The 43,230-nt window shown below is 61.9% G+C and carries 32 protein-coding genes and 1 pseudogene (1 of these 33 cut by a window edge); 25 read left to right on the top strand and 8 right to left on the bottom strand.

Annotated elements, in window-relative coordinates; all coding sequences use genetic code 11:
• Positions 1–584: 584 nt before the first annotated feature.
• Positions 585–1,406, bottom strand: coding sequence for an AraC family transcriptional regulator (locus tag IDH44_RS01890; RefSeq protein ID WP_190914126.1), 822 nt, complete (start codon positions 1,404–1,406; stop codon positions 585–587).
• Between the two features lie 115 nt (positions 1,407–1,521).
• On the opposite strand from IDH44_RS01890, the gene IDH44_RS01885 reads away from it, so the two are divergent.
• A complete protein-coding gene (locus tag IDH44_RS01885; protein WP_223869287.1) occupies positions 1,522–2,904 on the top strand; it encodes an FAD-dependent oxidoreductase in 1,383 nt (460 codons plus the stop codon).
• Between the two features lie 242 nt (positions 2,905–3,146).
• Here the strand turns inward: IDH44_RS01885 and IDH44_RS01880 are convergent, their stop codons facing one another.
• A complete protein-coding gene (locus tag IDH44_RS01880) occupies positions 3,147–7,394 on the bottom strand; it encodes a glycoside hydrolase family 9 protein (RefSeq protein ID WP_190914123.1) in 4,248 nt (1,415 codons plus the stop codon).
• A gap of 484 nt (positions 7,395–7,878) precedes the next feature.
• Complete coding sequence (locus IDH44_RS01875; RefSeq protein WP_190914121.1) at positions 7,879–8,652, bottom strand: sugar phosphate isomerase/epimerase family protein; 774 nt, start codon at positions 8,650–8,652, stop codon at positions 7,879–7,881.
• A gap of 303 nt (positions 8,653–8,955) precedes the next feature.
• On the opposite strand from IDH44_RS01875, the gene IDH44_RS01870 reads away from it, so the two are divergent.
• From IDH44_RS01870 to IDH44_RS01830, 9 genes are all read left to right on the top strand, one after another.
• On the top strand, positions 8,956–10,581 hold the full coding sequence (locus IDH44_RS01870) for a response regulator transcription factor (RefSeq protein ID WP_223869286.1): 1,626 nt from the start codon (positions 8,956–8,958) through the stop codon (positions 10,579–10,581).
• Between the two features lie 95 nt (positions 10,582–10,676).
• The gene (locus IDH44_RS01865; RefSeq protein WP_190914120.1) at positions 10,677–12,305 is read left to right on the top strand and encodes a sensor histidine kinase; all 1,629 of its coding nucleotides are present in this window, start codon (positions 10,677–10,679) and stop codon (positions 12,303–12,305) included.
• An 821-nt stretch (positions 12,306–13,126) separates the two neighbouring features.
• Positions 13,127–14,044: an ABC transporter permease gene (locus tag IDH44_RS01860; protein WP_223869285.1), complete on the top strand. Its 918-nt coding sequence runs from the start codon at positions 13,127–13,129 to the stop codon at positions 14,042–14,044.
• 52 nt (positions 14,045–14,096) lie between these two features.
• Positions 14,097–15,038, top strand: a complete 942-nt coding sequence (locus IDH44_RS01855) for a carbohydrate ABC transporter permease (RefSeq protein WP_190914119.1) — start codon at positions 14,097–14,099, stop codon at positions 15,036–15,038.
• A 106-nt stretch (positions 15,039–15,144) separates the two neighbouring features.
• On the top strand, positions 15,145–16,758 hold the full coding sequence (locus tag IDH44_RS01850; protein ID WP_190914117.1) for an ABC transporter substrate-binding protein: 1,614 nt from the start codon (positions 15,145–15,147) through the stop codon (positions 16,756–16,758).
• Between the two features lie 210 nt (positions 16,759–16,968).
• On the top strand, positions 16,969–17,712 hold the full coding sequence (locus IDH44_RS01845) for a hypothetical protein (RefSeq protein WP_190914115.1): 744 nt from the start codon (positions 16,969–16,971) through the stop codon (positions 17,710–17,712).
• 365 nt (positions 17,713–18,077) lie between these two features.
• Positions 18,078–18,527, top strand: a complete 450-nt coding sequence (gene mntA / locus IDH44_RS01840; protein WP_317890089.1) for a type VII toxin-antitoxin system MntA family adenylyltransferase antitoxin — start codon at positions 18,078–18,080, stop codon at positions 18,525–18,527.
• Positions 18,493–18,903 carry a type VII toxin-antitoxin system HepT family RNase toxin gene (hepT, locus tag IDH44_RS01835; protein WP_223869284.1) on the top strand — a complete coding sequence of 137 codons (411 nt, stop codon included), beginning with the start codon at positions 18,493–18,495 and terminating at the stop codon, positions 18,901–18,903. Before mntA ends, hepT begins: the two co-directional genes overlap by 35 nt.
• A gap of 73 nt (positions 18,904–18,976) precedes the next feature.
• Complete coding sequence (locus IDH44_RS01830) at positions 18,977–21,430, top strand: ATP-dependent helicase (RefSeq protein WP_190914113.1); 2,454 nt, start codon at positions 18,977–18,979, stop codon at positions 21,428–21,430.
• Between the two features lie 128 nt (positions 21,431–21,558).
• On the opposite strand, the gene IDH44_RS01825 is transcribed toward IDH44_RS01830, so the two are convergent.
• Complete coding sequence (locus tag IDH44_RS01825; protein ID WP_190914112.1) at positions 21,559–22,569, bottom strand: helix-turn-helix domain-containing protein; 1,011 nt, start codon at positions 22,567–22,569, stop codon at positions 21,559–21,561.
• Positions 22,570–22,749: 180 nt separating this feature from the next.
• Between IDH44_RS01825 and IDH44_RS01820 the strand changes: the two genes are divergently transcribed.
• The 3 genes from IDH44_RS01820 (at position 22,750) to IDH44_RS01810 (ending at position 26,126) form a co-directional block, all read left to right on the top strand.
• Positions 22,750–24,234, top strand: coding sequence for a sulfatase (locus tag IDH44_RS01820; protein WP_190914110.1), 1,485 nt, complete (start codon positions 22,750–22,752; stop codon positions 24,232–24,234).
• Positions 24,235–24,310: 76 nt separating this feature from the next.
• Positions 24,311–25,768, top strand: a complete 1,458-nt coding sequence (locus IDH44_RS01815; protein WP_190914109.1) for a sulfatase — start codon at positions 24,311–24,313, stop codon at positions 25,766–25,768.
• Positions 25,769–25,832: 64 nt separating this feature from the next.
• Positions 25,833–26,126, top strand: a complete 294-nt coding sequence (locus IDH44_RS01810) for a hypothetical protein (protein WP_190914107.1) — start codon at positions 25,833–25,835, stop codon at positions 26,124–26,126.
• A gap of 13 nt (positions 26,127–26,139) precedes the next feature.
• Here the strand turns inward: IDH44_RS01810 and IDH44_RS01805 are convergent, their stop codons facing one another.
• Complete coding sequence (locus tag IDH44_RS01805) at positions 26,140–27,573, bottom strand: transposase (protein WP_190914105.1); 1,434 nt, start codon at positions 27,571–27,573, stop codon at positions 26,140–26,142.
• A gap of 179 nt (positions 27,574–27,752) precedes the next feature.
• On the opposite strand from IDH44_RS01805, the pseudogene IDH44_RS01800 reads away from it, so the two are divergent.
• The 6 genes and pseudogenes from IDH44_RS01800 to IDH44_RS01775 all read left to right on the top strand — a co-directional run.
• Positions 27,753–28,490 (top strand): annotated as a pseudogene (locus IDH44_RS01800) (TIGR00341 family protein); the annotation flags it as partial.
• A 109-nt stretch (positions 28,491–28,599) separates the two neighbouring features.
• Positions 28,600–29,619, top strand: a complete 1,020-nt coding sequence (locus tag IDH44_RS01795) for a hypothetical protein (protein WP_190914102.1) — start codon at positions 28,600–28,602, stop codon at positions 29,617–29,619.
• Positions 29,594–30,142, top strand: a complete 549-nt coding sequence (locus tag IDH44_RS01790; protein WP_190914100.1) for an S-layer homology domain-containing protein — start codon at positions 29,594–29,596, stop codon at positions 30,140–30,142. The genes IDH44_RS01795 and IDH44_RS01790 overlap by 26 nt, the downstream gene beginning before the upstream one ends.
• Entirely contained in the window at positions 30,070–30,447 is a 378-nt protein-coding gene (locus tag IDH44_RS01785) for an S-layer homology domain-containing protein (protein ID WP_190914098.1), read from the top strand. The genes IDH44_RS01790 and IDH44_RS01785 overlap by 73 nt, the downstream gene beginning before the upstream one ends.
• Positions 30,448–30,649: 202 nt before the next feature.
• Entirely contained in the window at positions 30,650–31,720 is a 1,071-nt protein-coding gene (locus IDH44_RS01780; RefSeq protein WP_190914096.1) for an ABC transporter substrate-binding protein, read from the top strand.
• Between the two features lie 155 nt (positions 31,721–31,875).
• On the top strand, positions 31,876–33,525 hold the full coding sequence (locus IDH44_RS01775) for a helix-turn-helix domain-containing protein (RefSeq protein WP_190914094.1): 1,650 nt from the start codon (positions 31,876–31,878) through the stop codon (positions 33,523–33,525).
• On the opposite strand, the gene IDH44_RS01770 is transcribed toward IDH44_RS01775, so the two are convergent.
• From IDH44_RS01770 to IDH44_RS01760, 3 genes are all read right to left on the bottom strand, one after another.
• On the bottom strand, positions 33,518–34,336 hold the full coding sequence (locus IDH44_RS01770) for an undecaprenyl-diphosphate phosphatase (protein ID WP_397326729.1): 819 nt from the start codon (positions 34,334–34,336) through the stop codon (positions 33,518–33,520). The genes IDH44_RS01775 and IDH44_RS01770 overlap by 8 nt on opposite strands.
• The gene (locus tag IDH44_RS01765) at positions 34,333–35,175 is read right to left on the bottom strand and encodes a DUF368 domain-containing protein (RefSeq protein WP_190914091.1); all 843 of its coding nucleotides are present in this window, start codon (positions 35,173–35,175) and stop codon (positions 34,333–34,335) included. Before IDH44_RS01765 ends, IDH44_RS01770 begins: the two co-directional genes overlap by 4 nt.
• A 132-nt stretch (positions 35,176–35,307) precedes the next feature.
• Entirely contained in the window at positions 35,308–36,765 is a 1,458-nt protein-coding gene (locus IDH44_RS01760) for a DHA2 family efflux MFS transporter permease subunit (RefSeq protein WP_190914090.1), read from the bottom strand.
• A gap of 356 nt (positions 36,766–37,121) precedes the next feature.
• Between IDH44_RS01760 and IDH44_RS01755 the strand changes: the two genes are divergently transcribed.
• From IDH44_RS01755 to IDH44_RS01730, 6 genes are all read left to right on the top strand, one after another.
• Positions 37,122–37,556, top strand: a complete 435-nt coding sequence (locus IDH44_RS01755) for a MarR family winged helix-turn-helix transcriptional regulator (protein WP_223869283.1) — start codon at positions 37,122–37,124, stop codon at positions 37,554–37,556.
• Between the two features lie 570 nt (positions 37,557–38,126).
• On the top strand, positions 38,127–38,633 hold the full coding sequence (locus tag IDH44_RS01750) for a GNAT family N-acetyltransferase (protein WP_190914088.1): 507 nt from the start codon (positions 38,127–38,129) through the stop codon (positions 38,631–38,633).
• Positions 38,630–39,136, top strand: coding sequence for a phage tail protein (locus tag IDH44_RS01745; RefSeq protein ID WP_190914086.1), 507 nt, complete (start codon positions 38,630–38,632; stop codon positions 39,134–39,136). Before IDH44_RS01750 ends, IDH44_RS01745 begins: the two co-directional genes overlap by 4 nt.
• Before the next feature lie 40 nt (positions 39,137–39,176).
• A complete protein-coding gene (locus tag IDH44_RS01740) occupies positions 39,177–39,680 on the top strand; it encodes a phage tail protein (protein ID WP_190914084.1) in 504 nt (167 codons plus the stop codon).
• Positions 39,681–39,691: 11 nt separating this feature from the next.
• Positions 39,692–40,219 carry a phage tail protein gene (locus IDH44_RS01735; protein WP_190914083.1) on the top strand — a complete coding sequence of 176 codons (528 nt, stop codon included), beginning with the start codon at positions 39,692–39,694 and terminating at the stop codon, positions 40,217–40,219.
• Positions 40,220–41,003: 784 nt separating this feature from the next.
• Positions 41,004–43,230, top strand: the 5' portion of a protein-coding gene (locus IDH44_RS01730; protein WP_190914081.1) for an Ig-like domain-containing protein. 1,202 nt of this gene lie beyond the right edge of the window; only the first 2,227 of its 3,429 coding nucleotides appear in the window; its start codon is at positions 41,004–41,006; its stop codon lies off the right edge, out of view.

Below are 43,230 nucleotides of genomic sequence, written 5' to 3'. Positions count from 1 at the left end.
TGGCGGCTAGAGGGAGCGGACAGGGTCGAGCGTGTGCTGTAACCGCCAAAATGGCGGCTAGAGGGAGTGACCAGGGTCGAGCGTGTGCTGTAGCCACCAAAATGGCGGCTAGAGGGAGCAGACAGGGTCGAGCGTGTGCTGTAGCCGCCAAAATGGCGGTTGGAGGGAGCGACCAGGGTCGAGCGTGTGCTGTAGCCGCCAAAATGGCGGCTAGAGGGAGCGACCAGGGTCGAGCGTGTGCTGTAACCGCCAAAATGGCGGCTGGAGAGAGCAGACAGGGTCGAGCGTGTGCTGTAACCGCCAAAATGGCGGCTAGAGGGAGCAGACAGGGTCGAGCGTGTGCTGTAGCCGCCAAAATGGCGGCTAGAGGGAGCGACCAGGGTCGAGCGTGTGCTGTAACCGCCAAAATGACGGCTAGAGGGAGCGACCAGGGGTGTAGCCGCCAAAATGGCGGCTAGAGGGAGCAGACAGGGGCGAGTGCGTGCTAATAGCCATTCCGTATACGCGCCTTGCAGACGGCGCGATCGCATTCCACGTCGAGCCCGGATGCCGCTACATGCTGGTGCTCGAGTGAGACGGCGCGCTCACACCCGATGCTGCAGCCGGTACGCCGACGGCGGGAGCCCCATCCGCCGCGCGAAGCAGCGGCTGAGGTAGAAGCCGCTACTGTATCCGCAGGCGAGCGCGATCTGCTCGATCGTCATCGTCGTGTGCGTCAGCAGGCGGCAGGCCTTGTCGAGCCGCTGCTGCTCGACATACGCGGACGGCCGCAGGCCGTAGGCGCGCCGGAAGCGGCGCGAGAGCTGGACGGCGCTCAGGCCGACCGCCTCTGCGACCGCCGCAATCGAGATCGGCAGCTCGGCAGCCCTGTCGAGCTGCCGCCGCGCCTCCTCGAGCAGCGGATCGTCGCCGCCCGCCAGACCGCCGGCGGGTGGCGGCAGCTCGGCCTCCATCGCATGTAGCCGCAGCAGGTCCAGCAGGACGTGGCTCTGCCAGCGCCGGGCGGACGGATGCCGGCGCTGGCCCGGCTCCTGCAGGCTGGCGAGTCCGCTGTAGAAGCGGGCGCTGTCGCGGAAGGCGAGCCGGCCGCTTGCTAGTTGGCGCGCCTTCCCGTCTCTTCCTCCTGCGCCTTGCGAGCTTGAGAACAGGAAGTAATGAAAGGAAATCGGCCCGGCCGTCTCGCGTCCGAAGGCGGTGCCGGGCGGACATACGACGAGCTGACCGGCCGCAGCCTCGCCGACGCGCGCGCCGATGCGATAGGCGAACCGTCCCTCCACGACGGCGAAAGCCGCCCATTCCCCATACGTATCCGACGCCTGCTCGAACACGGGCTTGCGCGAATAGTAATGATGCCGGATGACCGTAATTGTTTCCGGCCAGGTCGGCGCCCCGCTCGACTGCTCCATCCTCGTCCTCTCCTCTCGAGGTGAAATAAAATCCATGGCTGAATTCAGTATAGTGCATGGAACAAGGAAGTGTAACCCTCTTATACTGTAAGAAAAGGTATGGAGGGTGATAGAGATGCACATTGAAGAACCGGCGAAGCGCATCCCGGTCTACGACGAAGCGGACATCTGCGTGCTGGGCGGCAGCTGCACCGGGGTGTTCGCGGCGGTGCGGGCGGCGCGGCTCGGCGCGCGGGTCGTGCTGGTGGAGAAGCAAAACGCCTTCGGCGGCGTCGCCACGTCCGGCCTGGTCAACATCTGGCATTCGCTGTACGATACGACATTCACCAAGCAGATCATCGCCGGTCTGACGTGGGAGACAATCGAGCGTCTCGCGCGCGTAGATGCGGTGAGAGCAGAGGAGAAGAGCCACTCGGCCGGTTACGCACTCAATACGGAGGAGCTCAAGATCGAGCTGGACCGGCTCGTGCTGGAGAGCGGGGTCAAGCCGTACCTGCATACGGCCTTCGCCGCGCCGTACGTGCAGGACGGGGAGCTGAAGGGGGTCATCGTGGAGAACAAGTCGGGCCGAGGGGCGATCCTCGCCCGTCAATTCGTCGACGCGACCGGAGACGGCGATCTGTGCGCGCGATTGGAGCTGGCGCATCGCGTCTCGCCGCAGTTCCAGCCCTCCACAGCGTGCGCCAAGATCAGCGGCTGGGGCGAGGGCGGCGGCATGCCGGAGGACGACCCGCGCGAAGGCGGACTGAAGGGACTTAATCTGAATGAAGCCCGGCTGAAGCATCGCGAGGCCTACGACCTGCCGGAGGGCTTCGGCTGGGGCAGATATGTGCCGGGGACGAAGGGCATCTACATGTACGCGGGCACGCGGGTGTACCATGCCGACAGCGCCGACGGCGAGCAGCTCACCCATGCGGAGATCGAGGGGCGCCGGCAGGTGCGGGCGGTCATGGACCTGATCCGCGATCACGGACCGGATAACCGGATCGCGCTCGTGGCGCTGCCGTCGTACATCGGGACGCGCGAGACGCGCCATGTGGAGGCCCGGCACCGGCTGAAGGGCAGCGAGGTGCTGCTGGGCACGGCATTCGACGATGCGATCGCGAGCGGCAGCTACCGCGTGGACATTCACCACCAGGACAAGCCGGGGCTGACCTTCAAGTACCTCGACGGCACCGAGGTGTATGTGCGGCCGGGCTATCCGCATGCGGTCGGGCGCTGGCGTCCGGATACCGGCGACTCGCCGACCTACTACCAGATCCCGTATCGCAGCCTGCTGCCGCAGGGGCCGTATCCGAATCTGATCATGGCGGGGCGGATGATCGACGTCGACGACGAGGCGTTCGGCGGCGTGCGCGTCATGGTGAACATGAACCAGACCGGCGAGGCGGCGGGGGTGGCGGCCTATCTGGCGCTGCATCAGGATCGTCCGCTGGACACGGTCGACCCGTCCGAGCTGCGCCGCACGCTGCGGGAGGGCGGATCGATCATGCTGTAGCTGGGCGGCGGGCAATGACGGCGTCACGCCGGGGGCGTCCGAGATGCGTCGCGCCGATCGAAGCTGCGTCGGTGAAGCGCGGAAGACGCCAGAAAAGAGTTGCAGGGAAGTTGGAGCATGAATCGCAAAGAGGCGGTGACGGCCATGGCCGTCACCGCCTTGTCATGTCCTGCGAATGTGCCGGACGAGCAGGAGATGGAGCAGTAGAGCGTCTCGCGATGCCCGGCGTCCCCCAGTTGCCGCTACAGCGGCGTCACGACGAAGTCGTCGAACAGGGCGAGCGTGCTCGCATAGACGCGGGCGCCGATCTTGCCCGCGGCATGCGCGCTGTCCGTGGCGCTGAGCTGTAGCACGTCGTCCTGATACACTTCAAGGCTGTCGCCGTCGGCGACTATGCGGTACGTGTAATAGGTCTCGGCGGCCACGCTCGGATTGGCGTAATCCAGCGTCGTTTTCACGCCGTCCACGTACTTGACGAGCTCCATTTTGCGGCCGGAGCGGTCGTCGTTTTTGAGGAACAGCACATAGAAGTTGTCCGCGTCCGCGTAGCGGAAGACGAGCCCGGCGTCTTTGTTGCCGTTGGTGTTGTTCGTCACGTTGACCTTGGCCTCCAGCTCGTAGTCCGTCCAGCCGGCATCGCCGGCGACGGCGAGGCTCTGGCCGGACCCGGCCTGGCCGGCGTAGACGCCGTCTGTCACCGTCCAGGTGCCGCTGCCTGCCGTCCAGCCGTCGGCTGTGCCGTCCTCGAAGTCCTCCGTCAGCAGCGGCAGTACGGGAGGCGGCGCGATCGGACCGACGGCCGGTCCGGACTGGACTGCGGTGCTGACCGCGTCGGAGGTCGTATCCGACGTATGGAAGTAGTACGAGTGGATACCGGCCGGCAGCTTCGTCGTATACGTGTAGTCCTTGCCGTCGCTATAGGTCGTGTCGCCGGGATCGACGGGCTGCATCGGATGGACGACGCCGTCCAGCAGCAGCTCGACCGCGAACGGCGCTTCATCGTCCGCATCGGTATACGTCACGTTGAAGGTGAAGTCCGTCTCCGTGTCGCCTGTGGACTCGTTCACGCCGCCGCCCGTCAATGTCGGCGCGCTGCCGCTTGCTTCGTTGGAAGCGAAGATCTCGTCAATGAACAGCTCGCCGTATTGCGCGGTGCTCTGGCTCAGCCAGATGTAGATGCGCATCGTCGATTTATCCGTCAGATTGGCGAAGCTGTCCAGATCGATCTGCAGATCCTGCCACGTATCCGGGACGCTCACATAGCCGCCCGTCGCGTTGTACGTGCGCGAGCCGTCGGACAGCTCGACGCGCATCCGCAGGTCGTCGTAGCCGGGATTCTTCATCGTCAGATTCAGATAGCGGTAGCCCGACAGGTCGACGAAGTCGTGCCACGGCTGGAAGCGCGCTCTGGAGCTCGCCGACGAAGGCGTCTGCGTGAACAGGCCGGCCTCGCGTCCGTCCTCGGTGACGCGGGCGAAGGTCGCCGTGCCGCCATTCTGCGAATACCAGTTCACCCACTGATTGTTGCCGCCGGTCGCGCCCCACAGGCCGCCGCCGTCGAAGTCGTCGTAGAGCAGCGGAGTGGACGGATCGGGCAGCGGCGCGGCAATGGTGTAGTGCGTGGAGCTGTAAGTCGCATTGCCCTGCGCGTCGAGCCCGCGCACGTCAATCCGCTTGTTGGCATACGGCGCGCTGCCGCTCTCGTCAATCGTGGCCGCGTAGACGCTGCCGGACACGGTCATCGGCACGTAGCTGCTGCCGGACTTGTACGTCACGCTGTCCAAGCCATTGGCCGGACCGGCGAACACGGTCACCTCGCCGCGCACGTAGTCGCCGATGATCGGCGACAGCACAGGCAGCTCCTGCGGCATGCTCCCGGCCGGAGAGCCGGATGTATCGGTTGCGCCGAGCGCGACGACCGTGTACAGCAGCCCGGCCTGAATGCTCACGCTATATTCATTGTAGCGCCACTGGTTCGTATCGTCGCTGTACACCGAGCGATCCTCGTACCACGGGCTGACGCTCTTGCGGTCCTTCGGATTCTTCATATTCGGTCCGCTCACCATCGCGCCGGGGATGATGATGCCGGTGGCGGAGGCCGAGTTGGCTTGCTCGTCAAGGCGCGTATGCAGGTAATCGACATGATCGGCGCCGATGCCCGATACCCAGCTGATGTTCCACGGGTTCTCGCCGAAGATCCAATAGGTGCCCTGCTGCACGGCGCGCAGCGCGGCCGGGTCGCCGAACAGCTCGTAATACCGCATCGCATCGCCGAGATAGGAGGCATGCGGCTCGTTGACGCCGAAGTTTTTGAACTGATTCAAGACCCCGTACGGCGTATCGTCGGCCAGCGACATGAAGTAATCGAGCTGCTGCTTGAGCAGATCCTGGATGTGGGCCTGGGTGGCGCTGTCCGCCGCCGGGTAGAATTCGGCCATCGACATCGGCCGCATATCCCAGTAGTTGGTGGAGGCCAGGTCCTCGAAGACCAGCGCATTGATCTTGTCCGTGGCGGCCGTCTTGTAGGCCGGATCGCCGGTCAGCAGGTACAGCTCCACGTCCGCGAGCAGCATGGAATTGTCGATGCCGCCGCGCGTGCTGTACGAGCCGATCGGATCGCTCAGATGCCCGAGCACATAATTGTAGAATACCTCGGCCGCGTCCTCGTAGTCGGCCGCAGCGGCTGTCAGGGCCGCGACCTCGGAGGCGTCGATATCGCCTTCGGCAATGGCCGTGTGGATTGCGCGCGCCGTGGCCGCCAGCGTGCCGGCCGCCTTGGCGGAGCCGCCGATGCCGTAGCCGTTGAGCTGACGGTCGTCGCTCGTGCCGGGAATGTTGTCGGTCGTCTTGTGCGGATGGACGAACGAGCCTCTTTTTGGCACATTGTACATGGCGCCGCCGAGCTGGTCGGCGAATTTGACGACGTAGTCGCTGCCGAAGATGGCCTCGTCGATCAGGTCGGGGATGCCGTTGTCGTCATTGTCGTACTTGACGCTGTCCGCATCGGCATGCCGCACATACGCCAGCGCGATCTGCGCGCCGACCCATTGGTTGCCGCCGTACTTGCCGTAGTCGCCGGCATCGTACCAGCCGCCGGTGAGATCCAGCTGCTGCGTGCCGTCCGCGGAGAGGGCATCGTCGAGATGGCCGGCCGGATGGTAGACCTTGTCCGACGGCGCGACCGTGCTGTAGCCATCGGGATAGGCATCGCTCGTGGCGACGCTGGCCCGCTGGATGCGGTAGAAGGCGGTCATCTCGTCCTTGTACCGGTCCCAGACGTTCGCGGCGATCGGGAACGGGAACGAGGAGATGCCGTTGGTGCGTACGGTGAACGTCTCGCCGGTCGCCTGGACGGCGGAGAAGTCGGCGGTGTAGACGTGCTTGTCCCAGACGACGCCCTCGCTGACGAGCGTGTCGGTCAGCACAGTGCCGCTGCCGTCATGGACCTCGAAGGCAAGGTCGCCCAGCGGCTCGGTGGCGGTCACCTTGGCGCTCTTGTAATCGCCGGCGCTGTAGCCGGCCTGGCTGACGACGACGTCGATCAGCTGCGAGGCCTCCGTCACGACGAGGCCGGTCTGCACCGTCGTGCTGACCATGCTCGAGGTCGTATCGGTCGTGCGGAAGTAGTAGTCGTGGCTGCCGGGCGCGAGCTTCGTCGTGTAGAGATAATCCTTGCCGTCTGTGTAGGTGTGATCGCCGTGATCGGTCGGCTGCATCGGATAGGCGGTATCGTCGATCACGACTTGCATCGCGAAGGGCGCTTCGTTGTCCGCATCGGTGTAGGTCGCGCGGAAGGTGAATTGCGTGTTCTGGTTGTAGCTGCCCGTCGCATTGGCGGTGACGCCGGTCTGCGTCAGCGTCGGCGCGCTGCCGCTATCGTCGGTGGTGGCGATGATGTCGTCGATGCGCACCTCGCCGGGCTCGCCGTCGGTCTGGCGCAGCCAGATTTCGAATTTGACCTTTTTCTTGCTGATCGCGGGCGTCAGCGCGTCGAGGTCGAATTGGCTGAGCGTCCACGTATCGGCGACCGGGACCCAGCCGCCGGTCAACGTGTAGTTGCGATTGGTATCGTTGATGACGATGCGGATGAGCGTGTCGGGGTTGAGCGTGTTTTTCATGGTGAAGTTCAGGTAGCGGTAGCCCGACAGATCGACGGTCTCGTTCCACGGCTGGAACTTGGACCAGGACTTATTGGAATCGGGCTCCTGCGCGAATACGCCGACCTCGCGGCTGCCGTCGGTCGTGCGGGAGAAGAGGCCGACGCCGCCGTCCTGGTTCCACCAGTTCATCCAGTCCTGCGTGAAGACGCCGCCTCCTGAGAAGTCGTCGTACACGAGCGGATGGTCCGGTCCCGGCAGCGGATCGACCGCGGCCCCCGCCTTGCCCGGAGCCAGCGCCCAGGCCTGCAGGACGAGCGCGAGGCTGAGGCCGAGCAGCAGCCATCTGGAGGCCTGTCCGCGCCTCCGGGAGTTGGGAAATTGCAGTGACATGAAGAATCCCTCCATTCTCATATTTGAATACGCTTACAATGATGAGTATAGGGATTGTCCGGCATTTCTTCCATGATCTATCGGTGGGCGGTGGTGATTTATTTCAGGGTAATGGGGGAATTACGTACATTTTAAAAAAACGCAGCCTGGTGATAGAATAGAACGAAGAGGGTTTTGGCGAAAGAAGGGGGCAAGGCATGGATCAAATCAGTTCGATAAAAGTGGACCTCTGTCAAAAGAGTAGACACAAATTTTATCAATGCACAGTGTTAAAGTCGTACTGTCGTTCAAATTGGCTGGGAGTAGCGTAGCCGAGTAGCCGATTGATGAATGAACGCGCTCATTATTGTAAATGCGAATCTCCGATTCAAAAGCGCGATTACAGCCTGGTCTAAATAATGCATCGATTTTCTTAAAGCGCTATAATCGAACATGCCGCCTGTATCTACAAGAACAGGCGGCATTTTTCGGGTGCTGCAAGTCATTACACGCCTGCCGGCTCCGCCATCCGCCGCATGAAGGCGACGCTCGCCGCCAGCTCCTCGTCCGTCTCCGGCCACGCGCATTCGGCGGACACCATGCCGGTGTAGCCGATCTCGCGCAGCAGCGCCGCGAAGCGTTCGTACGGATAGCTGCCCGTGCCCGGGGCGCGCCGGCCGGTGTCGGCGATATGGATGTGGGCGATCCAGTCCTTGTGCGCGCGCAGCGTCTCGAGCGGCTCGTCGTCCTCGTCCATATGGAAAAAGTCGGCGAGTACGCGGATGATCGGACTGTCGACCTGCCGTACCAGCGCGACGCCTTCGGCGACGCTGTTGATCAGATTGGCCTCCTTGCGCCGCAGCGGCTCCAGCGCCAGCGTCAGTCCGCTGCCGCGCCAGGCCCGGTCGATCTCGGCCAGCACGTCGACCATCTGCGCCTCGGCGCGCTGCTTGTCCCAGCCGTCCGGCACCCGGCGCGCGCCGCCGCTGCCGAGCACGACGACCTGCAGGCCGATCCGCTGCGCCGCCTCCCCGACCCGCTCGGCATAGGCGCGAATCCGCGCCAGATCCTGCTGTTCGCCGACGAGCAGCATCCCGGCCGGCGCGAACAGATTGGCCGCCCGCACCGGCAGCGGGGATGCCGCCGCTTGCGCGATGCGCGCCTCAAGCCCTTCCGCCGTCTCCAGCTGCAGCCCGGAGAGCGGACACTCGATATAGTCGAGCCCGTGCGCGGCCAATTGCCCGGCCCGCTCCAACGTTGCACACCATCCGAATTTCATCGCTGATTCCTCCCGTTCGATGTTCGATGCAGAATCGAATACGCTTACATTGTAGTTGAAAGCACCGGTCCGAGAACATGGCGTCAGCACCGCCTTCCATGTCAAATCGTACGATATGCATGGGGACGCGTGGCACGCGACTTGCACGCGGTGTCGTGAGTCCGGGCGCTGGAGACATTCCCGCGGATCGATCACGATTGCCCCGCAATCGATCATTGTCAGCGGCAGGAAATTGCATTACACTGGTGGCGTATAGCTACCGGACGGATGAAGCGGCGCCGGCGCGCCGGCAAGGAGGGGCCGATGTACAAACTGTTGATCGTGGACGACGAGCCGCGGGTGACGATGGGCATGCGCAATGTACTGCTGGCATCAGACCTGGAGCTGGCGTGCGTGGAAACGGCGCTGAACGGCTTCGAAGCCATTGACTATCTGCGCATGGAGACGTACGATCTCGTGCTCACCGATATTCAGATGAGCCGCATGAGCGGACTGGAGCTGATGGAGACGATCGCGCTCGAGCAGCCGAACCTGCCCGTCATCGTCATCTCCGCGCACGAGAAATTCGAATTCGCCAAGCAATCGCTGCGGATGGGCGCCCGCGACTACCTGGTGAAGCCGGTCGAGCAGCAGGAGCTGCTGCGCGTCGTGCGCGCGGTGCTGGAGGAGAAGGAAGCGATCGGCAAGCGCTCGCTAGAGCGAACGAGGCGGCAGCAGGACGAGGAGACGGGGGCAGACCGGCGCGGCGCGCTGCTGCTGGAGCTGGTCACCGAAGAAAATCTGGACCGGCAGGATTACGCCGACCTGATCGAGGAGCTCGGCGATCGGCAGGCCGGGGACTGCTTCGGCGTGCTCTCGGTGCGGCTCGATCTGAGCAGCGGCGGCTTCAGCAGCCGCGAGGTGCGGCTCCAGGACCGCAAGCTGCTCAAGTACGCCACGGTCAATATTATGGAAGAGAGTCTGAAGGCCTGGAACGGCCTGACCTTCCACGGCTTCGGCAACGAGCTCGTCGGCATCATCCGACTCAGTCCGCAAGAGGCCGCCGGCGAGCGTGCCGAGATCCAGTCGAGGCTCCATCTGATCGGACAGACGATCTGCACGAACGTCAAGCAATACCTCAATGTCGAGGCGACGGTCGGGATGAGCACGCTGCATGCGGATGTGCTCATGCTGCCCCGGCTCATGGAGCAGGCGGGCGCGGCGGCGCAGTGGCGCGAGCTGCATCCGGGGCAGCAGGTCTTCTACTATTCGGATGTGGCGGCGCGCGAGCATCGGGGCATCGCCGAATGGATGACGCGGGTGGACGCGTATGTGGAGCACCTCAAGCTGCATCCGGAGGACCCGCAGCCGGAGCGGATCGCCCGCCCGCTGGCCGAGCTGGGGCAGACCGACGAGCTGCTCAGCAGCTGCTTCGGCATGCTCGTCTATCGCATCTATGCGCAGCTGCTCGGGAGCGCCCAGGACAGCGGCGCGGAGCTGCATCGCTTCGACCCGGATGCCTACTTCCGCGGGCTCTCGCCGGCTGAGCGGGTGAAGCGCTTGCACGAATACATCAGCGAAGCGGCGGAGCTGCTGCGCTCGCTCGGACAGGCGCGGGACGAGTCGATCCTGGCCCGCATCACCGGCTATATCCGCGGCCACTATCGCAATCCGGCGCTCAAGATCCAGGACATCGCCGGCGAGGTGCACTTCAGCACCGCCCATCTGGGCTATCTGTTCAAGCGCGAGACCGGGCATAATCTGTGGGACTACGTCACGGAGCTCCGCATCGAGGAGGCCAAGCATCTGCTGCGGACGACGGACCAGAAGCGCTACGAGATCGCCTACGCAGTCGGCTATGAATCGCCGGAGCACTTCAGTCGGATGTTCAAGCGCTATGTCGGCGTCAGTCCGGCCGATTATCGCAAGGAACGGGGGGGATCGGCCTGAGGCTCAAGTACAAGGTCGCGCTGGCCTTTCTGCTGCTGATCGTCGCTCCCTTCCTGATTGTCGGCTGGATCGCCGCCACTCGCGCGTCCGATTCGATGAAGGACGAGGTCGGCAAGACGATGCTGCAGCTCGTGGGCCAGAATCACGCCACCCTGGTGAAGACGCTATCCGCCGTTAATGACAAGACAATTACGCTGCTCGACACGCATTTCTTCAGCGATGCCGCGCAGTTCCGCTTCTGGACCGGCATTGAGACGCTCAGCCAGATCACGGCGGCGGACAATATCCTGGAGCGCTGGTCGTCGGACGGCACGGCCTACACCCTCTATATGCAGAATCGCGAGTCGCGCAGCACGCCCTTCGACCTGTCATCCAAGCCAAGAGGCTTCAAATATTACGGCGCCGACGCGCCGCTCCCCGAGTGGGCCGCGCGCACGCTGGAGCAGGGCGGCGGCGCCAGCGTGCGGCTGATCGACGCCGGCGGCGCGCCGACGGTGAGCTTTATGCGCAGCATTCTTAATCCGAAGGCGTACGACGAGACGATCGGCCTGCTCGTCGTGTCCAGGCTGGAGGTGCTGCTTACCCGGGACCTGGTCGGCGTGCAACTGCCGGCGGGCACCGGGGTCTTTTTGGTGAATGGAGACGACGAAGTGCTGATGCAGCTCGGATCGGCCGAGCTGAGCTGGGCGGGACTGCCGGAGCAAGCCGCGCGGCAGGTCTCGGGCTATGCCTTCACGGGCGGGGAGGACGGCCGCTGGCTGTATGCCTACTCAGGCGTCTCGGCCTTCGGCACGCGGCTCATCTACCGGATTCCGGAGGCGTCGATCACGGGCAATCTGGCAGCCCTCCAGGTGACGCTGCTCGTCGCGTCGGCGATCTATCTGGCGCTCGTGCTGATCTTCGCGCTCTATCTGGTGCGCATCATCGTGAAGCCGCTGCTGCATCTGGTGGCGATCACCAAGATCTACGCGCCGGGCAAGCGGCTGGACATCGAGCAGCGCCACCTGCGCCCGGACGAATTCGGCTTGTTGTACGGCGCCTTCCTCAAGATGACGAACCGGCTCGATCATACGATCGAGGAGAACTACGGCATGCAGATCAAGCAGAAGGAATACGAGCTGGCGATGCTGCATTCGCAGATCACGCCGCATCTGCTGTACAACACGCTCGACTCGATCTACTGGTATGCGCTGGACAGCGGCAACACCGACGTCGGCGATATGGTCAAGGACCTCTCGCGGCTGCTGCGCATCGGCCTCAGCAAGGGCAAGGCGGTCATCACCGTCGGCGAGGAGCTCGAGCATGCGCAGGCGTACACGCGGCTGCAGATGAAGCGGTACCCGGACGCCTTCGAGGCGCGCTGGACAATCGACGAGCGGGTGCTCGATCAGCTGACGCCGAAGGTGATCCTGCAGCCGCTCGTCGAGAACGCGATCTTCCACGCGGTCAGCGGCATGGACGGCGAAGGCCTGATCGAGGTGCGAGCGCATGAGCAGGACGGCGAGCTGCGGCTGATCGTCGAGGACAACGGCTTCCTCCCGGTCGACCTGGAGCGGCTGGCGCGGATCGTCAGCGGCGAGGAGGAGGGGCGGGGCTACGGCATCCGCAATGTCCATCAGCGCGTGCAGCTGCACTTCGGGGACGGTTACGGGCTGCACTACGAGCCGCGCGAGGGCGGCGGCCTGCGCGCCGTGCTGCGGCTGCCGCTGCGCCGCGAGTCGTGAGGGAGCCGGGATTGCTTGCGGCTTCTGCGTGAGGAGTCTGGCCAAGGCTCCGCCAGGCCATGCGGCGGAGCCCTCACAAGCGGCGCGGCGTGGTCGGGCCCGGCCACCCGGCGAATTGCGGCACACCCCCGGGGCAGATGCCCCGGGTCAGCAAATGTCAGATTGGCGGAAACTACTCAACAGCCGGGGGCGCTGAACCGTTGCACGGCATTGGTAGCGTTCGACGGAGCGCTGAACCGTTGGACCGTTGGTATCCGGTCGACGAAGCGCTGAACCGTTGAACCATTGGTACCCGGCCGACGAAGAAGCGTGGGCGTGTGGCGTGAAATTTGGAGTATCGCGTGAAATGTAAATGTGCAGTTGTTTTGGCATAATTCCGGCGGAAATTCAATTTGAAATGCAAAAGTGCAGTTGTTTTGGCCAAAATCGCGAGAATGGGACGATTTGGTGCAAATGAACTGCACTTTTACATTTGGTTCCGCCAATTGAAGAAAAGCGGGGATTTGAACTGCACTTTTGCAGTTGGCGAATGGCCTGGCATGCGGGTCGCAGGCTGTCTGCCCGCCGGATCGCGGACCAAACCGCAGTGCCAACGCTGCCCGATCACTGCAAGCATCGCAGCGGGTGCCGGATGGACCACAACCAAGGCCGCAGGCGACCATTGCATTGCGCCGCTGCATCGCATGGCCGATCCGTGCTGCGGACCGGAAGGGCCGGCGCGCCCCTGCCCCATTTTACATCACCCTCTTCCCGCAATAGATCATCGAATTGGAAGCGCATCCGCTCTATACTGGAAGCAGCAGAGAGAGGAAGTGAGCTTCATGAGCCAAGCGATGCATCGGTTGTGGAAATACCGCTACCTGACCCTGATGCTGTTGCCGACGACGATCGTCATCATCCTGCACAGCTACCTGCCGATGTTCGGCGTGTTCATCGCATTCAAAAACATTAATTACATCGACGGCATCTGGCGAAGTCCATGGGTCGGACTGGACAACTTCGACTTCTTGTTCTCGTCGGGGTCGCTCGTGCGGATCACCCGCAACACGATCCTGTACAGCCTCGTCTTCATGGTCGTCAATCTCGTGGCCTCGGTTGCATTCGCAGTCGGAGTCAACGAGCTGCGCAAGCGCTGGCTGGCGAGGGGCTATCAGAGCCTGATCATCCTGCCCCACTTCCTGTCGATGGTCGTCGTGAGCTACCTGGTGTACGCCTTCCTGCACCCCGAGCACGGCTTCGTCAACGCGACGGTGCTGCGCTGGCTGGGCGAGGACGCGATCTACTGGTACACGGAGAAGGGCTACTGGCCGTACATCCTCGTGCTCGTCAACGCCTGGAAGGGCGTCGGCATCGGGGCGGTCATCTATATTGCGGCGATCGCGGGCATCGACCCCGAATACTACGAGGCGGCGGTCATCGACGGGGCGTCCAAGTGGAAGCAGACGATCCACATCACACTGCCGTCCATCCAGGCGATCATCATCATCATGACGATCCTTTCGATGGGCAGCATTTTCAACGCCGACTTCGGGCTCTTCTACCAGGTGCCGCAGGATTCGGGGGCGCTTTATCCGGTGACCGACGTCGTCGACACGTACGTCTACCGTTCACTGATGAAGATGAACGATATCGGCATGTCCTCGGCGGCGGCGCTCGTCCAATCGGTGGTCGGCTTCATCATGGTCATCCTGACCAACTGGACGGTGCGCAGAATCAATCCGGAGCAGGCGCTGTTCTAGGGCCTGTAAGCATACACGCCTTCGCAGCCCGCCCAGAAGGGAGTCCGTTAACATGAGCACAAGCTTGAACAACCGCGCGAGGCCGAGGACCCGCGCGAGCCGTAGAGAAAATACGCTGTCGCCGCTCTCCGGCGCGCTTCTCAACGCAGCCTTTCTCATCGTGTCGCTCGCCTGCCTGATGCCGGTAGTGCTCGTCATCCTGGTGTCGTTCACGCACGGCGACGCAATTTTGAAAAACGGCTACAGCTTCTGGCCCGAGCAATTCTCGCTGATCGCCTACACGTCGATCTTCAAGGATTACGGCACGGTCGCCGGGGGGTATGCCGTCAGCATCGGCGTGACGATCGCCGGCACGGCGCTCAGCGTCGTCCTGATGGCGCTGTTCGCCTACCCGATCTCGCGAGGAGATTATCCGTATCGGCACGCCTTCACGTTTTTCCTGTTCTTCACGATGCTGTTCAACGGCGGCGTCGTCAGCCGTTATCTCGTCTACACGCAGCTGCTCGGCCTGAAGGACCAGTACATGGCGCTGATCCTGCCGCTGCTGATCGTGCCGTTCAACGTCATCATCATGCGCACCTTCTTCCAGACGACGATTCACCCCGCGCTGATCGAGTCGGCGCGGATCGACGGAGCGGGCGAGCTGCGCATCTTCTTCCGCATCGTGCTGCCGCTGTCGCTGCCGGTGATGGCGACGATGGCGCTCTTTAGCACCATTAACTATTGGAACGACTGGTTCAACGCGCTCTTGTTCATCACCAGCGAGCACAAGTACCCGCTGCAATACTTAATGATGCGCGTCCTGAACGACGTGCAATATCTGCGCAGCAACGTCGAGCTGGCGGCACAGAATCCGGAGCTGCTGCGCGATCTGCCCAATGAATCGCTGCAGATGGCGATGGCGGTCGTCGGCATGGGGCCGATCCTGATCGTGTACCCGTTCTTCCAGAAGTACTTCGTCAAGGGCCTGACGGTCGGCGCCATCAAGGGGTAGCGCGAGTTGCAGGCCAGGCCGCTCGTCTGCGGCAATCATCGGTAGTCCCGGCCGATCCGGCCGTACTATAGCATTCCATCATCCATCGATATTGAGGAGGGTTCACATGCAACACAGAAAGAGAACGTTGACATTCTTGCTGGTCATGGCCATGCTGGCGCTGCTGCTGCAGGCCTGCGCGGGAGGAGGCAATGCGCCTGCGAACAACACGGGCAACGTCCCGGCCAACAACGCAGAGGGCAATAACGGCGGCAACAATGCAGGCGGCAACAACGGGGACGAGGGGAATACGACCGGAGCGGATGCGGCGGAGCTGGAGCCGTACGAGGTGTCGATCATCTATTACGGCACGCCGGAGCGCGACGTGCCGCTGGTGGAAGAGAAGCTCAGCGAATATTTTCAGGAAAAGATCAACGCCACAGTCAAGTTGGTCCCGATCACCGGCAGCGAGTACAAGCAGCGCACCGAGCTGATGATGAACAGCGGCGAGAAGATGGACCTGGTGTTCACTGCCTCGTGGCTGGACTTCTTCTCCAATGTGACCAAGGGCGCCTTCCTCGAGCTGGATGACCTGCTGGCGGAGCACGGCCAGGGCATCCAGGAGACGATCAGCCCGCTCTATCTGGAAGCGCCGCGCTTCGAGGGCAAGCTGTACGCCGTGCCGACCAACAAGGAGATCACGCAGAGCAAGGCGTTCACGTATCGCAAGGACATCGTGGAGAAGTACGACATCCCGATCGAGGAAATCAAGGTCAACGACGACCTGATGCCGTGGATGCAGGTCATCAAGGAGAACGAGCCGGACATCATTCCGAACTTCGTGACCGGCGGCGGCGGCGACGGCATCATGTACGAGTCGCGGTCCAACTATCGCCCGATCGGTCCGACACCGGCGAAGATCGCCGCATTTTTCTTCGATTACACGCAGACGGACAGCATAGAGATCAAGTCCGCTCTTGATCCGGAGATCGTGAAGCTCAACGAGACTGAATTCGAGCTGTACCGCGACTTCTACGAGAAGGGCTACACCAACGGCGATGCGGCGACGTCCGAGACGGCTGTGTCGGATGTGCAGCGCCAGGGCAAAATGTGGCTGCAGCGCACGGTGTGGAAGCCGGGCACGGACATTGAAATGTCCAACTCGACCAACAACGAGTACGAATATGTCTCGCAGGTGATCGACGAGCCGATCGTCACGACCGATCTGGCGACGGGCTCGATGTTCTCGATCTCCCATACGTCGAAGGACCCGGATCGCGCGATGATGGTGCTCAACTACTTGCATACCGACCCCTATGTCGTCAACCTGCTGGTCCACGGCATCGAGGACGTGCATTACAAAAAGGTCGGCGACAACCGCATTGAGCAGATTGCCGACTCCGGCTATGGGAAGACGGCGCTATTCTGGGTCGTGGGCAATCAGATGCTGAACTATCTCAAGCCCGGCCAGCCGGACGATCTGTACACGAACTGGATTCAGTACAACAAGGACGCCACCCGCTCGCCGCTGCTGGGCTTCGTCTTCGACGACACCAACGTGAAGAACGAAGTGACGCAGCTGACAGCGATCGCGACGGAATACAAGGCGATCAGCACCGGCGGCATCGCTAACCCGTCCGAGCTGCTGGACGAGCGCAACCGCAAGTTTGAATTGGCGGGCATCGAGAAGGTGCGCGCCGAAATTCAGGCGCAGGTTGACGCCTTCCTGGCGGAGAAGTAAGCGCCGCATCGATTGCAAGGCATTCTGTCCGCGGCCGTCTGACGGCCGCGGCTGTTTCTCCCCTGGGGCTCCTGGTACGTCGATAGCGCCCGCTACAAGGCGCCGCACCCGGACAGGGGGCAGAGCGTCGCGTGCGAGTGGACGGCGCGGGATCTGAATCAGACCTATCATACCGGCAATCCGTGCATCTACTCGACCGACCCCAACGATGTGCTGCGCGCCGGCCTCTGCAGCGGGACGGATATCGAATACTGGCGCAATCTGTTCCGCGACTATCTGGCCAACACGGCGCACAACGATCAGGTCTTCTTCCTGCAGCAGCAAGAAGCGCACGAGATGGAGCACACCGAGCGCTTCGCGGTATTCCCGGCCGATCACGTGGAGGCGTGCGCGGGCATGCTGGATCTGTTCTTCGCCCATATCACGTCGTATCCGATCACGCTGACGACGCTGCCGGATGCGGTCGAGCGCTATCATGCGCGCAACGCGGCGACCGCTCCGGTCTACATGCTGACGCGGGACACCGAGGTGCGTCCGCAGGTAGCGGAGTACACGATGACGATGGGCGGCGCGGGAGCCGGTCCGTGGCCGGATGCGTTCCTCTACTACGACCGCGACTGCCAGCTGGCCTTCGTCAAGGGCGAATGCACGCCGCGCCTGTATCGCAGCTACGTCGGCAAGACCGGCGCGAGCGACGATTACAGCGAGCCGCCCATTCCGGTCTTCGTCCACGACTACGAGAAGACCGACTCGCTTATCCGGCTGACGTACGAGCTCGGGCACGCGCGGCCGGGACCGTACGGCCTGGCCTACTGGGACGAGCTGACCGGCTATGCGGTGTCCGCTTGTCCGAAGGACACGGAGGCGCATATGATCGGCGGCGAGCTGCTGTTCCTGCGCCTGCAGCTGGACGGCCGCCCGCGGCGGATCACGGTCGAGCTGGCGCGTGCCTGACCCCGGGCGGATCATGGTCGAGCTCGCAAGCGTACAGCAGACATGCCCCTGTCGGCCAAGGGGCCTCCAAGCCATCCGTATATGGGATGGCTATTCGTGTGCGTGGGAATGCGTTAGCAAAAGCGCAGACCTGGACGGGTCCAAGGTTAGCGAACAGTGCTGATTGGGCTGGGTTCAACGTATGCCATGCATTGCGAAGCATGTGCCGCAACGGTTAGATCGCTGGCGCATGCGGCGTCGCTAAGAGAAGCAAAGTGAGGTTTCGTCAAGTCTGTCTCGTGTTATACTGGAAACAATACACGGTTGCCCTTGCTCCGGCCGACTTACGTTGTCCGGGCAGCGGCACGAGAGAGGCGGTGTGGGTCGTGCTCGCACGGCAACTGACGGAGCAAGACAAACGGAATGCGGCGGCCATTGTCGCCCGTGAGCTCGGTGCATGTTGCGTCATCCTGTTCGGTTCTGCAGCTAAGGGGCGCATGCGTGCGGACAGCGACGTGGACCTTGCTTTTATTTCGGAAGGCGCGCATACGCCGTATCGGGTGTTTGAAGTGGCGGCCCAGGTTGCCGATTGTTTGAAGCGCGATGTGGATTTGGTGGAATTCCTTCAGGCAAGCACGGTGTTTCAGGCGCAAGTCGTCGGCAGCGGGGAATTACTGCTGGACGAAGATCCGACACGGCGGTCCTATTTATTCATGCAAGCGCTCAAGGCTTATGCCATGCTCAACGAGGAACGGCACGAAATTCTGGTGCGTAGAGGATTTATAAAGGAGGGCGCTGCAAATGGATGTGCTGATCAACAAGATGGCCATTATTGACCGTTGTATCGCCAGAATTGAAGAAGAATATGCTGGAGATGATCGCAATCTCCACAATATGACGAAGCAGGACTCGATCATTTTGAATATTCAACGCGTCTGCGAGGCGTGCATCGATTTGGCGATGCATGCCGTAGCGAAAAGAAATTTCGGGGTCCCGCAAAGCAGTCGGGATGCATTCGACCTGCTGCAGACCCATCGCGCGCTGGATGAGGAACAGAGCAAGCGGATGAAAGCAATGGTCGGCTTCCGGAATATTGCAGTTCACGACTACCAGGCTGTGAATATGGAGATCGTTAAAAAAATCGTTGCGCATCATCTGGAGGATTGCCGGCAATTTGCAGAGCAAATCCAAGCGTATCTAATGGAAGCATAAGAATTCGGGACGCTGTGAGGAGCTGTGAGGGCAACTCCAATCGGCAATACCCAGTACCGGGGAGGCGGTCGTGATGGAATCGGACAAGCCAATAGCGGGATCGGCCGCCGAATCGAAATCGAACGCCGCATACGAGGCAGCCGCGACGGCTGAGGCGGACGGAGCCGCCAGGGGCGAAGGCACCCCGACAACCGGCCGGGCGCTCGCGCTCAACGCGGTGCAGCGCCAGGTCATCGCGCATGCGGAAGGCCCGCTGCTCGTGCTGGCCTCGCCGGGCTCGGGCAAGACGACGACGATGATCCTGCGGATCGGTGCGCTGATCCGCGAGCGCGGCATCGAGCCGGCGCGCATCAAGGCTGTCACGTTCAGCCGCGCCGCAGCGGCCGATATGAAGCGACGCTACGGCGAGCTCTGCCCGGATCTGCCGCCGGTCGACTTCTCCACGATCCACAGCTTCGCCTACGAGGTCGTGCGCAATCGGCTGCGCTATCGGGGCACGCCGTATACGATCATCGAGGGACGCATGGAGGGGGCAGGCGGGGCCGCCGACGCATCCGCAGAACGCCTGCACAAGAAGACGATTCTGCGTCAGCTGTACCAGCAGCTTCGGCGCGAGACGCTGACGGACGAGCAGTACGAAGCGTTGACGACCTACATCAGCTATGTCAAAAACCGCATGCTTCCTCAGGCCGAGTGGCCGGAGGTGCCGTGCGAGGTCCGGCAGGCGGCGCCCCTGCTGGAAGCTTACGAGGCATTCAAGCGCTCCGGCCAGCCGCAGCGGCTGCTCGACTATGACGACATGCTGACGCTGGCCCAAGAGCTGCTGGCCGAGGACGAGGAGCTGCTGGAAGCGTACCAGCGCAAGTACGATTATATCCTGGCCGACGAGAGCCAGGACACGTCGCTCGTGCAGCACACGCTGATCGCCATGCTGGCGGCGCGGCACCGCAATCTGTGCGTCGTCGCCGACGACGACCAGTCGATCTACAGCTGGCGCGGCGCCGATCCGGCATATCTGCTGGACTTCCGGCGGCACTACCCGGAGGCGAAGGTGCTGTATATGGAGCAGAACTACCGCTCCAGCCCGGATATCGTCAGCCCGGCCAACGTCTTCATCCGGCGCAACCGCAATCGCTATCCGAAAAACATGCATACTGCGAATCCGCCCGGCGAGCCGATCGTGCTGCGCCGCTTCGCCGATTACAGCGATCAGACCGCCTATGTCGTGCGCGAGCTGCAGCGTATGGAGCGACCGGAGCGGGCGGCGGTGCTGTATCGCAACAACGCTTCGTCGATCGCGCTCCTCAACGCGCTCGATCTGGCGAAGATTCCGCTCACGATGCGCGATGCGGATCACCGCTTCTTCAGGCACTGGGTCGTGGAGGATGTGCTGAACTTCATGCGGATGACCTTCACCGATCGCCGCCCGGCGCTGCTGGAGAAGCTGTATGCCAAGCTCGGCGCGTATCTGAGCAAGCAACAGGTGGAGGCGGTGCTGGCTCGGGACGGGGAGGGCTCGGTGTTCGACAGACTGCTGGCGAGCGGCGGGCTGCAGGACTATCAGGCGGAGCGAATCGCGCAGATCCGCGACGTGCTGCGAGAGATGCGAGGGATGCCGCCGGAGCCTGCCATCGCAGTCATCCGCCAGCGGCTCGGCTACGACAAGACGCTGGAGCGGATAAGCGAGCGTCTTGGCTTCCGCAAGGAGCAGTTGCTCGGCATCCTGGAGATCCTCGAGGAGATTGCCCGGCCGCTCGAGACGATGACCGACTTCGCCCTGCGGCTGGGGCACCTGGAGGAAGTGTCGCGGTCCTCGGCTACGGCACACGGCCGGAGGCGGCGGGGCGTGACGCTGTCGACCCTGCACAGCGCCAAGGGGCTGGAGTTCGAGCGAGTCTATATGATCGACCTGGCCGATGGCATCCTGCCGTCGGCCGAAGACCGCAAGCCGCAGCCCGGCGGACCGGAGCCGCTGGAGGAGGCGGCGCGGCTCTTCTACGTCGGCATGACGCGGGCCCAGCGGCGGCTCGAGCTGCTCAGCTACCGCATGCGCGGCGGCGAGCGGGCTGCGGAATCGCCGTTCGTCGCCGCGGTGCGGGACATCCTGCAGCCGCGCGGCGATGAGGGATCATCCGGGCGACAGCCCGCTGCGCGCACGGCCAAGTCTGGCCGGAGGAAGCGGGGGCGGGGCAAGACGGAGGGGAGATCGGGCACGGGAGCGAGGCGTGACGAGGAGAGCGGCGCTGCGGCCCCGTCCGTGCCGCAGCGCCCGGCGTCCGGGTCCACGCGGCTGGCGCGGCCTCTGCCGGCGAGCTCGGTACAGGAGCAAGGACGCTCGCCGCGCTCGCCGCATGCTTACCGAGAGCCGGGGCAGCTTGTCGAGGGCGCGCGCGTCCGGCACCGCGTCTTCGGCGCCGGCACGATCGTGCGGCTCACCGGGGAGCGCGTACGCATCGCCTTCGGCGACGGGGAGAAGGCGCTCTCGCTGGCCGCCTGTCTCAAGGGCGGCTTGCTGGAGCCGGGCTGATGCCGCGGGCAAGCGCGCGTGTGCAGACAAGCACGAGTAGACAAGCAGGCAGACAAGCTCGTGCGGCAGCTGGAGCGGGACAACAGGCGCTTGTGGCAACTGTTACGGACACCACGGGTCAGCGCGTCTTAGCGCTCGGTCATCGTGTGCTTGCGATAGTGTGAAGGGGCGCAGCCGGCACTTTGACGAAACAACTTGAGGAAGTGACCGTATTCGCGGTAACCGACGCGAACGGCAATCTCAGCCAGGGAATGCTCGGAGCCGAGCAGCAGTTCCTTGGCTTTTTGCATGCGGGTCTGCTGCACATAAGTCTGCGGTGACAAGCCGAGCGTCTGCCGGAACAAGGTGCGCAGGTGGCCGGGCGTGACATGCACCTGCCGGGCCAGCTCCGGCACGGGCAGCGGGCGGGCGTAATGCCGGCGGATGTAGGCGCATGCCAGCAGGACCCGTATATCGACGGCCGGCCGAGGGCTGGCCATGTGCGGCTCGAGCAGCGCGAGGGCGTCGGCCAGCCAGAGCCGGCTCTCGCCGCCGAGCCGCAGCGCCAGCGCGGCCGGAGCGGCGGCGAGCGCATCCGAGCGGCCCGTGCCATTCACCTGACCGTCGTTGTCCGGCCCGTGCCATGGCTCGTCCAGTGTGGTTGCGAGAGGAGCCCGACGCGGCTCGTCCAGCGTGGGCGAGGCGGTCGCCTGACCCGGTTCGGGCGGCCTGGCAGCCATTGCGCCGGCTTCGCTCCACAAGCGTGCCAGTGCACGCCAGCGGACCACGAACGCCGGGGCACCGGGGGCGTCGGCGAGCCGGCACTGCGCAGGCACCCCGTACAAGGCGGTCCAGTCGAGCCCGTGCAGATGGGCGGACAAGCAGATCGACAAGTAATGCACCGGCTCCTTCTTGCCATCTGATTGCTGCGTCGTGAAGCGTGTATCCGGCGGAATCACGACCAGATCTCCAGGACGCAGGCGCAAGGCGCGCGCCTGATAGCACAGCGTTCGCTCGCCCTCCAGCATGTACCATATCGTCGGATAGGGATTGCTGAAGCCGGGGGCGTTCCAGTCATGAGCGCGCTCCCATTCCATGGCGAAGCGCAGCTCGAGCAGCGCGGGGTCGAGCAGCTGCGGGTTGCTTCCAGTTACGCGCATTTCAGACGCTCCTTCTTGCGCATTTGCGCATCATCCTCGTTTTTTCCTATTTTAGCATTGCTTTGCCGCTAGTAGGAACACTGTGGCTGCAGTATGGTGGAGAGGATGGTCAATGAATGAGCATCGCATATCCACGAGCATCGACTCGCCTCGATCCGCTCGTCTGGGAGGCTGGCGATTATGAAAGCGATTATGATCATGTTTGATACCTTGAACCGACGGATGCTGCCGCCCTATGGCTGCGATTGGACACAGCTGCCGAACTTCAGCCGCTTGGCGTCGCGTACGGCGGTGTTCGACCGCTGCTATGTCGGCAGCATGCCGTGCATGCCGGCGCGCCGGGAGCTGCATACGGGCCGCTACAATTTCCTGCATCGCAGCTGGGGGCCGCTGGAGCCGTTCGACGATTCGCTGCCCGAGCTGCTGCGGCGCCAGGGTGTCTATACGCATCTCGCGACCGACCACCAGCATTACTGGGAGGACGGCGGCGCGACCTACCATACGCGCTACGACTCATTCGAGCTGATTCGAGGTCAGGAGGGCGATCCCTGGCGGGGCATCGCCGGGGAGATCGAGCTGCCGCAGCAGGTGATGCGCGGCGGCGAGGGAGACCGGATGTACCGTCAGGACTGGATCAACCGGCAGGCGATTCGCGAGGAGGCGGACTTCCCGCAGGCGCGCACCTTCGAGGCGGGCCTCTCGTTCATTGAGACGAACCGCGCGCGCGACGACTGGTTCCTGCAGCTGGAGACCTTCGATCCGCATGAGCCGTTCCATGCGCCGGAGCGCTACCGGCAATTGTACCCGCATATCTACGACGGGCAGCCGTTCGACTGGCCGACCTACACGCGCACGTCGCAGACGCGCGGCGAGATCGAGCATCTGCGCTGCGAGTACGCGGCGCTGCTCAGCATGTGCGACGCTTATCTGGGGAGGGTGCTCGACCTGATGGACCGGCACGGGCTGTGGGAGGATACGATGCTGATCGTCAATACGGATCACGGCTTCCTGCTCGGCGAGCACGACTGGTGGGCCAAGTGCGTGCAGCCGTTCTACCAGGAGGTGGCCCATATCCCGCTGTTCATCTGGGACCCGCGCAGCGGCGCGCGCGGCGTGCGACGGGACAGCCTCGTGCAGACGATCGATCTGGCGCCGACGCTGCTCGAGTACTTCGGCGCGGAGGTGCCGCCGGACATGACCGGATACGCGCTGCGGGAGACGATCGCTGCGGATGCGCCGGTGCGCGAGGCGGCGCTGTTCGGCATTCACGGCGGCCACGTCAATTGCACCGACGGCACGTATGTGTACATGCTCGCTCCAGTGCGCGCGGACCGAGGGCCGCTCAGCAACTACACGCTGATGCCGACGCATATGCGGAGCCGCTTCGCGGTGGAGGAGCTGCGGGGCGCCGAGCTGAGCCGCCCGTTCGCGTTCACCAAGGGCGTGCCGCTGCTGCGCGTGCCGGTGTCGGCCCCGAGCCGGGATGTACAGGACTGCGAGACGATGTTGTTCGATGTGTCGCGCGATCCGGAGCAGTTGCAGCCGCTGCGCGATCCGGCAGTGGAAGCGAGGCTGCGGGAAGCGATCATCGGGTTGATGCGGCAGCATGATGCGCCAGCCGAGCAGTATGAGCGGCTGGGCTTGACTTGCCAATCAAGGCGCTAAGCGTCGCTGGTGACCGTTACAGCATAGACGACTGGATCGAAACACAGGACTGGATCGGACAAGGGGGAGGAATACGATGAAAACAATCTTCATCCTGATGGACTCGCTGAATCGCCATTACCTCGATTGCTACGGCCAAGGCTGGGTGCAGACGCCCAATCTCGATCGCCTGGCGGCCCGCGGCATCGTATTCGACCGCCATTATAGCGGCTCGCTGCCGTGCATGCCGGCGCGCCGCGAGCTGATGACAGGTCGGCTCAACTTCATGGAGTCGCAGTGGTGCCCGCTGCAGCCGTACGACGAGGCGTACCCGGAAGAGCTCCGCCGTCAATCCGGCGTCTACAGCCATCTGATTACCGATCACTACCATTACTTCGAGCAGAAGGGCTGGGGCTACCATACGCCGTTCGACACCTGGGAATTCCTGCGCGGGCAGGAGGGGGACCCGTGGCATCCGGCCGTGGCGGAGCCGGATATGCCGGCCTTCCGCGGCAAGAGCAAGCGCCAGGACTGGGTGAACCGCAGTCGCATGGATGCCGAGCGGGACGAGGATTACCCGACGCCGCAGTGCTTTGCGCGCGGCATCGAGTTTTTGCGTCGCAATCACGAGCAGGACAACTGGCATCTGCAGCTCGAGGTGTTCGACCCGCATGAGCCGTTCATGTGTCCGTCCAAATATCGCGAGCTGTATAACGATGCATGGGAGGGCGGGTATCACTTCGACTGGCCGCCGTACGCGCCGCTGGATGCGGACAAGGACGACGAGGCCGCGATTGCGCATATGCGCAAGTGCTATGCCGGGACGCTGACGATGGCGGATGCCTGGCTCGGCCGCCTGCTGGATACGATGGACGAGCTCGACCTGTGGCGGGACACAGCGGTCATCCTGACGACGGACCACGGCCATCTGCTCGGCGAGCACGGGTACTGGGCCAAGAACTATATGTTCGACTACCAGCGGCTCGTGCATATTCCGATGATTGCCTATGTCCCCGGCGCGGCGATGAACGGCGGCCGGATCGGCGCGTTGACGGCAACGATGGACATCATGCCGACCCTGCTGGAGCTGCACGGAGCCGCGCCGTCCGAGCATGTGCACGGCCGCTCGCTGGCGCCGCTGTTTGCGCGCGACGGCGCGCATCACGATGCGGTGCTGTACGGCTACTTCGGCAAGGATATCAGTCTCACCGACGGTCGCTATACGTACTGCCGCAAGCCGCTGCCCGGCAGCACGGCCTATCATCATACGGCGATCCCGGATCGCTCGGGGAGCCGCGGGGCGGCGTATGCGGACTGCGAGGTCGGTCGCTTCCTGCCGCAGACGGACATGCCCGTGTACCGCATGGCCAGGTCGTCGCATCAGCATCACGGTGCGACGCCGGGGCATCTGCTGCATGATCTGCAGCGGGACCCGGAGCAGTCGGCGCCGCTCGCGGACACGGAGCTGCACCGCCGGTACGAGGCCAAGCTGCGCGAGCTGATGGCGCGCTACCAGGCTCCGGATTGGCAATATGCGCGGGTTGGGCTGTTCTGAATTTTTTGGGGAATGCTGTTATAATGGTTGCATTCAGGTCAGGCAGAAGGAAAGGTGGAAAGCCTTGTCGCTCCAATTGATCGAAGCATACATTCCCAAAAAGCACTTCCCCAAAATGGATGAAAAGCTGCAAACGTTCGAGCTGGAATCGTACTGGTGCACGGAACAGTCGGAGGCCTCGACGTTCGTGCGCATGCTCGTCAAAACAAAGGATGCCGAAGAGATTCTGAACTACCTGGAGCAAGCGGCGAAGCTGATCGACGGGCTCGAAGTCATGCTGCTGCCGGTGCATTCGTTCATTAATCGCAAAAATGTGGAGTCGAAAGAAGATCAGGAAAATGAGGAGACTGGACAGTGAAAAGTTTTCAGCCTTAAGAAGCCCGTAAATCTGCGTTAGTAGAGGGCAAATCTTGCTTGGAACGAATAATTTGGGTTAGCGAAAGTTGCTTGTTTCGGGCAAACAACCGAAAAATGGACTGCTGCAGATGAGCCGTCACAGTCGCTTCCGAGACAATCGCTTTGGAAGGCGTGCGAAGATACCGAACGAACAGCGCGGGAGTCAGGCCGGAAAAACGAAGGGCAATCAGTTGAATAAGTCCTGTCGCGATGACACTACACATGACAAAACCTTCAATCGCTTGCAGGGTTTGCCGAATTCGCTTTCGATCCGGTTCACTCGTCACCTGCTCCAACGGATGCGACTCGCCTTTGCGTAAATAGCGTTTCAGCTTCGGCATGGATGGGCTCCAGAAGCGATAGCCGAAAGCACCGATCACCTGTTTCATTTCGCGAAAGGTGCATTCGATCTTGAATCGATACCCATACAGCGTGATGATTTCCACCGCCTCCAGGGACCGATCGGTACTGACGAGAATCGAATGGCGGTCGCCTTGTTTAACCAGTACAAAGCGAAGCTCTTGGTAAAGACCTTGCCCCCACAGCAAGTCCAGGCAGAGACAGGACACGGTTTCTTCCTTGCCGTAGATCGTCACCTTAACCGACTGGAACTCGGCTGCCCGCGTGTGAAACAACTCGGCGAGCTTGAGCACCTTTCCCTTCTTGGGCGGACGTCCCCGACCGGATTTACGGACCGGTTGCTCGTAGGCGACGACATTCATTTTAGCCTTGGTTACCATATGCATATTGCTCTCGCCTGTATCGTTGCCTTCGTTCAAACGCTGGAGAGCAGGAATAGACAGGAAATAGCGATCAAGCAACAGCAGCGCTGGCCCCAACGAATGGGCGGCGGCAAACGCTTGATCGATCATTTGCACGACATGGGAATCTTGACGTTCTTCGGACGAAGCGTCCCAGCCGAAGATGGTTTTGACTCCGTCTTGCAGGTTCATGAACAACGGCAAGCAGAACCATTTGATGGGCGTGCCGGCCAGAATGCCAATCGCGCCGAACAGATGGCCAAAGATATACTCGCCTTTGGACGAGTTTTCGGATTCCTGATGCAGCTTCTTCACACCCGGCATTCGCCGTCCTTCCTTGGCTTGCTTCATCCCGTCGCCGACAAGGACGACGCGCCCTCGCACGTAGAGCAGTGGAGCCATGCGGCCTACGACTTTGAACCAGGCGAGCCGAAGGGCTTCGAGCGACCAAGCGGTAGAGCGAAAGAAATGAACCATGGATTCATAGTGGCGCGGGGCCAAGGCCAATCCACGAACGATGGCCGTGAGTCCCCAATGATCCGTTCGAACCATGAGGCCGACGACGATCACAACAAACCACTCGTAAGCGGCCTTTCGGGAAAAGCAGGGACGGAATGTAGACAGGGCTTCATCTATAAATTTCAACATGGGCTTGTTCGATCGTGATGAAATCGGGTAAACTTACAACGTAACCCTTTCTTGCGATCTGATCTCCTTTCCGGTGTAGGAACCTTAGGATATCATGGATTTGCTTGATTGGGTTATTTTACTATGTGACGATTTTTTGAAGAGAACTTTTCACTGTCCAGGAGGAGAAAGAAGAAGAGAAACAATTGAAGCTGCAACGGGCGAGCCGCCATGAGCTGTACCTGCAGATTGAAGGGAACAGCAAATCCGATCTCACCTACCTGCTGTTCATCATTCTGTCGTCTGTGGTCGTTATGGCGGGCCTGATCCGGGACAGTTCTTACATTATTATCGGCGGCATGGTCATTGCGCCGCTGCTGGGTCCGGTGATTGCGCTGGCGTTCTCCTCCATTCTGGGTGATTTTCCGCTAGTGAAGCAATCGATTCTGACTGTGATCAAGGGCATCGTGTTAACGCTTGCCATTGCGGTCTTGTTCGGAATGTTCCTGCATACCCCGATTGCCAATGACAAGTTTTATGCACGCACGAGGGTCGATGTGTGGGATATTGTGCTTGCGCTTGCATCCGGAGCTGCCGGGGCGCTTTCCTATTTGAGAAGGGTGCCCAGTTCTTTGGTAGGGGTGATGGTGGCGGTGGCCTTGCTGCCTCCGACCCTCGTGCTGGGGATCTCCATCACGATGGTGTCCTGGAGCTATGTCTTCGGGGCCGCGCTGCTGCTGCTGGTGAACATTACCTCTATTCTTCTGGCAGGTATTGTGACATTCTCCATTTCCGGGATTACACCCGTAGGCTACGAGGAGATCAAGCGGGCGGAGAATTCTAGGAAGGTAAGCCTCATGCTGATTGCCACGCTTGTGGTGCTGTTGACCATTGCTGTGATCTACAGCAAGCCGTTTTTTATATTGTCCGCGCCTTAGTCAGATCGACGAAGCGCAAGTTCGGGACGCACACCGGGACAGCGATGCCGCGTTTGTGGATGCGGCCGCAGAATTATTGATTTCCGGCAAATTTGTGGAACGGCGCACAATGTGGTCGGATACCGGGGCACTGTTCGTTGTCCCGTCCGATACCGAGATTCAAATTAATCTGGTGCGCGGGGCCTGGGGAGACGAGATGCCGGGCTATTACTTGAGGGAAGTCGTCACGACGGGTGGGCCGGGGCAGTTGCAGACGCTTGTGTTGGATGCGAACGATCCGAGTGTGAAAAAGGTCGAGGTGCCGGAGGAGACCACCGCGTTGTATATGTCTGCCTCTTCCGATTACAACCTCTATTCCCCTTCCCTCATTGATGAATATGGTACAGCCCGCTACTTCTATGCGACCGCAGGTATCTATGCGGCACGGGCGATGCAGGCGAGCGACGAGGAGCTATGGCTGGGGCCGGTCACGGTCGAGCAGGAAGGACAGCAGCTCGAATGGCCGCTTGATCCGGAGCTGGCGCATATCTATACCGATGCTTGGTTCACCAGCAGCGCCGTCACGGATAAAAAAGGGAATTTTCGCTTCGGACACGATGAGGATTACTTGCCGTGGCTGAGCGTCTACCCGTCGGATCGGATGCTGTTCGCCGAAGCGTTGCGCGGCAATATGCATTATGGCTATCGGATGTATGTGGACGAGGAAGACCTGAAGCCGGGACAAGTGATGGGCCTTTTGGCCGGCAGTCCGCAGCGTCTGGACGTCCGCCAACTTGGGGCGGACGGTGTGATCCGCATGGACGAGCCTGGCGTTATTCGGGTCGGGCTGTTGGACGAATACGCCAATCTATTCGACTACATCGGACTGTATCAGCCGGTTGTATTGCAGCAGTCCAAGGATGAGGCATTTGTGTCGCAAATCAAGTCGATTGAAATCACTGTCCGGGATGCCAAGGGCAATGAAATGGATCAACATTGGTGGGAGAACGCTTATTATATCGATCGGGCCGGCACCTACCGGGTAACTCCCGCCGGGACTGATTGCCCAGGCGGGAGCGGGCCAGACGCTGGAGCTGCAGGCTACTCCGCTGGATGGCGAGGACGTGACGTGGCAGATTTTCCACCTTGAGGGGCTAATCTCGATCCCGATTATGTCCTTCACCGCCAGTGTGGGAGGCGAGCCGGTGGAGCGCTTCGACCGGCCGATGCCGGTATCGTTCGACGTCTCGGGCATTGATCCGAAGGCGTACAGTACCGAAGAGCTGGAGCAGCAGCTCATGCTCCACGTACGCAACGAGGAGACGGAGGTCTGGGAAAATGCGGGCGGCGTGTACGACCCGGTCACACGCACGCTGACGACGCTGCGCGGCCACTTCAGCATCTACCGGGTGTGGATGGACTCGATCCCGTTCATGGACATGCGGACCGACCACTGGGCTTATGCAGCCGCCACGATGCTGCGTAGCAAGGGCGTACTGGAGGCCGAGCAGTCGTTCGAGCCGTCCGCGCAGGTCACGCGCGGCGAATTCGCCGCCTGGATCGTGCGCGCGCTCGGGCTGCAGGTACTGCAACCGAGGAGATGGCGTTCACCGATCTCGGCGACAGCTTCTATGCGGAGGAGATCGCGGCCGCCGCGCAGTATGGGCTCGTGAACGGCGTCAGCGCGGATCGCTTCGCGCCGGAGGCGAACATCACCCGCCAGGAGATTGCCACGCTCGTGGAGCGCGCGCTGTCGGCGTACGCGCCCGCAGCGCTGAGCGTGAGGGCAGCCGCGGGCGACTCCCATTATACGGATCACGAGCAGATCGCACCTTGGGCCGCAGACGGCATCGCCGCGCTGGCTGCGGAAGGACTGCTCACCGGCTATCCGGACGGCAGCTTCGCGCCGCGCAGCGAGATGACGCGCGCCGAGGCAGCGGTGCTGATCGCACGCTTTTACGACGCACGCTTCTTCTGATCGTACGGGTGCACAGCTCCGCAAAAGGAGGTCCTCCATATGGAGGACCTCCTTTTGCGGAGTGTTCGTTTTGCGGCCTATTCGTTTTGTCCCTTAAAAAAAATGCGGTTTGTTCCTTGTCTCGAAGGACGAAACCTTTTATACTACTTTCGTGATCGATAATGATTATCATTTTCGGATTGGGAAAGGGAAGGGATACATCTTGAAGCATAATGCGAAACTACGACACACACGGCCTTTCGCTCTGGCAATCGCACTGCTGCTGGGGCTCGTGCTGCTGGCAGCTTGCTCTTCCGACTCTGCGAACCATGCAACAGACGGGGACGCGGCGGAGGAGAACGCAGCAGCCGAAGAGGCGACAGGCACGAACACGAATGCCGAGACCGGATCGGGCAGTGCAGCGTCAGCAGACGAGGCGTCAACGGAGGAAGCGACGGACGAGATGGGCGTTCGTGAAATTACCGATACTACCAACCGTACGGTCGAAATTCCCGCGGTACCGGAGCGGATCGTCTACATTGGCAGCAGCCCGGGCGATCTGATCACGCTCGGGATCGAGCCGGTCGGCGCCTCGCTGGGCGTCATCGCCACGCAGGTGGTCTATCCGGAGCTGCTGGAGGGTATCGAAGATGTCGGCGGGACGGAGCAGGATCTGGAGAAGATCACGGCGCTGAATCCCGATCTGATCTTGTTCGACGGCGTCGTGTACGACGATAAGGCGGAGGCGCTAAGCAAAATCGCGCCGGCGGTCGGATTCGATTCGGCTGCGCCGATGTACGAGCGGCTGCGCTTCCTCGCCGATGTCGTCGCCAGGACGGAGGAGGCCGAGCGCTGGATCGCGGCATATGAAGCGAAAGCAGAGACGGTGATTGCGCGTATCGGCGCCAGCCCCGACGATACGGCGACGGTGCTGCTGCAGCTCGGCAAGCAGCTCTATGTCATGGGCAACCGCGGCTTGGCCGTGACGGTATTCGATGTGTTGAAATTCCAGCCCGCGCCGAAGGTGCAGGAGCTGATCGAGCAATCGGAGCGCTTCATCGACATCTCGCACGAGGTGCTGCCCGAGTATGCGGGGGACTGGATCTTCCTGCTGTCCAACAGCGCCGACGAGACGGTGGAGGCCGTCGAGGGCCTGGAGAGCAGCGATCTCTGGCAGACGATTCCCGCGGTCAAGGACGGTCAGGTGTACAAGCTGCCCTCGCGGTGGAATTTCGACGATCCGGTGACGCGCGAACGGCTGCTCGACGAGCTGCCTGAGCTCATGGGCAAGTGACGACTGTGCAACTGGAGCAATCGGAGCAGCCCGATTCGGCTGATTCACAATAAGCAGAGGAAAAAACAGGGCTTTTCGCCGATGCAGTTGTCGGAGGTCCTGTTTTTCGTTATACTCTTATTGATAATAATTCTCAGTAAAGAAGGTTGTTCAGAATGGATGCGTGGGGAAGGGCGGCCATGCCGCCGCAGCTTGAACTGAAGGGGCTGACCCGACTCGCCGGGGACGTGCCGATTGTGTCCTCGGACCATGCGATTGTCATCCTGCTGAAAGGTCGGGCCACAATCCGCTCGGCGCATGAGCGCTTCTTGCTTGTCGAGGGCGACGCCATGCAACTGCCGTGTGGCCCGAATGCCCGGGTCGAGCCTATGCAGGGCATCGGCTGGGTGTTGCATTACGCCGTGCGCGTGTATGGAGACGAGCGCGCGGCGGGCACCGCTCAGGCAGTATTGCTGCCGCCCCTGCGAGTCGTCAAAGTCAGGCCGCTGGCCGCTCTGGCCGCGGCAATCGACAAGCTGGCCGCCTGCGAGGAGCCTCGCGGGGAAACGGCCGCGATGCGCCGCCAAGCCGCGCTGCTGGAGCTGCTCGCACTGCTGATGGACAATCAGGCGCGTACGCATCAGGCGCCGGAAGGCGCGCAAGCGGTCGAAGCGACAATCGCATATGCACGGCGACACTTCACAGAGCCGCTGACCGTCGAACAACTGGCCGGGATGGCAGGGCTCGGACGCGCCTCGTACAGCGCGTTGTTCCGGCAGTTGACCGGAGACAAGCCGCTAAGCTACTTGAACCGATTGCGGCTCAATCGTGCCAAGGAATTGCTGCTGCTCGGCGACGATCCGCTGCGCGAGATCGCACGGGCGGTCGGCTACCGCGACGAGGGGTACTTTAACCGTCTTTTCCGCGCGCGCTTTGGCTGCGCGCCCAAGGCGTATGCCCGAATGCACCGCGCAACCTCCGGGCCCGGGCGAGCGACTGCCGCAGCCTGGCCGCCGGCGGCTCGGCTGGCTGTCAGCGGCAGCATGCTCGGCGACGTATTGCTGCTCGGCATCCAGCCGCAATGTGCGGCGCTGCGGGTGATGGGGAGGCAAGTCGTCTACCGCGACCGACTGGCGGGCATCGACGAGCTGGAGGACATGTGTCCTGGTGAAGCGCTCGAGCCCGGACGTCCCGAGCTGGTGCTCCTGGAGTCCGAGCACGGCCGCGCTGTGGGCGCAGGCATCGCCTGGGATAGGGCAACGCGCGTCGTCGCCTTCGACCGTGCGGAGGATACGGAACTGCGTCTGCAGACCATAGGGACGCTGCTCGATAGACGCGAGGCGGCGGAGCGCTGGATCGCGGCGCACGAAGCGGCGGCGCAAGCGATGTGGACGAGCGTGCGCAGTCGAATCGGTAGCGGGGAGACCGCGAGCGTACTGGTGCAGGTGGGCGAGCATCTGTATGCGATGGGGAACCAGGGGTTGGCGGCGACGCTCTATCATCCGCGGGGCTTCGTGCCGAGCGGGGGGGCGCAGCGCCTGATTGCCCAGAGACGGCGCTTCGCGCCGGTCGGCGCGGACGAGCTGACCGATTATGATGGCGACCGGCTGTTCCTGCTGGTCGGCGCGGATGCTTGGCCGCATGCGGAGCGCTTGCTGGCGAGCGCTAGCTGGCGCGAGCTCCGGGCCTGCCGCCGCGGCGTCGTCCATCTGGCCAAGGCGCAGTGGAATTACGACGATGCTCTGACGCGCGAGCGGCTGGTTCCGCTCCTGCCCCGCATGCTGAGCGCCGGCTGCGACAGCAGCCGGCCAGTGCCTTCTATATAAGAGCGTACAGAATGACCAGCGCCCCAGCGACGAAGCAGTACCAGGAGAAGTACTTCAGATTGCCGCGCGCCATGATGCCCATGAACCAGCGCAGCGAATAATAGGACGCGACCAGCGAGCACAGGAAGGCCAGCGCATAAGGCAGGGCGTATGTGCTCAGCAGCGGATCCCGCACCAGATCCATCCCTGACAGCACCATGCCGCCGAGACTGATCGGGATGAACAGGAGGAAGGAGAAGCGCAGCGCCGTCTCCTGCTTCAGACCGAGCCCCATCGCGGCGACGATCGTCATGCCGGAACGGCTGAGGCCCGGCATGAGGGCGAGGGCCTGGGCGAAGCCGATCACGATCGCGTCCTTCAGCTTCAGCTCGGCATCATTTTTGCGGCCGCGCAGATTGCGGATGAGCCACAGGGCCGTGCCGGTGACGAGCAGCGTCGCGCCTACGGTGATCAGCCCCTTGAAGACCTCGGAGAGCCAGTCGTCCAGCAGCACCCCCAGCACGCCGGCCGGGATCGTCGCCACCACCAGCAGCACGATGAAGCGGAATTCCGCCTTCGCCGAAGGATCCCGATGCACGACATAATTCCACCCGCCGACGCACAGCTTCCAGATATCCGCGCGATAGATCAGCAGCACCGCCAGCAGCGAGGCGAAGTTCACCAGCACCTCGAAGCTGAAGCCCTCGATCTCCAGACCGAACAGCCGCTGGACGATGACCAGATGGCCGCTGGAGGAGACGGGGATCGGCTCCGTGAAGCCCTGCAGCAGGCCGAGCACCGCATACTTGAATAAGGTCCATAGATCCGTCATGACCATTCTCCTTTCGCGGCGCGCTTGCGGTCGGCGGCGCCGAACCCGTACGCGATGCCAAGACCGCACAGCAAGGTGACGACACATGCGGCGATGGTGCCAGCCTCACGAGGTATTCCCGGGAAGATGACAGCCACCGAGCCGATGAGCAGGCCGATGATCGCGGCATGCGTGATGCGCGCATAATGCTGCAGCAGGTAGCGAATTGCCTTGCTGCTCACGATGAAGCCAATGATGACGCCGGAGCCGATCAGCGCCATCAGCATCAGATCGAGATTGGACAAGGCGTAGATCGCGGTCGGATACACGCCGAGGAGCAGCAGCACGAGCGAGCCGCTGATGCCGGGCAGCAGCATCGCCATGCTGGCCAGCCAGCCGGAGAAGAACAGGCCCGCCATCGTGGCGATGTCCGGATCGGTCAGCGGCTCGCCGCCGTGCTCGTCACCGTTCACCAGCGCCATCAGGCCGAGCAGCACAGCGGCTACGAGCAGGACGAGCAGGTGGGCAGGGCGAGAGCCGCGCGCGCCGCCGGCCTGACGTGTAATGAGCGGCAGCACCCCGATGATGAGTCCGATAAAGAAAAACTGGGTGGGCGCGAAATAATGCGCCAGCACATACTCGATCACGCGGCTAAGCGAGACGATCGCCGCGCCCATGCCTGCCGCCAGCGGCAGGAGGAAGCCGATATGCCGCTTCCATTGGCGGCTGAAAAAGCCGCTGATCGCCTGCAGCAGGCGGTCGTAGATGCCGAGTACGACGGCAATGGTGCCACCGCTGACGCCGGGGATCAGATCGCTGATGCCCATCAGCACGCCCCGGTACAGATTTCGCCATTCCATGTGTAGGTACCTCGCAATTCGTCTGAAATGTAGAACAGTCCGAATATCAGTATACCTGTCCGAGGCGGTCGCTGGCTATGCCTGTGTCTTACGCCGGCTTACACTTTTGTAAGTTAACTAAATGCCGGCCGCCTAGCTTGGAAGCTCCGCCGCGGCCTCCGCCGGCTTGCGCAGCAGGAACGTGAGCGGAATCGCGGCCGCGACGAGCACGGTGCCGATGAGAAAGACATCCTGGATGCCGAGCGCGATCGCGCCGAGCTCGCGCGCAGCGCCCTCCGTCATATCGCCGGCGGGCCCTGACACAGGCTGGAGGTGTGCGGCGGTGCGGGAGGCCAGGATCGTGCTGAAGATGCTGATCGACAAGGCGGACGAGCCTTGCCGAACCCAGTTCAGCAGCGCCGAGGCCTGACCGGAATAGGCGCTGGGCACGACCGACATGGCGGCATTGGTGACGGGCATATTGCTCATCGCAATGCCGATGTAGCGTACGGCAATCCATGTCGCGATGAAGGCGGTGCCCGTAACGAGGTCGAGCCGGCTCAGCTCCCAGGTGGCGAGCAGCATGAGCAGCGTCCCTCCCAGCAGCAGCGGGAACGGGCCGAGCCTGCCGTACAACTTGCCAACGAAGACGGACACGAGCGCCATGCCGAGCGTGCCGGGCAGCATGACCAGACCCGTATGCAGCGTGGTGGAGTGCTGGACATTCTGCATGTAGATCGGGATCAGGAAGGTGCCGGCGTACAGCGAGATCGTGATCGTACAATTGAGAATCAGGCTGCAGGTGTAACGCGGAATGCGGAGCAGCTGCAGATTCAGCAGCGGAGCCTGGGCGCGCAGGGTACGCACGATGAACCAGACCAGGATGCCGAGTCCGCCGCCGAGCAGGAGCAGCGTCTGCCAGGAGGCCCAGCCCCAATCGCTGCTCCGGCTGAATGCGGTCAGCAGCGAGCCGGTGCCGACGACGACCCCCAGGAAGGCGGGCAGATCGAGCTTGACGCCGCCGCCCAGTCGATAATACGGGATGAACCGCATCGCCGCGAGCATCGCGGCAATGCCGATCGGCGCGTTCATGGCGAACAGCGCCTGCCAGCCGTACGAGGCCTCGAGCCAGCCGCCGATCGTCGGGCCGAACGCCGGGGCGAGCATCGCCGAGACGCTCCACAGGCCGATCCCGAGCGCCTGCTTCTCCTTGGGCAGCACCTGGTAGATGATCGTCATCGTCGTCGGCATGATGACCCCGCTGAACATCCCCTGCAGGATCCGCGCAGCAATCAACAGATGGATGTTCCAGGCGAACATGCACAGGACGGAGGCCGCCGTGAAGCCGGCCAACGCCAGGACGTAGAGCCGCTTGTAGCTGATGCGGTCGCCCAAAAAGCCGACAACAGGGGCGATGGCGCCTGTCGTCAGCATGAACCCGGACATCATCCATTGCACCGTGCCGAGCGGCGCCTCGAAGCGATCCATGAATACCGGCAGCGCAATATTAATTGTCGTGATACTGAGCGTAGCCATGAAATTGCCGAAAAAAATCGCAAAAATAATGGTCCAAAACGCACCCGTCGGGCGCAAGGAGTCTGCGGATGACATAAAAAAGTCCCTCCAAAACGGTGATATGTGCCGATTGGTTGTATGAGCCAACGTTAGATGTTTCGATTAGTTGCATGAGCCAACTATATAGTTGCATTATACATCTACATCGCGTATTGTCAATTGCATAGCCTGCCCTGCCGGCGTCCTGGCGGCCTTCCAAGGAAGGGCCTGCGACGCACCAAAGACATATCAAAGATGCACCAAAGACGCACGAAAGACGTTGTGCCAAATTCGCGCCAACGGCGCGCGACAGATGTGTCAAAGGTGTGCTCTGCTGGCTTATTGTTGTGAGCTGGAGAGCACATGTGCAGTGGCATAGATTGACTGGGGCGCCGGAAAAGGAGGTGAGGGAGATGGACATGGAGGATGACGGGGCGATCAGACAGGTGGAGTTGGAGTTGGCAATTTTGCTGCGGCGTGTCACGGCCATGACGACGCGTCGACTGGGTACGCTGGATCGGGCGGCGTACCTGCTGCTGCACCGAATCGATGCGCATGGACCGGAGGGAGTGAAGCGCCTGGCCCAGGCCTTCGGGCTGGACGTCTCCACGGTGAGCCGTCAGGCAGCGGCGCTCGAAGCGAGCGGACTGGTCCGGCGCATTCCCGATCCGGACGATGGGAGGGCCTATGGCTTGGGTATCACCGATCACGGTCTGGCGGAGCTGCAGGCTACTCGGCGCGCAAGGCAAGCGCGCATCGCGGAGCTGCTGGAGGGTTGGACGGATGAGGAGCGGACCATGTTCGGCGAACTGTTGCACAAGTTCAACCAACGGGCTCAGCAGCGATGAAAGTGGAGCACGCAGAAATGAAGTGGAGCATGTCGAAAAAAAGACCTTCGTATGGGTATTGCACCTGTATTGGAGGTCTTTTTCTCGAAACGAGCCTTGCGTCGCCGGAAGACGGCCCTCGCGGCTTCGTCTATGTGTCGATTACAGAATAACCTGGTGCGATTGAAACCCAACCTAAACGGTTGCCACAGGTCTTATTTTCTTGAAATCGATCGAAATAAGCGCGCTGGCAACCGTTTAGCTTAGGAGCGTCCGTCTGCTTGCGTGACGGATTAGCTGTCTTTGGTTATTTCGTGAAGCATCCTATGCTTGATTCTAGGTGCTTGCGAAGCACGCATCGTCAAGCTGGTGAACGTCCCGCTGCAGGTGCAGCTATAGGTGCAGTTCTCGTCGTTTCGCCTTGTTGTTCAGAAACTGCACAGAATGAATTGGTAAAATGTAACTGAGAAATGAAGGAAGCAATACATAGCAGTAGAAGATCTGGGCATTAAGCAGACTGAAATGCGAGTGCTTGAACAAAGAAGTGAAGCAGCTGACACGAGGAACAAGCCGGGAACAAGGGAGAAAGCCATGTCCGAACAAATTGGTCTGCGGGCCGCGACTGCGGCGGACGAGCCGATGCTCTACGAACTTTATGCGTCCTCCCGACAAGCGGAAATGCACATGTGGGGCTGGACGCCCAAGCAGGCAGAGCCGTTTCTGCGCATGCAGTGGCACGCGCGCAAACGTTCTTATGCGGCGGAATTTCCGAATGCGCGGGACCAGATTATCGTCAAGGACGGAAAAGCGGTCGGCCGCTGTCTCCTCGCTGCGAGGCCAACTTATTGGCGCCTTGTCGATCTGGCGTTGCAGGAAACAAGTCGGGGTCAAGGGATCGGCACTTCGGTCTTACGAATTTTGCAACAACGCGCGGCGATTTGCGGCATGGCTTTGCGCCTGAGTGTCAGCCCGGACAATCCCGCCCTTCGCCTTTACGAGCGGATGGGGTTTGCCCATAAGGGCGGCACGGAGATGCATTTGTTCATGCAGTGGCTGCCCGGCCAAGACATTGACCACATGAAAGGGGAATTGAGATGAGCGATCAATACGTAGGCGAAATTCGGATGTTCAGCGGCAATTATGCGCCGCAGGGATGGGCTTTTTGCGATGGCAGCCTGCTGTCCATCAACGAGAATGAAGTGTTGTATGCCTTGCTGGGTACGGTGTATGGAGGAGACGGCCGGACGAACTTTGCGCTGCCGGATCTGCGCGGCCGGGTGCCGATTCATATTGGAGAAGACTATGCGATGGGGCAAAAAGCCGGCAGCGAAACCGTGACGCTGCTCTCCACGCAGCTGCCGAAGCACACCCATACTGCCAATGCCAACCAATCCGCGAAGACGACCAATTCGCCAGAAAATGCCTTCTGGGGCCAATCGACAAACGTTACGAATTACCAGGAGGCGGCTGAGCCGAACGTACAAATGAACACCGCCGCCGTGTCAACGGTGGGCGCGAATCAGGCGCATGATAATATGATGCCCTCGCTTGCGGTCAGCTTCATCATTGCCAAGCAGGGCGTGTTCCCGTCGCAAGGGTAGTTCAAGCACTACGAGTATAATAACCAAAGGAGGATTTTCGATGGCTGAACCGTTTGTAGGCGAAATTCGAACTTTTGCATTCGGCGTGATTCCGAAAGGGTGGGCGCCGTGCAACGGCCAGATTCTGCAAATTGCACAAAACCAGGCATTGTTCGTGCTGCTGAGCAATCGATACGGCGGGGATGGCAAAACGACCTTTGCGCTCCCGAACTTGCAGGGCAAGGCGCCATTGCATTTTTCCGGCTCCATACCGGTGGCGACATCGGCGGGGGAGGCGAGCCATACGCTGACGGTTCATGAAATGCCGCAGCACACCCATCAGGTGAGTGCCAGCACCGACAACGCGACGCTGCCCGTCCCGACCGGTAATACGTGGGGGACGACACCGGCGACGCGCCCGATTTACGAGGCGAATGCGAATACGACGATGTCCGCCGGAGCCTTCGCACCGGCTGGGGGCAGTCAACCGCATAATAATATGCAGCCGTATAGCGTCCTGTCTTTTTGTATTGCACTCGTTGGGATTTTCCCGCCGAAACCTTAGGAGGTGTAATCATGGATCCATATGTAGGCGAAATTCGTTTGTTTGCCGGCATTTATGCGCCCAGTGGCTGGGCCTTCTGCAACGGCTCGGAGCTGTCCGTTCAAGAGAACCAGGTGCTGTACAGTGTCATCGGCAATCAATACGGGGGCGATGGCGTAACGAAGTTCAAGCTGCCGAATCTGACGGGCAGTGTGCCGATCGGGACCGGCAACGGGCCGGGCTTGACGCCAAGACCGATTGCGCAGCCGGTGGGCGAATCGACCGTGACCTTGATCGAATCGCAGATGCCGGCGCATACGCATCCCCCGCAGGGGACGACGACCACGGCGGGCGGCGTAGACGATCCGACGAATGCAATCTGGGGGAGCGAAACGAATTTTTCCCAGGTCAAACCCTATGCTCCTACGCCGAACACGTCAATGAACCCATTGGCACTAAATGTTGCAGGAGGATCTCAGCCGCACAATAATATGCAGCCATTCGTAGCACTTTCGTTCATCATTGCGTTGGAAGGTGTTTATCCTCAGAAATCTTATTAACAACGTATTTAAAAAAGGTCGCTACCCGCAATGGATTTGCGGGTAGTCTATTTCGTTTGCTATCAAATTCGAAATGTGAGGGACCATAATGAAAAAGATGTCGCTATTTATTGCATTGCTTTTAATTTTTGGCGCAGTTTGTGCGCCGTTTCCTAATTCCCGCGTCATGGCAGCGAGCGAGACCGAGATTTTTACAACTGAGGAACTATCGTTCAATTTAAGTGTGAGCAGTCCAGAGCTTGCAATAACGGTAGGGAAAGTCGATGCTGCGGATATAGGAACAGCGCTTAAGTTTGCTGTAGACAGCTCTCGTGAAATTCTTTCTGCTTCGATCATGTTAACGAGTCAGGAAGAAGTAGACTATTCCGGTGCGCTTTCCATTCAACTATCGGGAGATAATTGGACAGCGTCAAATCCAAACAATGTTTTTACAAGCGATCTAATAGGTGCATCCCAACAATACACGCTATCCAATATTGGGGCGAGTCTTGCTTTTGGCATGCCTCAATATTTATGGGATGTATCTGATCTTTTGACCGGAAGCCACGACGACCCTAACTTTTTGACGTTTGTATTAAGCAGAGATGAAGCCTCTACCCTTTTTATTTCTAGTCCCAATGTTCAAGGGGCCTGTGAGGGCGATTCCGCATGTATTTCAAGTAATTCTCCCAAGCTGATCGTTGAGTATGGTGCATCTGTACCAACCAACCACTCCCCTACCGACATTAGTCTTGACAATGCGAGTGTGAATCAGAGTGCGGGGGAGAATGCCCTGGTTGGCAGTTTGTCCACGACGGACCTCGATGGCAGTGACACGCACGACTATTCTCTGGTCTCCGGAGCAGGGGACACGGACAACAGTGCGTTTTCCATTACGGGCAATCAGCTTGTAGCCTCAAATGCTTCCACTTTGTCAGCCGGAGCAAAATCGGTTCGCATCCGTACGACAGACAGTGCGAACGCGACTTATGAAAAGTCATTCAGTATCACTGTCGAGGATGATATTAAGCCCGACGCGCCGATCATCACAGACCCGGCCGAGGGCGATTATACGACGGCGACGCCGACGATCACCGGCACGGCGGAGCCGGACAGCACGGTGGCGATCACCATTGACGAAGGGACGCCGGCGAACGAGACCGCCGGCGGCAGCGGCAACTGGTCGCACACGCCGGCGGCCGCGCTCGGCCAGGGCGCGCATACGGTGAGCGCGACGGCGACGGATGCGGCGGGCAACGTCAGCGACGCGTCGGCGACGGTGAGCTTCATGGTGGACACGGTGTCTCCGGCACAGCCGACCATCACCGCCCCGGCCGACGGCGCGACGGTGACGACGAAGAAGCCCGCGATCACGGGCACGACTGAGGACGGCACCACGGTCACGGTCGCGCTCGACGGCGGCACGCCGCAGGCCGCGACGGTGAACGGCAGCGACTGGAGCTACACGCCGAGCGCCGAGCTGAGCGAAGGGGCGCACACGGTGAGCGTCGTCGCCGAGGACGAAGCGGACAACGCGAGTACGCCGCCTGCGACGTCCAGCTTCACGGTGGATACGTTGCCGCCGAACGTGCCGAGCATTACCGCGCCTGCGGACGGCACGGCGATGTCGAACGCGCAGCCGATAATTACGATTGAGGCCGACGGCGCGGACAGCGTGACGGTGTACTTCGGCGGCGACGAGCAAGGGCAGGCGACGCTGGATGCCGGCACGACGTGGACGTATACACCTGCGACCGTGTTGCCGGACGACACCTACGTCGTGACGGCTGATGCGTCAGATGCACACGGCAACACGAGCGCAGCTTCGGCCCCGGTGACGTTCACTGTGGATACGGAGAAGCCCGACGCGCCGATCATCACGGACCCGGCCGAGGGCGATTACACGACGGGGACACCGACGATCACCGGTACGGCGGAGCCGGACAGCACGGTGGCGGTGGTCATTGACGGCGGGACCGCAGTTGACGAAACGGCCGATGACAGCGGCAACTGGTCGCACACGCCGGCGACTGTGCTCAACCAGGGCTCGCATACGGTGAGCGCCACGGCGACGGATGCGGCAGGCAACGTCAGCGACGCATCCGCGACGGTGATCTTCATGGTCGACACCGAAGCGCCAGACGCGTCGACCATCACCGTCCCAGCCGATGGGGCGACGGTGACGACGAAGCAGCCGACGATCACGGGCACGACTGAGAGCGGCACCACAGTCACGGTGACGCTCGATGGCGGCACGCCGCAGGCCGCGACGGTGAACGGCGACAGTTGGAGCTACACGCCGAGCGCCGAGCTGAGCGAAGGGGCGCACACGGTGAGCGTCGTCGCCGAGGACGAAGCGGGCAACGCGAGTTCGCCGCCGGCGACGTCGAGCTTCACGGTGGATACGCTGCCGCCGACGCTGAGCTTGAAGGGCGCCTCCGAGATCGAGCTGTTGCTCGGCGCGTCCTATGACGATGCCGGCGCATCTGCAGAGGATGCGCGTGACGGCGATCTCACGAACGCCATCCAAGTCAGCGGAGAGGTCGATACCTCGACACCGGGCATTTATACGCTCACGTACGACGTATCGGACGAGGCCGGCAATGCCGCGCCGATTCTTCAGCGGACCGTGAAGGTGCGCCCGCCCGCGGTCACTTCGGAAGGCGGCGACAATCTCGTGCGGGTTGCGGAGGCGCTGCCTGGGGCGATCCTGTCCCTGTATGACGCGGACGGCGATCTTGTCGGAGAGACGGCGCAGGCCGATGCAGCAGGCAAGCATACCTTTGACCGAATTGCCGCAGGCCGCGGCTACGTCGTGACGCAGACGGCGAACGGTGTCGAGAGTGCGGCTTCGGCCCCGGTCCAGGTCACGCGACCTCGGAACGATGCGCCCGCTACCGGCGGAGGCGCGTCGCCGCCGACCGGCAATGTCCGGGTCGTGGATGTCGCACTTGGCGATGCGTCCGGTGCGGTCGAGCGCGTAGAGATCGTGCGCAAGGTTGATGCGAGCGGGCAAAAGCTCGATACCGTCG

This window comes from Paenibacillus sabuli (genome assembly GCF_014705605.1).
Classification (GTDB): Bacteria; Bacillota; Bacilli; order Paenibacillales; family Paenibacillaceae; genus Paenibacillus_D; species Paenibacillus_D sabuli.
The sequence above is the reverse complement of the archived record's forward strand: the minus strand, read 5'-3'. Positions and strand labels throughout refer to the sequence as shown.

Coding starts and splice junctions, on each gene's coding strand:
- IDH44_RS01890 (WP_190914126.1), bottom strand. CDS start 1,406: ATGGAGCAGTCGAGCGGGGCGCCGACCTGGCCGGAAACAATTACGGTC.
- IDH44_RS01885 (WP_223869287.1), top strand. CDS start 1,522: ATGCACATTGAAGAACCGGCGAAGCGCATCCCGGTCTACGACGAAGCG.
- IDH44_RS01880 (WP_190914123.1), bottom strand. CDS start 7,394: ATGTCACTGCAATTTCCCAACTCCCGGAGGCGCGGACAGGCCTCCAGA.
- IDH44_RS01875 (WP_190914121.1), bottom strand. CDS start 8,652: ATGAAATTCGGATGGTGTGCAACGTTGGAGCGGGCCGGGCAATTGGCC.
- IDH44_RS01870 (WP_223869286.1), top strand. CDS start 8,956: ATGTACAAACTGTTGATCGTGGACGACGAGCCGCGGGTGACGATGGGC.
- IDH44_RS01865 (WP_190914120.1), top strand. CDS start 10,677: ATGAAGGACGAGGTCGGCAAGACGATGCTGCAGCTCGTGGGCCAGAAT.
- IDH44_RS01860 (WP_223869285.1), top strand. CDS start 13,127: ATGAGCCAAGCGATGCATCGGTTGTGGAAATACCGCTACCTGACCCTG.
- IDH44_RS01855 (WP_190914119.1), top strand. CDS start 14,097: ATGAGCACAAGCTTGAACAACCGCGCGAGGCCGAGGACCCGCGCGAGC.
- IDH44_RS01850 (WP_190914117.1), top strand. CDS start 15,145: ATGCAACACAGAAAGAGAACGTTGACATTCTTGCTGGTCATGGCCATG.
- hepT (WP_223869284.1), top strand. CDS start 18,493: ATGGATGTGCTGATCAACAAGATGGCCATTATTGACCGTTGTATCGCC.
- IDH44_RS01830 (WP_190914113.1), top strand. CDS start 18,977: ATGGAATCGGACAAGCCAATAGCGGGATCGGCCGCCGAATCGAAATCG.
- IDH44_RS01825 (WP_190914112.1), bottom strand. CDS start 22,569: ATGCGCGTAACTGGAAGCAACCCGCAGCTGCTCGACCCCGCGCTGCTC.
- IDH44_RS01820 (WP_190914110.1), top strand. CDS start 22,750: ATGAAAGCGATTATGATCATGTTTGATACCTTGAACCGACGGATGCTG.
- IDH44_RS01815 (WP_190914109.1), top strand. CDS start 24,311: ATGAAAACAATCTTCATCCTGATGGACTCGCTGAATCGCCATTACCTC.
- IDH44_RS01805 (WP_190914105.1), bottom strand. CDS start 27,573: ATGTTGAAATTTATAGATGAAGCCCTGTCTACATTCCGTCCCTGCTTT.
- IDH44_RS01795 (WP_190914102.1), top strand. CDS start 28,600: ATGTGGTCGGATACCGGGGCACTGTTCGTTGTCCCGTCCGATACCGAG.
- IDH44_RS01785 (WP_190914098.1), top strand. CDS start 30,070: ATGGCGTTCACCGATCTCGGCGACAGCTTCTATGCGGAGGAGATCGCG.
- IDH44_RS01775 (WP_190914094.1), top strand. CDS start 31,876: ATGGATGCGTGGGGAAGGGCGGCCATGCCGCCGCAGCTTGAACTGAAG.
- IDH44_RS01770 (WP_397326729.1), bottom strand. CDS start 34,336: ATGACGGATCTATGGACCTTATTCAAGTATGCGGTGCTCGGCCTGCTG.
- IDH44_RS01765 (WP_190914091.1), bottom strand. CDS start 35,175: ATGGAATGGCGAAATCTGTACCGGGGCGTGCTGATGGGCATCAGCGAT.
- IDH44_RS01760 (WP_190914090.1), bottom strand. CDS start 36,765: ATGTCATCCGCAGACTCCTTGCGCCCGACGGGTGCGTTTTGGACCATT.
- IDH44_RS01755 (WP_223869283.1), top strand. CDS start 37,122: ATGGACATGGAGGATGACGGGGCGATCAGACAGGTGGAGTTGGAGTTG.
- IDH44_RS01750 (WP_190914088.1), top strand. CDS start 38,127: ATGTCCGAACAAATTGGTCTGCGGGCCGCGACTGCGGCGGACGAGCCG.
- IDH44_RS01745 (WP_190914086.1), top strand. CDS start 38,630: ATGAGCGATCAATACGTAGGCGAAATTCGGATGTTCAGCGGCAATTAT.
- IDH44_RS01740 (WP_190914084.1), top strand. CDS start 39,177: ATGGCTGAACCGTTTGTAGGCGAAATTCGAACTTTTGCATTCGGCGTG.
- IDH44_RS01735 (WP_190914083.1), top strand. CDS start 39,692: ATGGATCCATATGTAGGCGAAATTCGTTTGTTTGCCGGCATTTATGCG.